Origin of the sequence: Aeromonas sp. 600479 (genome assembly GCF_049175515.1) — a bacterium.
Lineage (GTDB): Bacteria > Pseudomonadota > Gammaproteobacteria > Enterobacterales > Aeromonadaceae > Aeromonas > Aeromonas veronii_A.
In genome coordinates this window covers 57,672-108,952 of record NZ_JAAKVF010000017.1, presented here as the reverse complement: position 1 = coordinate 108,952, position 51,281 = coordinate 57,672, and the positions used below count along the sequence as shown (strand labels likewise).

45 protein-coding genes and 1 tRNA gene (1 of these 46 only partly in view) are annotated in these 51,281 nt (G+C 59.0%); 25 read left to right on the top strand and 21 right to left on the bottom strand.

Translation table 11 applies throughout. The annotated features are described in order from the left end of the window. Positions 1-253: 253 nt before the first annotated feature. Positions 254-1,303, bottom strand: coding sequence for a porin (locus G5149_RS16890; RefSeq protein ID WP_005344614.1), 1,050 nt, complete (start codon positions 1,301-1,303; stop codon positions 254-256). Between the two features lie 396 nt (positions 1,304-1,699). Between G5149_RS16890 and dinG the strand changes: the two genes are divergently transcribed. The 3 genes from dinG (at position 1,700) to G5149_RS16875 (ending at position 5,650) form a co-directional block, all read left to right on the top strand. After that, positions 1,700-3,772, top strand: coding sequence for an ATP-dependent DNA helicase DinG (gene dinG / locus G5149_RS16885; RefSeq protein ID WP_216979049.1), 2,073 nt, complete (start codon positions 1,700-1,702; stop codon positions 3,770-3,772). A gap of 140 nt (positions 3,773-3,912) precedes the next feature. Then, a complete protein-coding gene (locus tag G5149_RS16880) occupies positions 3,913-4,572 on the top strand; it encodes a DUF2057 domain-containing protein (protein WP_005344612.1) in 660 nt (219 codons plus the stop codon). 181 nt (positions 4,573-4,753) lie between these two features. Further along, positions 4,754-5,650 carry a histone deacetylase gene (locus tag G5149_RS16875; protein WP_216979050.1) on the top strand — a complete coding sequence of 299 codons (897 nt, stop codon included), beginning with the start codon at positions 4,754-4,756 and terminating at the stop codon, positions 5,648-5,650. 158 nt (positions 5,651-5,808) lie between these two features. Here G5149_RS16875 and ylqF read toward each other — a convergent pair whose 3' ends face one another. Next, complete coding sequence (gene ylqF / locus G5149_RS16870) at positions 5,809-6,759, bottom strand: ribosome biogenesis GTPase YlqF (RefSeq protein ID WP_421213074.1); 951 nt, start codon at positions 6,757-6,759, stop codon at positions 5,809-5,811. Positions 6,760-7,082: 323 nt separating this feature from the next. On the opposite strand from ylqF, the gene G5149_RS16865 reads away from it, so the two are divergent. The 8 genes from G5149_RS16865 (at position 7,083) to G5149_RS16830 (ending at position 15,760) form a co-directional block, all read left to right on the top strand. Beyond that, positions 7,083-8,480, top strand: coding sequence for an alkaline phosphatase (locus tag G5149_RS16865; protein ID WP_108613416.1), 1,398 nt, complete (start codon positions 7,083-7,085; stop codon positions 8,478-8,480). 11 nt (positions 8,481-8,491) lie between these two features. Next, positions 8,492-9,883: an alkaline phosphatase gene (locus G5149_RS16860; protein ID WP_204478924.1), complete on the top strand. Its 1,392-nt coding sequence runs from the start codon at positions 8,492-8,494 to the stop codon at positions 9,881-9,883. 72 nt (positions 9,884-9,955) lie between these two features. After that, positions 9,956-10,642, top strand: coding sequence for a hypothetical protein (locus G5149_RS16855; RefSeq protein WP_279624448.1), 687 nt, complete (start codon positions 9,956-9,958; stop codon positions 10,640-10,642). An 82-nt stretch (positions 10,643-10,724) separates the two neighbouring features. After that, on the top strand, positions 10,725-11,462 hold the full coding sequence (locus G5149_RS16850; protein ID WP_216979052.1) for a substrate-binding periplasmic protein: 738 nt from the start codon (positions 10,725-10,727) through the stop codon (positions 11,460-11,462). 245 nt (positions 11,463-11,707) lie between these two features. Continuing rightward, positions 11,708-12,103, top strand: a complete 396-nt coding sequence (gene rnk, locus G5149_RS16845; RefSeq protein WP_005334070.1) for a nucleoside diphosphate kinase regulator — start codon at positions 11,708-11,710, stop codon at positions 12,101-12,103. Between the two features lie 193 nt (positions 12,104-12,296). Then, positions 12,297-12,887 carry a transcriptional regulator UhpA gene (gene uhpA, locus G5149_RS16840; RefSeq protein WP_005334071.1) on the top strand — a complete coding sequence of 197 codons (591 nt, stop codon included), beginning with the start codon at positions 12,297-12,299 and terminating at the stop codon, positions 12,885-12,887. Then, positions 12,884-14,404: a signal transduction histidine-protein kinase/phosphatase UhpB gene (gene uhpB / locus G5149_RS16835; protein ID WP_421213071.1), complete on the top strand. Its 1,521-nt coding sequence runs from the start codon at positions 12,884-12,886 to the stop codon at positions 14,402-14,404. Before uhpA ends, uhpB begins: the two co-directional genes overlap by 4 nt. 21 nt (positions 14,405-14,425) lie before the next feature. Continuing rightward, on the top strand, positions 14,426-15,760 hold the full coding sequence (locus tag G5149_RS16830; RefSeq protein ID WP_421213069.1) for an MFS transporter: 1,335 nt from the start codon (positions 14,426-14,428) through the stop codon (positions 15,758-15,760). Positions 15,761-15,852: 92 nt separating this feature from the next. Here the strand turns inward: G5149_RS16830 and G5149_RS16825 are convergent, their stop codons facing one another. Continuing rightward, positions 15,853-16,986: a GGDEF domain-containing protein gene (locus G5149_RS16825; protein ID WP_421213067.1), complete on the bottom strand. Its 1,134-nt coding sequence runs from the start codon at positions 16,984-16,986 to the stop codon at positions 15,853-15,855. 520 nt (positions 16,987-17,506) lie between these two features. Here G5149_RS16825 and G5149_RS16820 point away from each other — a divergent pair. The 5 genes from G5149_RS16820 (at position 17,507) to G5149_RS16800 (ending at position 20,305) form a co-directional block, all read left to right on the top strand. Continuing rightward, positions 17,507-18,307, top strand: coding sequence for a transporter substrate-binding domain-containing protein (locus G5149_RS16820; RefSeq protein WP_005334079.1), 801 nt, complete (start codon positions 17,507-17,509; stop codon positions 18,305-18,307). 99 nt (positions 18,308-18,406) lie between these two features. Next, positions 18,407-19,366, top strand: coding sequence for an amino acid ABC transporter permease (locus G5149_RS16815; protein ID WP_158111105.1), 960 nt, complete (start codon positions 18,407-18,409; stop codon positions 19,364-19,366). Then, complete coding sequence (locus tag G5149_RS16810) at positions 19,350-19,472, top strand: hypothetical protein (protein WP_337073010.1); 123 nt, start codon at positions 19,350-19,352, stop codon at positions 19,470-19,472. Before G5149_RS16815 ends, G5149_RS16810 begins: the two co-directional genes overlap by 17 nt. Next, a complete protein-coding gene (locus tag G5149_RS16805; RefSeq protein ID WP_337073009.1) occupies positions 19,456-19,578 on the top strand; it encodes a hypothetical protein in 123 nt (40 codons plus the stop codon). Before G5149_RS16810 ends, G5149_RS16805 begins: the two co-directional genes overlap by 17 nt. Further along, positions 19,562-20,305 (top strand): amino acid ABC transporter ATP-binding protein, encoded by a 744-nt coding sequence (locus G5149_RS16800; protein ID WP_421213066.1) that lies wholly within the window; start codon positions 19,562-19,564, stop codon positions 20,303-20,305. The genes G5149_RS16805 and G5149_RS16800 overlap by 17 nt, the downstream gene beginning before the upstream one ends. Positions 20,306-20,413: 108 nt before the next feature. Here G5149_RS16800 and G5149_RS16795 read toward each other — a convergent pair whose 3' ends face one another. Continuing rightward, positions 20,414-21,205, bottom strand: coding sequence for a substrate-binding periplasmic protein (locus G5149_RS16795; protein WP_421213065.1), 792 nt, complete (start codon positions 21,203-21,205; stop codon positions 20,414-20,416). Positions 21,206-21,373: 168 nt separating this feature from the next. On the opposite strand from G5149_RS16795, the gene G5149_RS16790 reads away from it, so the two are divergent. Continuing rightward, complete coding sequence (locus G5149_RS16790; protein ID WP_421213063.1) at positions 21,374-22,213, top strand: sterol desaturase family protein; 840 nt, start codon at positions 21,374-21,376, stop codon at positions 22,211-22,213. A gap of 97 nt (positions 22,214-22,310) precedes the next feature. On the opposite strand, the gene G5149_RS16785 is transcribed toward G5149_RS16790, so the two are convergent. The 9 genes from G5149_RS16785 to tadA all read right to left on the bottom strand — a co-directional run bounded on the left by G5149_RS16785 (position 22,311) and on the right by tadA (position 33,433). Beyond that, positions 22,311-23,726, bottom strand: coding sequence for a basic amino acid/polyamine antiporter (locus G5149_RS16785; RefSeq protein WP_421213061.1), 1,416 nt, complete (start codon positions 23,724-23,726; stop codon positions 22,311-22,313). 9 nt (positions 23,727-23,735) lie between these two features. After that, on the bottom strand, positions 23,736-24,638 hold the full coding sequence (locus tag G5149_RS16780) for a homocysteine S-methyltransferase family protein (protein ID WP_421213059.1): 903 nt from the start codon (positions 24,636-24,638) through the stop codon (positions 23,736-23,738). Between the two features lie 293 nt (positions 24,639-24,931). After that, the gene (locus G5149_RS16775; protein ID WP_335864892.1) at positions 24,932-25,474 is read right to left on the bottom strand and encodes a hypothetical protein; all 543 of its coding nucleotides are present in this window, start codon (positions 25,472-25,474) and stop codon (positions 24,932-24,934) included. Positions 25,475-25,493: 19 nt separating this feature from the next. After that, positions 25,494-26,813: a hemolysin family protein gene (locus G5149_RS16770; protein WP_270904540.1), complete on the bottom strand. Its 1,320-nt coding sequence runs from the start codon at positions 26,811-26,813 to the stop codon at positions 25,494-25,496. A gap of 190 nt (positions 26,814-27,003) precedes the next feature. Next, a complete protein-coding gene (gene phoU, locus G5149_RS16765) occupies positions 27,004-27,714 on the bottom strand; it encodes a phosphate signaling complex protein PhoU (protein ID WP_005334097.1) in 711 nt (236 codons plus the stop codon). Between the two features lie 85 nt (positions 27,715-27,799). Continuing rightward, positions 27,800-28,618 carry a phosphate ABC transporter ATP-binding protein PstB gene (gene pstB, locus G5149_RS16760; protein ID WP_005334102.1) on the bottom strand — a complete coding sequence of 273 codons (819 nt, stop codon included), beginning with the start codon at positions 28,616-28,618 and terminating at the stop codon, positions 27,800-27,802. Between the two features lie 133 nt (positions 28,619-28,751). Beyond that, complete coding sequence (pstA, locus tag G5149_RS16755) at positions 28,752-30,401, bottom strand: phosphate ABC transporter permease PstA (protein WP_421213057.1); 1,650 nt, start codon at positions 30,399-30,401, stop codon at positions 28,752-28,754. A gap of 32 nt (positions 30,402-30,433) precedes the next feature. Then, positions 30,434-32,671: an ABC transporter permease subunit gene (locus G5149_RS16750; RefSeq protein ID WP_139406433.1), complete on the bottom strand. Its 2,238-nt coding sequence runs from the start codon at positions 32,669-32,671 to the stop codon at positions 30,434-30,436. A gap of 204 nt (positions 32,672-32,875) precedes the next feature. Next, positions 32,876-33,433 carry a tRNA adenosine(34) deaminase TadA gene (gene tadA / locus G5149_RS16745; protein ID WP_371167952.1) on the bottom strand — a complete coding sequence of 186 codons (558 nt, stop codon included), beginning with the start codon at positions 33,431-33,433 and terminating at the stop codon, positions 32,876-32,878. A 249-nt stretch (positions 33,434-33,682) separates the two neighbouring features. On the opposite strand from tadA, the gene G5149_RS16740 reads away from it, so the two are divergent. The 4 genes from G5149_RS16740 (at position 33,683) to aceA (ending at position 37,805) form a co-directional block, all read left to right on the top strand. Next, a tRNA-Pro gene (locus G5149_RS16740) sits at positions 33,683-33,759 on the top strand. Positions 33,760-33,982: 223 nt separating this feature from the next. Beyond that, positions 33,983-34,123: a hypothetical protein gene (locus tag G5149_RS16735; protein ID WP_005334106.1), complete on the top strand. Its 141-nt coding sequence runs from the start codon at positions 33,983-33,985 to the stop codon at positions 34,121-34,123. 687 nt (positions 34,124-34,810) lie between these two features. After that, positions 34,811-36,418 (top strand): malate synthase A, encoded by a 1,608-nt coding sequence (gene aceB, locus G5149_RS16730; protein WP_167572144.1) that lies wholly within the window; start codon positions 34,811-34,813, stop codon positions 36,416-36,418. 73 nt (positions 36,419-36,491) lie between these two features. Next, positions 36,492-37,805 carry an isocitrate lyase gene (aceA, locus tag G5149_RS16725; protein ID WP_139406426.1) on the top strand — a complete coding sequence of 438 codons (1,314 nt, stop codon included), beginning with the start codon at positions 36,492-36,494 and terminating at the stop codon, positions 37,803-37,805. Between the two features lie 106 nt (positions 37,806-37,911). On the opposite strand, the gene hda is transcribed toward aceA, so the two are convergent. The 3 genes from hda to upp all read right to left on the bottom strand — a co-directional run bounded on the left by hda (position 37,912) and on the right by upp (position 40,512). Then, positions 37,912-38,613, bottom strand: coding sequence for a DnaA inactivator Hda (gene hda, locus G5149_RS16720; protein WP_013723920.1), 702 nt, complete (start codon positions 38,611-38,613; stop codon positions 37,912-37,914). 102 nt (positions 38,614-38,715) lie between these two features. Beyond that, a complete protein-coding gene (locus tag G5149_RS16715) occupies positions 38,716-39,735 on the bottom strand; it encodes a DUF2066 domain-containing protein (RefSeq protein ID WP_421213054.1) in 1,020 nt (339 codons plus the stop codon). A 150-nt stretch (positions 39,736-39,885) separates the two neighbouring features. Continuing rightward, positions 39,886-40,512 (bottom strand): uracil phosphoribosyltransferase, encoded by a 627-nt coding sequence (upp, locus tag G5149_RS16710; protein WP_005334115.1) that lies wholly within the window; start codon positions 40,510-40,512, stop codon positions 39,886-39,888. A 176-nt stretch (positions 40,513-40,688) separates the two neighbouring features. Between upp and purM the strand changes: the two genes are divergently transcribed. Both purM and purN read left to right on the top strand, forming a co-directional pair. Continuing rightward, positions 40,689-41,726 (top strand): phosphoribosylformylglycinamidine cyclo-ligase, encoded by a 1,038-nt coding sequence (gene purM / locus G5149_RS16705; protein WP_421213053.1) that lies wholly within the window; start codon positions 40,689-40,691, stop codon positions 41,724-41,726. Positions 41,727-41,758: 32 nt separating this feature from the next. Next, positions 41,759-42,397, top strand: a complete 639-nt coding sequence (purN, locus tag G5149_RS16700) for a phosphoribosylglycinamide formyltransferase (RefSeq protein WP_270816945.1) — start codon at positions 41,759-41,761, stop codon at positions 42,395-42,397. Positions 42,398-42,514: 117 nt separating this feature from the next. Here purN and G5149_RS16695 read toward each other — a convergent pair whose 3' ends face one another. From G5149_RS16695 to G5149_RS16675, 5 genes are all read right to left on the bottom strand, one after another. Continuing rightward, the gene (locus G5149_RS16695) at positions 42,515-43,276 is read right to left on the bottom strand and encodes a Nif3-like dinuclear metal center hexameric protein (protein WP_216979065.1); all 762 of its coding nucleotides are present in this window, start codon (positions 43,274-43,276) and stop codon (positions 42,515-42,517) included. A 159-nt stretch (positions 43,277-43,435) separates the two neighbouring features. Next, entirely contained in the window at positions 43,436-44,779 is a 1,344-nt protein-coding gene (locus G5149_RS16690; RefSeq protein ID WP_005344556.1) for a sigma-54-dependent transcriptional regulator, read from the bottom strand. A gap of 76 nt (positions 44,780-44,855) precedes the next feature. Continuing rightward, entirely contained in the window at positions 44,856-45,890 is a 1,035-nt protein-coding gene (locus G5149_RS16685; RefSeq protein WP_216954098.1) for a sensor histidine kinase, read from the bottom strand. Between the two features lie 106 nt (positions 45,891-45,996). Next, entirely contained in the window at positions 45,997-47,418 is a 1,422-nt protein-coding gene (locus G5149_RS16680; RefSeq protein ID WP_216954401.1) for a sigma-54 dependent transcriptional regulator, read from the bottom strand. Between the two features lie 268 nt (positions 47,419-47,686). After that, entirely contained in the window at positions 47,687-48,565 is an 879-nt protein-coding gene (locus G5149_RS16675) for a DUF2726 domain-containing protein (protein WP_270904533.1), read from the bottom strand. Positions 48,566-48,761: 196 nt separating this feature from the next. Here G5149_RS16675 and G5149_RS16670 point away from each other — a divergent pair, with 196 nt between their 5' ends. Together G5149_RS16670 and ppk1 are read left to right on the top strand one after the other, a co-directional pair. Then, positions 48,762-49,277, top strand: a complete 516-nt coding sequence (locus G5149_RS16670; protein ID WP_216963538.1) for a glycine cleavage system protein R — start codon at positions 48,762-48,764, stop codon at positions 49,275-49,277. Positions 49,278-49,351: 74 nt separating this feature from the next. After that, a protein-coding gene (gene ppk1 / locus G5149_RS16665) for a polyphosphate kinase 1 (protein WP_421213051.1) crosses the window boundary here: on the top strand, positions 49,352-51,281 show its 5' portion. 140 nt of this gene lie beyond the right edge of the window; 1,930 of the gene's 2,070 nt are visible here — the first part of the coding sequence; it begins with the start codon at positions 49,352-49,354; the stop codon falls past the right edge of the window.

Genomic DNA, 51,281 nt, shown 5'->3' with positions numbered 1-51,281 from the left:
AGCAGGAAGCAGGAAGCAGGAAGCAGGAAGCAGGAAGCAGGAAGCAGGAAGCAGGAAGCAGGAAGCAGGAAGCAGGAAGCAGGAGAGATTAACCGAGACAGATGGTTTGCCAAAGATCACTTAACACAGCAATCCGGCGATTTATCATGGCGCCAATACGTTGTCGCCAAAAAAGAAAATGGCCGAGAAATTATCTCGGCCATTCGTAGCCTGGTCAAAGACTCAAGCCTGGATATTACTCTTGTTCAACTTATTAGAAGTTGTACTGCAGAGCAACAGTCCACTCGTCGTCATGCTTCTCGATACCCTGGATCTTGTACTCGGTGTAAGCTTTCAGCTTCGGAGTGAAGGCGTACTGAACACCCAGCAGAGTTTCGTCAACCAGATCCTTGTAAGTAGAACCGGCAGCTTGAGCGTTGGCCTTGCCTTCTTTGAAGTTGTAGCCAGCCAGGAAGGTCCAGGCGTCTACGTTGTAAGATGCAGCCAGCTCGTAGCCACGGCCGTCATCTTTCATACCCAGGCTCTTGTTCTTAACTTGGCTTTCGGTGTAAACACCAGCAAAGTAGAAACCATTGATAGCGTAGTGCGCGCCAACAGCCCACTCGTCTTTCTTACCAGTGTTGCCGTTAACTTTGTTCTGCAGATCAGAGTAGGCATAACCGGCATTGAAGCCCAGGCCGAAGTCGAAGTCGTAACCAGCGGCAGCTGCATAGGCTTTCTTACGCTTAACATCGGAACCGAAGATTGCATCTTCTTTAACTTTCTGACCTACGTCGGTGATCTTGACAGCTACGTCGTCGTTGGTCTGGTAGGAAACCTTGCCTTTGAAACCACCAAAGGTGTTGGAGTAGATAACCTGGCCTTCTTGACGACCGTCATAGAAGTTACCTGCATCACCCCATTCGTTGAAAATATCGGTCGGCTCCAGCACGTCGTAGAAAGCGGTGTCGGTCTGACCAAAGATGATTTTACCGTACTGGGTGCCGTCAAAACCTGCATAGATATGACGAGCGTCGAACTTGCTAGACTTACCGTCGCTGCCCTTGTCAGAGTTTTCAGCAGCTACTTGCCACTCGGTCTTGGCAATACCGGACCAGGTGTTGTTCAGAGCAACTTTACCGGACCAACCCAGACGGGAGGAGCCAATCAGCTCGCCGTCGGTATCATCGTGTTCACCGTAGTAGTTAGCTTGTACACGGCCGTATACGTCGAAAGTGGTACCGTCTTTGTCATAGATCACTGCTGCGTTAGCGGCGGATGCAAACAGAGCCGGAATAGCAATAGCCAGAATTGTCTTTTTCATAGTTTCCAATGCCTACTGTAATTAAACACTAAGTTGTTGTTATTCCCTGTGTTAGCGATGTTCTTTGCATCACTATGCCGCCGAGACTAGCACCGGATTTTTTGAACCGCAATGAAAAAACTTGGAACTTTTTATGGAAACCATAGTCATGGAGACAAAAATGTGAGCCAGATCTCACCTAAAAAGCAGCTAAAAGGGAAACGTTTGCAATCTATTTAGCTGCTTTTTTGAACTTAAACGGTGTATTTTGTATGCGCATGAAGCCAGATGCCTGATAAACCCCCAAGGTTGTCTAAGTAGCGAGAAACCATTGTGAGAATGGATGTCTCCTCGACCTCTCCAAGGGGTTACGGGTATCCTTGTCTTCCGATTAACTCCCAAGCTGACTTTATCTTTATGCTCTCGACTCGCCTCAAAGCCATCATCCGTCAGACTTATCGCCAGATTGCGGATGAATTACCCGGTTTTGTACCGCGCAAGGAGCAGAATTTTCTGGTAGCCGAAATCGCCAAGACGTTAACCGGGGAGTACGATAAACAGCGCCGCATTCTGGTCGCCGAAGCCGGCACCGGCATCGGCAAATCACTCTCCTATGCACAAGGCGCTATTCCGGTAGCTCGCCTTACCCAGAAGAAGCTGGTGATCTCCACCGCCACCGTGGCGCTGCAAGAGCAGCTGATCCACAAAGACCTCCCCTTCTACCACCGCCACAGTGAGCTGCCGTTTCGTTTCATGTTGGTCAAAGGACGCCAGCGCTACTGTTGCGAGCATCTGCTGGAGCAGGCAGCCAGTGGTGCCGAGATGGCCAACTTTGAGCTCGACTTTGGCAGTCTGAGCAAATCCAAGCCATCTGACAGCGACAAAGATCGCTACCAGGCCCTGTGGCAGGCCTACACCAATGGCAAATGGGATGGGGATCGAGACAACTGGCCAGAGCCCATTCCCGACACTTGCTGGGATCGCATCGCCGCCGACCGCCACACCTGCAACAAGGCGCTGAGCCATCACCAGCACTGCCCCTTTCATCGCGCCCGCAACGACATGGATAGCGCCGATGTACTGGTGGTCAACCATGCGCTGCTGCTTTCCGATCTCACCATGGGCGGAGGTATCATCCTGCCACCCCCAGATGAATGCATCTATGTACTGGATGAAGCCCATCACCTGCCTACCATTGCCCGGGATCACGGCGCGGCGTCGGCCAGTATCAAAGGTTCACGCCGCTGGCTGGAGAAGCTGGTGCAAAGCGCAGGCAAGCTGGCGCGGACGCTTAATAAGGAAAGCCTGCTCGACCCCCAACTCAAATTGCAGGATGCGCTGGCCTCCATCCAACCCGACTTGAAGGCGGTCGAGCAGTGGCTCGGCGCCAACGATCGGCTGTTTGGCAGTGACCCCCACTATCGTTTCGCCGAGGGGGTGTTGCCGGATCCCCTGCCCATGCTGGCAGAGAACCTCAAGGAGTCGAGCAAGAAAGCGTTGCGGGCGCTGGATAGGATGCAGGGAGCGATCGGTGAAGCACTGAAAGATGGCGAGATCCGCCGTAAGGAGGCAGAACCCCTGCTGGCCGAGAGCGGTTTTCATCTGCAGCGGCTGGAGAGTTTCTGCGCCCTGTGGGAGATGCTGGGGCGCCATATCCCGACAGGCAAAACCCCGCTCGCCCGCTGGATGGCCAAGAGCGATGATGGCGATATCTGGCTGCATGCCTCCCCCATAGAGGTGGGATATCTGCTGGAGGAGTGGCTCTGGTCGAAATGCCTGGGGGCCGTGCTGGTCTCGGCAACGCTCACCGCCCTCTCATCCTTTAGTTATTTTCGCCATCAGGTAGGGCTCAAAGAGCATGACGGCACCCGATATCTGCGCCTGCGCTCACCGTTTGACTACCAAAAGGCCGAGCTCTATCTGCCCAAAATGGCGCACGAACCCAACTCGCCTGCTTTTACCAGCGAGCTTGTCAGCGTGCTGCCGCGCATTCTGGCGGGCAAGGAGGCTAGTCTGGTGCTCTTCTCCTCCTACCGGCAGATGAATGAGGTGGCTGTTGGCTTGCGAGCCAAGGGACTATCACTGCTGGTGCAGGGGGAAGCCTCCCGTAGCGCCCTGCTCACCCTGCACAAGCAAAAATGCGATGGCGGTCAGGCCAGCATCCTGTTTGGTACCGGCAGCTTCTCGGAGGGGCTGGATCTGCCGGGTCACTACCTTACCAATCTGGTGATCACCAAGCTCCCCTTTGCGGTGCCCAACTCGCCGGTCGAGGAGGCCACCGCCGAGTGGGTGGAGCAGCGAGGAGGCAACCCGTTCCTGCAACTGACAGTGCCGGAGGCATCGCGCAAACTGATACAGGCCTGTGGTCGACTCATCCGCAAAGAGGCCGATCGGGGGCGGGTCACCATCCTTGACCGGCGATTGCTGACCAAACGTTATGGCAAGGGGTTGCTCGATGCCCTCCCGCCGTTCTCTCGGCGGATCGAGTAATCAAACCACTGTATAAACAAAAAAATCAACAGCAGAGCACTCTTTAGCCACCGGAAAGAGCCATTGCCGCAGTAGGCCAAACCTGTAAAAATGAGCCCCTGTTTTCAGTGGGCAATCGCCTGACTGTTCAAGGAGATGAAATGAAACTGACTGTTCTGGTACCGGCGCTGGCTGGTCTGTTGTGGGCCGGTAGCGCCCTGGCTGATGCCCAACTGGAAGTATCCAACCCTTACATCGTGCAGCTGATCGATGGCCAATCCATCAACCCCAAGCTGCTCGACAAAACCAGCACCTTCCCCCTCTCTGCCGGCAAGCACCAGTTGGTCGTCGCCTTTGAAGGCAACTACTCCAGCCGTAACGAAATCAAGCTGGTGACCGCCGAGCCGCTGGTGCTGAACTTCACCGCCGCCGACAATCAGCAACTGGTGCTGGACTATAAAAAGCCCCGTAATGAAGCAGAAGCCAAACAGTTCCTGAAAGATCAGAAAGTGGCGCTGAAAGACAAGGTCACAGGGCAGCAAGTGAGCAGCGAACAATTCGTGATGCCAAAAGTAGAGGGCTTCCAGCTGACCCGTGACTATCAGCAAGAGCTGATCAACATGGGCAAAGCATTCAACCAGCCCAAAACCGTTGCTGTCTCCTCTGCTGCCGTGATGGCAGCCGCCAGCGCACCAGTCGTGGCTGCGCCGAGCAAGGCACAGAGCAATCCGGAAGCCCTGACCCAGCTGCAAAACTGGTACAACAAGGCGGATGCGGAAACCCGCAAAGCCTTCCAGATCTGGGTTATCCAGCAGCAATAAGCCGGGCTGAGATATTGACAGAAAGGGGAGCCAAGCTCCCCTTTTCCATATCCTGTGGCCTCACTCACGACTCGCCTTGATTTACGCGCTTCCTCTTTCTTTTTATGTAGAGAGTGCATATATGGGTTCATCTGCTGATTCCATATATAGAAAGCGCCACCTTGCCAGGGAGAATGGCACCATGTCGTTGCGCATTTTCTATCACCCCCTCTACTCCTCCCTGACGTTACCCGAACGCCATCGCTTTCCGCTGGCCAAGTATCAGGGGCTGTTTGAGCAGTTGCAGGCACGGGGTTACCCCCTTGGCGAAGCACCTGCGGCCACCCGGGAGCAAATCTGCCGCATTCACGATGCTGATTATGTCGCGGCGGCCCTGAGCGGCCAGCTTGAAGATCGCGCCATCCGCAAGATTGGTTTTCCCTGGTCACCCATGCTGATGGAGCGCACCTTGCGCTCGGTGGGTGCCACCATTGCCGCCAGCCGCTATGCAATTGAGCAGGGCTGCGGCTTGCAGATCTCCGGCGGCTATCACCACGCCCATCGGGATCACGGCAGCGGTTTTTGTCTGTTCAACGATCTGGTGATTGCCGCCCAGACCTGCCTCGACGAGGGGGGCTGTGAACAGGTACTCATCGTCGATCTCGATGTGCATCAGGGAGATGGCAGTGCGGCCTTGTGCACCGGGCGGCGCGATATCATCACCCTCTCCCTCCATGGGGAGCACAACTTTCCCCATCACAAAGCCGCCTCTCACCTCGACTTTCCATTGCCAAGCGGCATGACAGACGATGCTTACCTCACCACACTGCAACAGGCACTCTCACTGGCACTGCGGCTCTATTCGCCGGATCTCATCTTCTATCAGGCGGGCGTCGATGTGCATCATGCCGACGAGCTTGGTTATCTCTCCTTGAGCGATGAAGGGGTTCGCCTGCGCGATGCCATGGTATTTGACTGTGCAATCAAGCATGGGTTGCCTGTCGCCGCTGTGCCTGGTGGCGGCTATCGCCGCGACTGGCAACAGCTGATCCCGCTTCATATGTCGCTGTTTGAAATAGCGCGCCACCGTTTTGGCTGATGGCATGGCTTTATAGCGCGGACACCCCATCAGAAGTGGGCGGGCACTTCACCAGATAAAACAGAAGAGGCGACCCCTGGGGTCGCCTCTTCGTGTTTCGTCATCTGGGTCACACAAGCTCGCTCGTTGTCAGGCAAGCTCGGGACGCCTGAGGATAACTATTTCTGACGCTTGCGGGCGTACTTGCGACGGGCGCGGGCCTGACGCTCCTCTTCCCGCTCGGCCTTCTCTTTGGCTTTTTGCTCGGCTTCTGCGGCGGCTTCGACAATCTCGACGCTCACCATCTCCGGCGTCTCCAGCGAGATGCGGCCAAGCAAGCCGGAGCGGAACTCGTTGATCAGGATCTCGGACGCCTTGTGCAGGTCGGCCAGCCCCCCTTTGCGCATAAAGGCCCGCTGGCGGGCGATCATCTCCAGCAGCTCGATCTCGGTCTCGGGCAACTCGTCAATCTGGTAGCGCGCCTTGATCCGCTCCGGATAGGCCTTGATGAAGTAGTCAGCGGCGAACATGGCGATATCGGCATAGTCGAACACCGTGTCCTTGATGGCCGCGGTGATGGCCAGACGATAACCACAGGAGGGCGGGTTGAGCTTGGGCCAGAGGAAACCCGGGGTATCGGTCAGGATAACGTTGTTATTCAGCTTGATCCGCTGCTGGGACTTGGTCACCCCCGCCTCGTTGCCGGTACGGGCGATGATGCGCCCCGCCAGGGTATTGATCAGGGTGGACTTGCCCACGTTGGGGATCCCCATGATCATCGCCCGCACGCCGCGCAGCTCAAAATTGCGCTCCGGCAGCATCTCATGGCAGAGGGTCAGCAGTTGCTTGATCTTCTCCGGCTCTTGTTGTGTCAACGGCAGCGCCTTGATCCCCTTCTCTTTTTCCATGTGCGCCACCCACAGATCGGTGATCGCCGGATCGGCCAGGTCCGCCTTGTTCAGCACCTTGATCACCGGGGTATCACCACGCAGCTCGGGCACCAGCGGGTTTTCGCTGGAGAAGGGGATGCGGGCATCGAGCATCTCGATGATCACATCGACCTGGGGCATGACCTCGGCAATCTCTTTGCGGGCCTTGTGCATGTGACCGGGGAACCAGTTGATGGACATATCCGTTACTCTCTGTGGGGGCTGCGGGCGGGCGCATGAAACAACAGGCGCTCTGCCGCGGGCATCGAACGAAGGGGGCGCATTTTAACTGCTGCGGGCACATTTTGACAGGTCATTCTAGCCATCACTTCATCAAATCAGCAAACCGCCGAGGTGGAGCGACCTTGCCGGAAACGACCGGACCAACTGGCTCAATTGATAGATAACATATTGATATGGTGTAACATTTTTATCACTTTTTCACACAACCGTCACCGATAGTCAGTAAAAGTGTCATCTGCCCCCTCTAGGCTGCGCTCAGGTTTTACAAGGAGCGAACCCCAATGAGAAAAATGGCAGGACTTGCAGTGATGATCGGCGCCGCCCTGGCTGCCGGCTGCAAATCAGACAATGACACGGTGGCGACCAAGCCCGCAGCCCAACCCACCAACGTCATCTTCTTCCTCGGTGACGGCATGGGCCTCAACACCCTGACGGCGGCCCGCATCTACGGTGTCGGCGAAGAGGGTGATCTCACCATCGATACCCTGCCAGAGACGGCCTTTATCAAGACCTTCTCCCACGATGCCCAGGTCACTGACTCGGCCCCCTCCATGGCGGCCTACATGACCGGGGTCAAGAGCAACAACGGCGTCATCAGCATGGACGGCGACGCCACCTATGAGAGCGACTGCAGCAAGAGCGCTGGCAAGCCGGTGACCACCCTGCTGGAGCTGGCCAAAGCCGATGGCCGCGGTACCGGCGTGGTAACCAGTACCCGGGTGACCCACGCCACCCCTGCGGCTACCTATGCCCATATCTGCAACCGGGATCTGGAAGCGGATATCGCCGTCCAGCTGGTACCGGGCGGCAAAGGCTACAACAGCGCCCTCAAGGAGGGGCTGGATGTGGTGCTCGGTGGCGGTAGCAGCTTCTTCCTGCCCAAAGCAGACAAGGGCAAGCGGGAGGATGGCCGCAACCTCATCAGCGAAATGCAGGCCAAGGGCTACCAGTTTGCCAGCAATCTGGATGAGCTGAACAAGGCCGATGCGGGCAAACCGCTGCTGGGTCTGTTTGGTTCCAGCCACATGAAATATGACCTGGACCGTCCCGCCAGCGAGCCGTCACTGGCCCAGATGACCTTGGCCGCCATCAAGCAGCTCAAGGGCAAGGAGAAGGGTTACTTCCTGATGGTGGAAGGGGGTCGCATCGACCACGCCCTGCACGACACCAACGCCAAGCGGGCGCTGCAGGACACCATCGCCTTCGACAACGCCATCAAGGCCGCCATCGACGAGGTGAAAAAGAGCGACCCCGAGCTGAAAAACACCCTGATCGTGGTCACCGCCGACCACGACCACACGCTAGTGCTCAACGGCTATGCCAAGCGCACCGGCAAGACCACCGCCGACAACCCCGGCGTACTCGGGCTGGTGAAGAACTACGAGACTGGCGAACCGAGCAAGGATAGCGAGGGCATGCCCTACACCATCATAGGTTTTGGCAACGGCTACAACCGGGTGGATGGCCCGCGCAGCAGCGTCGCCCCGCTCGACGATGCCACCGTCTCCGCCAATGACTACCACCAGGAAGTGGTGGTCAAGGTAGGCGAGATCGGCAGCGAGACCCACGGCGGCACCGATGTATTCCTCGGCGCCATCGGCAAGGGGGCTGACAGCTTCCATGGCTCACTCGATAACACCGCCGTGTTCGGCAAGATCAAGGCTGCGGCCAAGCTGTAAGGAGCACTTTCATGAGCAAACAGATGAACACATCCATCAAGCACACGCTGGTCTGCGCCGCCCTGTTCAGTGCGCTGGGCGCAACCTCCCAGGCACAGGCCGGTGATGCCAAAAACGTCATTCTCTTTATCGGTGATGGCATGGGCCCCACCGTGCTCACCGCCACCCGCCTGTTCAAGGTGGGAGAAGAGGGCAATCTGGAGATGATGAAACTGCCGCGCAGTGCCCGCATCAAGACCTTCTCCAACGATGCCCAGACCACCGACTCGGCCCCCTCCATGGCGGCCTACACCACCGGGGTCAAGATGAACAACGAGGTGATCGCCATGAGCAGCGACACCAAAGCCGTCGCCCCCGGCAAAGACGTCAATGGCAACAAAACCGTCAACAATTGCAGCAGCGATAACGGCAAGCCGGTGCCCACCATCCTGGAGCTGGCCAAGGCGGCAGGCAAATCGGTCGGGGCCGTCACCACCACCGAGCTGACCCACGCCACCCCGGCGGCTACCTACGCCCACATCTGCCATCGGGATGCCGCTTATGACATCGCCGCACAAGCTGTTCCGGGAGGAACTGGTTTCAACCAGGCGCTGGGAGATGGGGTCGATGTGCTGATGGGCGGTGGTGCCAACCACTGGACCCCCTACAGCGCCAGCAACAAGGGCGGTCGCAATGACAACCGCGACCTGACCGCCGAGATGAAGGCGCAGGGATACAGCTATGTCACTACCCAAAGTGAACTGGCCAAGGTCACCAGTGGCAAGGTGCTCGGTCTGTTCAGCAGCAAATCCCACCTCGACTACGAGCTGGATCGGGTCGCCAAGGGGGCTGCCAATACCCAGCCGTCCCTCTCCGAAATGACCGCCAAAGCGATCGACCTGCTGAGCAAGAACAGTCAGGGTTACTTCCTGATGGTAGAGGGCGGCCGGATCGATCACGCCCTGCACGGCACCAATGCCAAGCGCTCGCTCACCGACGCGGTGGCACTGGATGAGGCGGTCAAGACGGCGCTGGGTAAAGTGGATCTCAACAATACCCTGATCGTGGTCACCGCCGACCATGACCACACCATGACCATTAACGGCTACTCCGCCAAGGGCAATCCGGTGCTGGATCTGGTGAAAAATGGTGACGGCTCGACCCAGAACGACGTGGATGGCAAGCCCTTCACCACCCTGGTGTTCGGTAACGGCCCCAACCGCCCCGATGTGCGTTCCGTCCTCACCAGCGATCAGGTGATGGCTAATGACTATCTGCAGGAGACCGGCGTCAAACTGACATCGGAAACCCACGGCGGCGGCGATGTGATGCTGTTTGCCGATGGAGCCGGCAGCAACCGCTTCAAAGGCACGCTGGATAACACCAAGGTGTTTGGCAAACTGCGGGAGGCGCTCGGCCTGTAAGCAGCAGGGGCCCGGGTGCATCTGAGCAATTGACTCAGCGACCCGGGCCCCGGCTCTTTCGAGCGACAGATGATGATGCGACTTTTGCTTTCGTTATGGCTGCTTGGCAGCACCTTCGCCTTCCCCCTGCATGCTGACGACACGCCCCCGGATCTCGCCGCCCGGATCAGCTATCACGACCGGAACACCGGCAGCGATGGCATCGCCAGAGAGAGTGTCTGGCAAGAGAAGTGGCTGCGCGTTGGCAATCAGGTGTGGAGCCAGCGGCTCATTCCCCTCCCCCTTGCCCGAGCCTATCACGCCACTCACGACGCCACGCCCGGTCACAAGCACTTTACCCACCAGATGGCGGCCCGCTGGGTGAGCCGCAGTGATGAGGGTGAACTTCAGCTGCGTTATGCCGACAGCTGGCACAACCAGCTGGTTGAGGTGCCGGTGGAAGAGTATGGCCAGGTGGCCTTCAAGCCCGACTGGCCGCGGATCCGCCATCTCGTCAACCCGGCGCTGATCGAGGGAATGACCCCGCTGGATGAGGCCGCTCCAGAGCAGGCCCGCTGGTATGAAAAACGCGAAGGGCAGCAACGAACCCGCATTCTCTGGTCGAGTCAGTGGCAGCTCCCGCTGGTGGTCGAATCGGCCAGTCTCGACGGCTATCGCAGCTACCGGATGGAGGTGACCCTGCGCAAGCTGCCTGCCCAGCTCCCCTGGCAGCAACTCGCTGATTACGAAATGCGCGATCTGCGGGATTTCTTCGACTGAGATCCCAACCTCTCAGCGGGCACAACGACAACGCAGGCAGGAATGTTACACTCTGCATATTCGACTCTGGCTCACGACCTTGATGCGCGCTCTCTGCCTGCCCTTTTTTGCCCTGCTGTTGTTGCTGGTGAACACCAGTGCCCAGGCTATTGTGCTGGTAGCGGCCGAGTTGCCCCCCTATGCCATCCGCTCCCAGCAGGGGGCACCAAGCGGCATGGCCATCGAAATCATGGAAGAGGCCGCCCGACGCCTCAAAGAACCGCTCACTATCGAGTTGATGCCACTGGCTCGGGCTCTTACCCAAGCTATTCACCGCAAGGATGTGCTGCTGATCCCGCCGGTACGTAGCTCCCGACGGGAACACCTCTACTACTGGATCACACCGCTACTGGAGGATGACTTCGTCATCGTTAGCGATCGTCGCTTTCGTCCCGCACCACTGAAAGTAACGGACCTCCCTCCGCTGCAGACCGGCACTCTGCGTTACTCCTTCGGCCAGCATCTACTCAGACAGCGGCTCCAGCTTGAGAGTGACACCGTAGCCACCGAAGAGCTCAATGCCCAGAAGTTGCATCGGGGCCGCATCGATGCCTGGGTCGGCGCATGGAATGCCATTCTCTACAACCAGCAGCTTGCCGGACTCTCAACCGAGCGGCTGATGAGAGGAGAGACCCTGATGCGCACCCAGTTTTATCTGGCTGCCCACAAGGATTTCCCCTTCAAACAGGCGCAGCGCTGGCAAGCCGTGATAGACGAGATGCGCCGTGATGGCTCGCTCACGCGGATCATCCGCCAGTACAATTATCAGGCTCCTGAGTAGTCACTCAATCGCGGTTGCCAAGACTGACCAGAATGGTTATGGTAGGCCTATGAAAATACTCGCTATTTCTTCGCATTTGCTCACCCCCTGGTGAGCCCCCGCCTCGCTCCCTCGGCCGCGAGTCGTTTGGGGGCATGGCATTTTCTATCGATTGAACCTGTTGAATCCATTTTTGTAACACCCAGTGTAATGGCCAACCTGCGCCCGCCGGTCTGGGCCTATCCGCTTTTGATAAGGAATATCTTATGAAACAACCTCATCTGGTTATCTCCAGCCTTGATCTGGACCGAATCGAACAACTGCTCGGCAACCACCCGCAGCATCTGGCCCTGCAAGAGGAGCTGGACCGCGCCGAGATCCGTGAACCGGCCGACATGCCGCCGGACGTGGTCACCATGAACAGCAAGGTACGCTTCAAGATGCAGAGCAGCGGCAACGAGTTCTGCCTCACCCTGGTCTACCCGCGCGATGCCAAGGGCGACGAGAGCAACATCTCGGTACTGGCGCCGGTGGGCAGCGCCCTGCTCGGTCTGAAAGTGGGCGACAGCATCGCCTGGCCGGGCCCGGCCGGTCGCACCATCGAGGTCGAAATTCTGGAAGTGGTCTATCAGCCGGAGCGCGCCGGCGAGCTGCACCGCTGAGTCCCCCGGGCTGGTCATCCCCCTGTTGATCAGCCCGCTTGCTCGCCCTTGCCAGCTGATCCCGATCAAGCTTTACACACCTTGCCCCCCGGTTTTTAGCCCCTTTTCCTGCTGCTGCTTGAGCCTGACTCGGGGGGCAGGTATCTTGTTGGCCGCGTCATGGTCATGACGCACCGAATTTCAGGCTGACATCATGATAAAAATTGCCCTCATCGACGATCACCAGATCGTCCGATCCGGTTTTGCCCAACTGCTCAATCTGGAGCCCGACCTGCAGGTGGTCGCCGAATTCGGCTCCGCCAGCGACGCCCTTGCCGGCCTGCCCGGCAGCGGGGCGCGCGTCTGCGTCTGCGACATCTCGATGCCCGACCAATCGGGGCTGGATCTGCTCAAGCAGCTCCCCTCCGGCCTTGCGGTGGTGATGCTCTCGGTGCATGACAGCCCTGCCCTCATCGAGCAGGCGCTGCAGACCGGCGCCAAGGGATTTCTCTCCAAGCGCTGCAGTCCGGACGAGCTGATCGCCGCGGTGCGTACCGCCGCCCAAGGGGGGTGTTATCTGACGCCGGACATCGCCCAGAAACTGGCCAGCAGCAGCCGGGATCCCCTCACCAATCGGGAGCGGGAGATTGCCCAGTTGCTGGCCCAGGGGCTGGAGGTGAAAGCCATCGCCGAGCAGCTCGGCCTCTCCCCCAAGACGGTTCACGTCCATCGTGCCAACCTGATGGACAAGCTCAAGGTCAGCAACAACGTCGAGCTGGCACACCGCATGCTGGATAGCTGGTGATCTCCCGTTTTGCCAGCTATGTCGCCATCGCGCTGGCGGCCTGTTTCATCTTTGCTGCCGGCTGGTTTTGTCTCTGGAGCATCAGCCTGCATCTGGCGGGTGGCCCGGCGCTGGCGGTGCTGCTGTTCCCCTTCGGCCTGCGCCTCGGCTTGCTGCTGCAAAGCCCGGGCCACTACTGGCCGCCGCTATTATTGTGCGAAGGGCTGCTGCTCTACTGGCTCAATCTGGAGGTAGGGCTGCCCCACTGGCCTTGGCTGGTCGCGGGTAGTCTGTTGACCCTGCTACCGCTGCTGATTGCCCGTCGCCAGCAGGTGCGCAACGACTGGCAGCAACTGTTGCTGCTGCTCGCCACCGTCACGGCGGCGGCGCTGCTGCAAGCCCTGCTCTGGCATCTGGCCGGGGAAGATGGCCTCTCGGCCCTGCTGCTCAGTCTGACCGGCGGGCTGACGCTGACCTCCACCTGCATGCTGATCTGGCACTACCTCACTCGCGCCACCTGGGTGCCGCTGGGGCCTGCGCTGGTGGATCAGCCGGTAGAGTGGCGCTTTCGCCATCTGGTCTGGTATCTGCTGCTGTTCGTATTGAGCCTCTGGCTGCAACTGGGATTGCCCAACTCGCTGGTGCGCTTTACCCCGTTTTGTCTGGCCATCCCCATCATCGCCATGGCGTGGCGCTACGGCTGGCAGGGGGCGCTGCTCGCCACCCTGATGAACACCATCGCCCTGCTGGCCAGTCAGGCCTGGCACGATCACCCGCTGGATCTGCTGCTCTCATTGCTGGCCCAGAGCCTCACCGGCCTGCTGCTCGGCGCCGGGATCCAGCGCCAGCGCGAACTCAATCAGGCGCTGACCCGCCAGCTCACCCACAATCGCCAGCTCACCGAGCGGCTGCTGGAGACCGAGGAGAGCATCCGCAAGGAGGTGGCGCGCGAGCTGCACGACGACATCGGCCAGACCATCACCGCCATTCGTACCCAGGCCGGGATCGTGCGCCGCCTCGCCCCCGATAATGCAGGGGTAGGCCAGAGCAGTGCCCTCATCGACACACTGTCGCTCGGGATCTATGACGCGGTGCGCGGTCTGCTCGGGCGGCTGCGCCCGCGCCAGCTCGACGACATGACTCTGGAACAGGCGGTACGGGCACTGCTGCGGGAGCTGGAGCTGGAGCGTCACGGCATCGTCACCCGTCTGGAGTGGCAGCTGGCAGATGGGGATCTCTCGGATGCCCAGCGGGTCACCCTGTTTCGGGTCTGTCAGGAGGGGCTCAACAACGTGGTCAAACATGCCAACGCCCACTCGGTCACCATTCGCGCCCGGGCCAGCGGCGAGCAGTTGCAACTGGTGCTGGAAGATGATGGCCGCGGTTTGCCGGAAAGCCGCCCGCAACAGGGCTATGGCCTGCTCGGCATTCGCGAGCGGGTACAAGCGCTCGGTGGCAGTCTGCAACTCTCCTGCATCCACGGCACCCAGCTGACGGTCAACCTGCCCAGTCGCAGACGGGAGGAGAGTCATGGCTAATCACTACCAGAGGGCCAGCCAGTGCTGAGTTTTATGAGAAGCGCGCCGCCCCGGCCCCTTATCCGGGATCAGGCCGAGATCGACGCCACCTATCGCCACTGGCGGCTGCACCTGCTGCTGACCATGTATCTGGGCTACGCGGTCTTCTACTTCACCCGCAAGAGCTTCAACTTCGCCATGCCGGACATGCTGGCGAGCGGCATGCTGGACAAGTCCGATATCGGCATGCTGTGGACTCTGTTCTACATCACCTACGGCTGCTCCAAGTTCTTCTCCGGCATCATCAGTGACCGCGCCAACCCGCGCTACTTTATGGGTGTCGGACTGATGGCCACCGGCGTTATCAACATACTGTTCGGCCTCTCGTCGGCACTCTGGATGTTTGCCGCCCTCTGGGTCGCCAACGCCTTCTTCCAGGGCTGGGGCTGGCCCCCCTGCTCCAAGCTGCTCACAAGCTGGTATTCGCGTACCGAACGCGGGGTCTGGTGGTCGGCCTGGAACACAGCTCACAACGTCGGCGGGGCGCTCATTCCCCTTATCGTCAGCACCATCGCCCTGCAACATGGCTGGCGCTACGGCATGATAGTGCCCGGCCTTATCGCCATCGTGGCGGGTTTGTTCCTCTGCTGGCGGCTGCGGGATACCCCGAGCGCCATGGGGCTGCCGACAGTAGGCGAGTGGCGCAAGGACGCCATGGAGCTGGCCCAGCAGACCCAGGATGCGGGGCTCTCCCATCGCCAGATCTTGCGCAAATATGTGCTGGGCAACCCCTATATCTGGTTGCTCGCCTGCTGCTACGTGCTGGTCTATGTGGTGCGCACCGCCATCAACGACTGGGGCAATCTCTACATGACCGAGCAGCGCGGCTTCAATCTGATGAGCGCCAACTCGGCCATCTCCATGTTCGAGGTGGGGGGCTTTATCGGCGCGCTGGTGGCGGGCTGGGGATCGGACAAGCTGTTCAACGGCAACCGTGGCCCAATGAACCTGATCTTTGCGGTGGGGATCCTGCTGGCGGTGGGGTCACTCTGGCTGATGCCCTTCTTCAGCTATGTGATGCAGGCGGCCTGCTTCTTTACCATCGGCTTCTTCGTGTTTGGCCCCCAGATGCTGATCGGCATGGCGGCGGCGGAGTGCTCCCACAAAAACTCGGCGGGAGCGGCTACCGGCTTTGTCGGCCTGTTTGCCTACATGGGGGCGGCGCTGTCGGGCTATCCGCTGGCCAAGGTGATGGAGATCTGGCACTGGAACGGCTTCTTCGTGGTGATCTCGGTGGCGGCGGGCATCTCAGCCCTGCTGCTGCTCCCCTTTCTCAAAGCGCAGGCACCGAGAACCGCTCAAGCGAATGCTGAGTAGCGGGTGGCAGCTGACAAGCTATATCCGGCAAACAGAAACAGCCAGGGCGCGGATCACCGCGCCCTGATTTTATTCCTGAACCTATTCCTGCATCAGGCAGCCTGACAGACCCGGTTCTTTCCTTCCCGCTTGGCCCGATAGAGAGCGTCATCCGCACGGCTGAACAGGCTGTCAAAGTGCCACTCCCCCTGCCAGTGAGCAATACCCATGCTGACGGTGATATGGATCCCCTCTACCTCGCTGGCCGCAAGCTGAACCCGCAGTGACTGACAACGGGCGATCGCCTCCTCTGCGGTGGCATGGCGAAACAGCAGCACAAACTCCTCGCCCCCAAAGCGACTGGTCAATACGCCCTCCAGCTCGCGCAGTGCCAACCCGACCCGCTCCAGCACCCGATCCCCCACCTCATGACCATGCCGATCGTTGATCTGCTTGAAGTCATCCAGATCGAGCACCACCAACGCCCCCTGCTGTGCAGGGCGTCCCCGGGCCAGACGCTCCATAAAACCACGGCGATTGAGTAACCCGGTCAGCGGGTCATGACTGGCCTGATAGCGCAGCTCCAGCGCCCGGTGCTGGTTGCAGAGCAGCAGTACCCCGAAGGTGAGCATGGAGCTACCCACCAGCATGGAGACATAGGGCAACACGTTGAACAACTGACGCTGGAACGGGCTTTCGATCACCTCGCCCCACACGGTAAATATCCGCATCAGGGTCATGGCAATCAGCACCAGATTGAGGCCAATCAGCACCCATACCGCCACCTGATAATCAGGGCGGCCGTGACGCCAGAGCTGCCAGATGATGAGCGAACTGAGCATGAGGAAGGTGGCGCTGCTGATCATCACCCGCACCGCAATCCGGCCATCGATTGCGACCGACCAGGTCATGACGGCGGCAAACAGCAGGATGAATCCCCAGCAGACAGGCCAGCCCGGCGATTGACGGAAGAAACAGCGTTGGGCGACCAGCAGCAACGACACATGAAAAATCAGGAAGACATTGCCCACCCAGGAGCCATAGGGGGTGGGGGTCAGCAGCAGACTGGCAAATCCAGCCTGACCCAGCATGGCAAACAGACTGGACCACCACCAGACCCCGACACCGGGAATATCGTTGTGGGTAACACGAATGATGGTAAGAGTGAGGAAACCGAGACAATAGCCACACAAGGCCATGATCATCAAGGTAAAAATATCCAGCTTAAGCAGTAGTGAGGCGTCCATACCAAAGCCATGCAGAGAGGGTAACTGAGTATATGAGAAGCGTTTGCCAAGACCCAGTACGACTTGATGGTTTTCACAATAAAGCCCGTTCGTTTGCTGACAAACAGAGCAATGCGTGTGATATCCCACCAATGCGTATTCGTCTTAACCCCATAAAAAGCCTCTTACGGAGCCCAACAACACAATAAGAGCCGCAAGCGGCGCCCTGACTTTGTAACAAAATGTCTTGGGGATAATTTGGGCTTGAACCCACTCAATTAGATAGATATGTTGTTTTCGTGTGATTTTATGAATGAAGCCATGAGCAATAAATGTCTCTAACCTGTTGAGTCTTCTGACACAATCTGTTTTTGGTACATTTTTCACTCAACCACTATTCATAGCATCTCATATGGGGCTTTTGTCCCACTCAAGACATTCATCCTGTCTTGCCTGTTGCCGGATGCAGCAGTCTCTTGTGCCACGGAGTCGCACGGGATCAGGTTCAAGGCCGAACACAACATCGACAGAGACGTCACTTATGATCAAAAAACTGATTCTTTCTACCCTGCTGTTTTGCGGGATCGCCACGGCGGCCCCGACCCCTGCCCCCACCTCCACCCTGGATGCCGTGCTCGAACGCGGCGTGCTGCGAGTCGGCTTCGACGCCGGCTATCAACCCTTCGAGATGACCAACAAGCAGGGCCAATACATCGGCTTTGATGTGGATCTCGCCAAGATGGTCGCCAAAGAGATGGGCGTGAAGGTCGAGTTCGTCAACACCGCCTGGGATGGCATCATTCCGGCGCTGCTGACCAACAAGTTCGACGTCATCATGGGCGGCATGACCGTCACTCCCCAGCGCAACCTGCGGGTCAACTTTGCCGATCCCTACATCGTGGTCGGCCAGACCATAGTCCTGCGCAAAGAGAAGGCGGGCGAAATCAAATCCTTCACCGACCTCAACGACCCGAAATACAAGATCGCGGTCAAGCTCGGCACCACCGGCGAGCAGGCAGTCAAGCGCCTGATCCCCAAAGCTACCCTGCTGCAGTTTGAAACCCAGGATGACGCCAAGCTGGAGGTGATCAACGGCAAGGTCGATGCGTTCGTCTATGACCTGCCCTACAACGCTATTTTTGCCTCCCAGAATCAGGGCGCCGTGGTGCACCTCGACAAACCGTTCACCTTCGAGCCACTGGCCTGGGCCATCCGCAAAGGGGATCAGGACACCCTCAACTGGTTTAACAACTACCTGCGCCAGATCAAGGGCGATGGTAGCTACGACCGTCTCTACAAGAAGTGGTTCGAATCCAACGCCTGGCTGAACCAGCTCAAATAACCTCCGGGGGGCGGCACATGCCGCCCCTGCACCACGCAGCTCCCCACACAATAACGAGAAGAGGTTGTGACTGTGCACACACCCAAACCGACAAGACAGATGGAAAAACAGCCCAATCAGCTACTCTGGCATGGGGTTTTCCTGCTGATGCTGCTGGTTGCCGTATTCGGCATCTACAAGGCTGTCCAGTCCGTGGATTACACCTGGCGCTGGGAACGCATTCCCCAATACATCGCCTATCAGGCGGAGCAGAAGAATGTCGCCGAATTTGACGGCACCGTGATGGCGGGCACCAGCGAGGCCGAGAAGGACAAGCTGTTCCTGCAAGACGATCTCGACCCCAATGTGCGGCAAGCCATCGCCAGTACCGGCGTACAAGTCGCCGAAGGGGATACCGTTTTTCGTGGCGATACCCTCGACACCCAACTGAGCTGGACCGCAGGCCCCATCGCCTGGGGCGTCTGGGTCACCGTCAAGCTCTCGCTGGTGGCAGGCATCTTCGCCATCCTGCTCGGTACCCTGGCCGGGCTGGCGCGCCTCTCCCCCAATCCCGCCCTGCGCAATCTGGCGGTCACCTACGTTGAGCTCATCCGCGGCACGCCGCTGCTGGTACAGATCTTCATCGTCTACTTCTTTATCGGCACCGTGCTGAACCTCGACCGCTTCACCGCCGGGGTCGCCGCGCTGGCGGTCTTTACCGGCGCCTATGTGGCGGAGATCGTCCGCGCCGGTATCAGCTCCATCCACAAGGGGCAGATGGAGGCGGGCCGCAGCCTGGGTATGACCTCCGCCCAGACCATGCGCTATGTCATTCTGCCGCAGGCGTTCAAGCGGGTACTGCCACCGCTGGCGGGCCAGTTCATCAACCTCATCAAGGACTCCTCGCTGGTCTCGGTTATCTCCATCACCGATCTGACCAAGGCGGGGCGCGAGGTGGTGAGCTCCACCTTCAGCCCGTTCGAGGTATGGTTCACCGTGGCCCTGCTCTATCTGGTGCTGACCGGCACCCTCTCTTTCCTGGTACGCCGTCTCGAGGTGAAATATGCACGCAGCAACTGACCCCATCATCAAGGTGCCACAGGCGTCGAGATGTGCAGTCATCACCGGCACCCCCTTCGCCTTCCCGGTTCGTTTTCTGGAGGTGAAATATGCGCGCAGTAACTGATCCCATCATCAAAGCGCAACAGGCATCGAGAAGTGCAGCCATCACCGGCACCCCCTTCGCCTTCCCGGTTCGTTTTCTGGAGGCGAAATATGCGCGCAGCAACTGATCCCATCATCAAAGCGACCGGCGTTGAGAAGTTCTACGGCAGCGAAGTGCATGCCCTGAAAAATGTCAGCACCGAGGTGGCCGAAGGGGAAGTGGTGGTGATCGTCGGCCCCAGCGGCTCGGGCAAATCGACCTTCCTGCGCACCCTCAACCAGCTGGAGACCATCAACGACGGCAATATTGTGGTCGACGGCATCTGCCTGACCGAGCCGGGCGATGTCAACAAGCTGCGGGAAGAGGTGGGCATGGTGTTCCAGTCCTTCAACCTCTTCCCCCACCTGACGGTGCTGGATAACATCTGCCTCGCTCCGCAGAAGGTGCGTGGCCTGTCGCGCCGTGAGGCCGAAGACAGAGCCAAGGCGCTGCTGCTGAAAGTGGGGCTATCCAACAAGGCCAAGAGCTACCCCTCCCAGCTCTCCGGCGGTCAGCAACAGCGGGTGGCCATTGCCCGGGCGCTCGCCATGCAGCCACGCATCATGCTGTTTGACGAGCCCACCAGTGCGCTGGATCCCGAAATGGTGGGGGAAGTGCTGGATGTGATGAAGGGGCTCGCCCGCGAGGGAATGACCATGGTGGTGGTGACCCACGAGATGGGCTTTGCCCGAGAAGTGGCGGATCGGGTGCTCTTTATGGAGAGTGGCGAACTGCTGGTGGATGAAAAACCCGCCGACTTCTTCGACAATCCCCCCTCCCCGCGTCTGCGCCAGTTCCTGAGTCAGGTGCTGTAGCCAACACGCTCTTCTGGATAAACGAAGAGGGACCGCAGGGTCCCTCTTTTTGTACTTGACGCTGGAGCAGACTCAACCCAGCTGAACCCGAGTCCCCATCTCATCGGCTCAGCGCGGGGACTTTCCCAGATAGCGCTCCACGATCACTTTCACCCCGTCACGTTTCTTGAGCTCATAGAGCTCTTTGTCAAACTGTTCGATAAAGGCCTGTTTGTAGGGATACTCCCCCTTGCGGCTATAGCCGAGGAACCCCTGCTCCTTGCTGAGCACCGGCCCCTGTTTGAGTAGAGACATATCGGCCACCGCCAGTTGTTCTCCCTTGATCATGTTCAGCAGTTCATAAAGCAGGGAAAGGCGGTCATTGATGGTGCAATCGACCCGACCGCGGACAATCTTGAGCAAGTTCTCCCGATTGCTTTTCACCTCCTCCACGTCGATCTGCTTCTCCTTCACCGCCTGCCAGAAGGCATCTCCGCCGACAGCAAAGCCGGCGTTCATACCAAAGCGCAAACCGTGATAGTCGAGCGGAAACCTGGCCTGCGGGGTATTGACCGCAACACTGGCGCCGCACATCACCACCAGCTCCTCGTCGAGCATCGGTTGGGAGTAAGGCCACATCCAGGGACGACTGTCGGGCTGGTAGTAAGGCGGAAAGATGGCGAAGGCGGTCCCCTGCTCCACCATGCTCAGACCACGCCGCCACGGCATCGGCTTGAGCACCACCTCATAGTCAGGCATGGCAGAGGTCACCTCGCGGATAATATCGGCATAGATCCCCCTGACCTCCTCCCCCTCCTGCCAGGAGTAGGGGGGATAGTTGGCATCGGCCAAAATTTCAACACGGGTTTTGGCCTGGGCCATCATGCACAACCCCAGCAACAAGCAACACCAGACGCGCATAAGCCAGCACCTTCTGAAAAAGCCTGCATCAAGCATAGCCATCCGCCGCACCTTCCTCTGCTGCCGCGCCATATTTCATGCCATCTCTTCGTTGGCAGAAAAATGTTAATGAAATATTAAAACCATCCTTTATGCTGGAGAGCAATTGCTCTGAATGGATGGCCGCATATGGATGTGCAACTGCTTCTGCTCTACCTCTCCCCGGTTTTTCTGGCCTTTATCGGCTGGGAGATGCTCTACCTGCGCAAACATGGCGCGGCCTTTCCCACCGCCACCTACCAGTGGCGGGATCTGTTCGCCAACGCCGCCCTGGCCTTGATGCACCAGGGGGGCGATGCGCTGGCGGCCATCGCCATTGCTTATCTGTATGACACCCTCTGGGGCTGGCGATTGTTCGACATCGACCTCACCTTCTGGAGCGTATTGCTGCTGTTCCTGTTGCAGGATCTCTGTTACTGGCTGTTCCACTTCACCAGCCACCATGTGCGCTGGCTGTGGGCCTCCCACGTGGTGCATCACAGCTCGGAGCGGCTCAACCTCTCCACTGCTTTTCGTCAGAGCCTGATGTATCCGATCTCCGGCATGTGGTTGTTCTGGATCCCGATGATTGTCATCGGCTTCCCGCCCGAGGCGGTGGTCGCCACCGTGCTGCTGAGCCTCGGTTTCCAGTTCTTCGTCCACACCCAGGTGGTGGGCAAACTCGGCTGGCTGGAGTGGATCTTCAACACCCCCTCCCACCACAGGGTGCACCACGCCAGCAACGCCAAGTACATAGACCGCAACTTCGCCGGGGTGCTGATCATCTGGGATCGGCTGTTTGGCACCTTTGTCGAGGAAGACCCGGCCGAGCCATGCCGCTTCGGCATCACCAAGCCGATCCACAGCTTCAACCCCCTCACCCTCACCTTCCATGAGTGGCGCGACATGCTGCGTGACGCCCGTGGCCTGCCCTGGCGACAAAAACTCGCGGTGCTGTTTGGCAAACCGGCCGGGCCTGCCAGCAGCTGAGCCTTCGCCCCGGATAGCAAGTCCCTGATAACCAACCCCTGATAACAAGAGAGCGCCACTGTGGCGCTCTCTTTTATGGTCAGCCATATGTTCGATATCAGAGATGGGCGAACGACCAGACGGCGGGGATCAGGCTCAGCAAGGTCACTCCGGCCAACAGCCGCTCGCGGCCACTCAGGCAAAGATCTGTGCCCAGCTGACGGCGGCTGTAGAGAAACAGCAGCAGACCCGGCCCGTAGAGCAGTAAGGAGAGCAGCAGATACTCCACCCCGGCGGCATAGAGCAGCCAGAAGCCGTAACCGCTCGACACCAGTGCTACCGCCCGCATCAGACCGCGGCCCTGCCCGCCCTCCCCCTTCTTGCTGAACGAGAGCTTGAGCAGAAACAGCCCGATCAGCAGGTAGGGCACCAGGATCATCGAGGTGGAGATAAGCAGCAGGCTGGTGTAGCCCTTGCCGAGCAGCCACACCAGCAGCAGGCAAGTCTGCACCGTCAAGCTGGTGAGCCAGAGCGATGCGATAGGCGTCCCATTGCGGTTCTGGCGCCGGAAGATGGCGGGAAACGCGCCGTGGCGGGCTGCGCTGAACGGCACCTCCGCCGAGAAGAGGGCCCAGCTCACGTAGGAGGCAAGCACCGAGACAATAAGGCCGACACTGATGAGCAGCTTGCCCCAGGAGCCGGTCATCTGGGCCATCAGCCCTGCCATGGAGGGGTTGGGCAGCGCTGCGAGCTCGGGCCGACTCAATATTCCGAGCGCCAGCACCGAGATAAGCACATAGAGCAGCAGCGCCAATAGCACCCCAAGCACGGTGGCCGTGCCCACATCCCGCCGGTTTCGGGCGCGGGCCGACAACACCGCCGCCCCCTCGATACCGGTGAAGACCCAGAGAGTGATCAGCATGGTATTGCGCACCTGCTCGGAGACCGGCACCGCTAGGGTGCTGCCCTGCTGATCCGCCGCGAAGGTGACCGGATCGAACCAGTAGCAGGCGAACAGGATAAACAGCAGCAGCGGCAGGCTCTTGGCCAGGGTCGCCACCAGATTGAACAGCGCCGCCTGCTGCACGCCGCGGGCCACCAGCAGGTGCACCGCCCAAAGGATGCAGGACTCGCCGACAAACGCTGCCAGGGTATTGCCATCACCAAACCAGATCTGCTCGGGGGTATCGATAAAGCTGCCCAGCGCCGCAAAGGCGATGACCAGATAGCCCACCACACCGATGGTGGCACAGAGCCAATAACCCCAGGCGGAGAAGAAGCCCACCAGATCGCCAAAACCGGCGCGGGCGTAGCTGTAGATACCGCCGTCGAGATCCGGTCTGAGTCGCGACAGATAGAGAAAACTCATGGCGAGCGCCAGGATGCCCACACCCGTCACGCCCCAGCCGATCAGCACGGCGCGGGCGCCTGCCACCTCGGCCATGTTCTGGGGCAGGCTGAAAATCCCCGCCCCCACCATGGAGCTGAATACCAGCGCGGTGAGGGACCAGAGCCCAATCTTGCTCTCTTTCATGGGTGATCCTTAGCGCAACCGGCGGCTCAGCGCCTGAATATGCTCGGGGCCGATACCGCAGCAACCGCCGATCAAATTCGCCCCGGCCGCGCGCCAGCGCTCGGCCCAGCCAAGGTAATCCAGCGGCCCCAGATCGGCGCGGATCTCGTCCAGCCCATCGTTGGCGGTGGCCTCTTTGGGCTGCGGCGGGAAGGCGTTGGCATAGGCACCGAGGCGAATGTCTGCGCGGCCCAGCGCCTGCAATCGGGTGCGGGCAACCTCGAGAGCCCCCTCGATCACCTCGGGCTGACAGCAGTTGAACAGGATGGCATCGACTCCAGCCGCCACCAGCATGGTCACCGCATCGGCCACCCGTTCGCCGGAGCGCAGTCGCGGCTCGTTGCCCGGCGCCTCATCTTCCAGCGTGAAGGAGACCCAGAACGGCTTGCCATCGTCAGGCAACAGCGCTTTCAGGGCCAGTGGCTCGGCAATCAGGCTCATGGTCTCGGCCAGCCAGATATCCACATAAGGGGATAGCGCCCGAATAAGCGGCGTTGCCAGCTCGCTCACCCGGTCCGCCTTGAACAAGTCGGCACGGTAGGAGCCAAACAGCGGTGGCAGAGAACCCGCCACCTGCACGGCGCCCTTCTGCTCGTCAGCCACCTCACGGGCTAGCTGACCAGCCAGCGCTGCCAACCCCTCCCCGTCGGCATAGAAACGCTCATCGCCGATATGAAACGGCACCAGCGCATAGCTATTGGTAGTAATGACCCTGGCACCGCTCGCCACATAGGCCTGATGCACGTCACGCACCGTCTCTGGCGCCTCCATCAAGGCCAGCGCCGACCATTCGGGCTGACGAAACGGTGCCCCCCGCCTTGCCAACTCGCGCCCCATGCCCCCATCCAGCACCCACAATTCCCTGGTTTCCATCTGTCGTGTCTCTTTGTTTTATGCGTTGTTTATTTGCGTATTTATCTGTTTGTTTTGTTGATCTGCGGTTTCACGCTGAATCGCTGCAGATCGTCCTGCTTCATTCTGCGAAGCCCTTTTATTATTAAGCCATAAAAACATATAGATGTTTAGATGTCCAAAACAAGATAAAGCAAAGCGCCACGGGCGGCAATCAGTATCAGCAGAAATCAGCGTGCAAACGGCGAGGCAAACGCAGAAATGCAAGAGGCCACCCGAAGGTGGCCTCATCACTATCTTGATCCGCTGGCGACTTAACGCCCAGCCAGCACGCGTTTGATCTGCTTGACCCAGTCGGAGACCCGCCCCTGCTGTGGCAAACCGCGCCAGATCTGCTCCCATTGGGCAGGGCTGAGCGGACGACCGAGGCGACGCTGTACGCCTGCATAGAGGTAGTCATGGGCCGTGGTGGCCGCATGCTCGGAGGTGAGGAATTTGGAGACCGGATCGGTCAACCGCACATCCCGCATGCCGAGCAGCGGATAGTCGTTGTGCACCGCCGCCAGCATGGTCTCGCGCATGGCGGACTCGATGTAGCCACGGGCAAACAGGGCGGTCACCGACTCCAGCGATCCCTGATCCGGGCCGTGGTACTGCTCATCAAAGACCGGGCTCGGCTCGGCCATGCCACTTTGTACCACCGCATCGGGATCCGGCTGCGGCACGACCACGGCAGGCTTGGGGGTTACCGGCTTGGCTGCCACTGTGGCTTTGCGCGGCGCACTCTGACTACAGGCACACAGTGCCAGGGCGAGCGCGACACAGGCCAGCGCACGGGAATGAGACTGCATCTTCATGACTCTTATGTCGCTCCTTTTACGATTCCTGAGCTGGCTTCTCGGCCACAGCCGGTTCGACCCGGGTAACCAGCAGCTGATCAATCTTGTAACTGTCGATATCGACCACTTCGAACTTGTAACCGGCGTATTTGACCGAGTCAGTGCGTTTGGGGATCTTGCGCAGCATATACATGATAAAGCCGGCGATGGTCTCGTAGTTCTGGTTCTCGGGGAACTCTTCGATATCGAAGGCGCGCATCACGTCGGAGATGGGGGTGACCCCGTCCACCAGCCAGGAGTTCTCGTCGCGCTGGACGATCTGCTCTTCCACCACGTGGGTCGCCCACTCACCCATGACGGTGCTCATCAGGTCGTTCATGGTGACAATCCCCACCACCAGCGCGTACTCGTTCATCACCACGGCAAAGTCGCCACGATGATTCTTGAAGTACTCCATCGCCTCATAGAGGTTCAGGGTATCGGGGATGATGATGACGTTCTGCACCAGGTTGCCACCGATCAGGTCGATGCTCTGGCCGCCGATAACGCGGATCAGCAGCTCTTTGGCATCGACAAAGCCCTTGATGCTGTCGAGGTTGTGGTCACAGACCAGAAACTTGTTGTGGGGATGCTCGGCGATCTTGGCCTTGATGCTCTCTTCGCTCTCTTGCAGGGTGAAGTAGATGAGGCTCTCGCGGGCCGTCATGGCAGAGGTGACACCAAGGGACTGCAACTCGAACACGTTCTCGATGAGCTGATGCTCCTCGCGCTGGATAACCCCCGCCTCGGCACCGGCATCCATCACCGCATAGATATCATCGGAGGTGATCTCGTCGTTGCGCACCGTGGAGACGCGCATCAGACGGAACAGGGAGTTGGCCAACCCGTTGAAGATCCACACCAGCGGCATCAACACGGTGACGAAGAAGAGCATGGGGCGCACCACCACCACGGCAATCTGCTCGGGCATGGTCATGGCCAGACGCTTGGGCATCAGATCGGCGATCAGGATAAACATGCCGGTGACAAACACGAAGGAGGCACCGGAGCTGATCTCGCCAAGCCAGGGACCCTGGTAGAACTGAGAGACAATCCCCTTGATGGCGGGGTTGAGGGCAGACTCACCCAGGATACCGCCCAGAATGGCGACGGTATTGAGGCCAATCTGCACCACGGTGAAAAAGTTGCCCGGCTGGGCCTGCAAGGCCAGCACCTTTTCGGCCTGGCGATTACCTTCATCCGCCATCACCTGCAATTTGATTTTGCGAGACGCGGCGAGAGAAATCTCGGAGAGGGAGAAGAACACACTGCCGCCAACCAGCAGCATTAAAAAGAACAAACTATCGGCAAAACTCATGATTAACCTATTGCTACACCCGCCTTAGCACAAGACGGCAAACTGGGCCCGGGAGACCGGACCGTGAGCCCATCCGGGACTCACACAGGGGGAGTATTCTATCAGAAAACAGCCAGTTGGGGGCTTTATCTTACTCCGACCAGTTATGCAACAAAAAAGGCGCTTCACGCGCCTTTTTATTCACTTCCGGTTAGCCCTTGCCCAGCAGGGTACCCAGATCATCCGCCTTGGTGTGGCGCACATCCTTGCCTTTCACGTAGTAGACGATGTACTCGCAGATGTGCTGGCAGCGATCGCCGACCCGCTCGATGGCCCGCGCCGCCCACAGGACGTTGAGCACCTGGGGGATGGTGCGGGGATCTTCCATCATGTAGGTCATCAGCTCGCGAATGATGGACTCGTACTCGCGGTCTACCTTGTCATCTTCCTTGTAGACCGCCAGCGCCGCATCCAGATCCATGCGGGCGAAGGCGTCGAGCACATCGTGCAGCATCTTGATGGTACGACGGCCCATGTTCTCCAGAGACACCAGCGGCGGCTGCGGCTTGTTGGCGTTGTCGGTCAGCATGCGGGCGATCTTGTCGGCCACGTCGCCAATGCGCTCCAGATCGGTGATGGTCTTGATGATGGCCATCACCAGTCGCAGGTCGGAGGCTGTCGGCTGACGCTTGGCGATGATGCGGGTGCACTCCTCGTCGATCGCCACTTCCATGGCGTTGACCTTGTGGTCGTTGGCCACGATTTTGCGGGCCGCATCGAGATCCTGATCGTGGATCGCTGCGATGGCGTCGGTGAGCTGCTGCTCCACCAGACCGCCCATCACCAGCACCTGGTTGCGCACGCTCTCTAGCTCGGCATTGAACTGACCGGAGATGTGTTTATTGAGGTTCATATTGTCCATACAAATAATCCTTGATTGCTCCGATTATGCCTTAGCCGTTGAACCGACTGCCAATCTGTTTGCTGAGATTCATCCTCTCCTCTCCTTAGCCGTAACGACCGGTAATGTAATCTTCGGTCTTTTTCTTGGCCGGGGTGGTGAAAATGGTGTTGGTATCCGAGTACTCGATAAGCTCGCCCATATACATGAAGGCGGTCTGATCCGACACTCGCGCAGCCTGTTGCATGTTGTGGGTCACGATCACCACGGTGAACTGGCTCTTGAGCTCGTTGATCAGCTCCTCGATGGTCAGGGTGGAGATGGGGTCGAGCGCCGAGGTCGGTTCATCGAGCAGCAACACTTCCGGCTCAATGGCGATGGCACGGGCAATCACCAGACGCTGCTGCTGACCACCGGAGAGACCGAAGGCGTTGTCATGCAGACGATCCTTCACCTCGTCCCACAGGGCCGCACCGCGCAGAGAGCGCTCGGCGGCCTCATCCAGGGTACGGCGATCATTGATCCCCTGCAGGCGCAGACCATAGACCACGTTCTCGTAGATGGACTTGGGAAACGGGTTCGGGCGCTGGAACACCATGCCCACCTGACGGCGCAGGGCAGAAACATCGACGCTCTTGTCATAGATGTTGTGGCCGTGCAGCTGAATTTCCCCCTCGATGCGGCAGATCTCCACCAGATCGTTCATCCGGTTGATGCAGCGCAGCAGGGTCGATTTACCACAGCCTGACGGGCCGATAAAGGCGGTCACCTGCCCTTTGGGGATCTTCATGTTGACGTTGAACAACGCCTGCTTGCTGCCGTAGTACAGGTTGAGATCCTTCACCTCCAGCGCGGTCTGCTCCGGGGTCAGGTTGAGCAGGTCCAGCGCGGTGTGCTGGGTAGACGTGGTCGTTACGTTGATCATCTGTTACCTCAAAATCTATCTGGAGTGGCCGGACAGCTGCCGGCGCCCCTCACGTATTGGTGCAGAGAGATGGCGGCTCGCGCTCGGCCGCCCCTCTGTTATCTCACTCTTGTATCACTCAAGAGGCGCCGGATTAATGCTCCAGCGACCGGAATTTCTCGCGCAAGTGGTTACGAATACCGATAGCGGTCAGGTTCAGACCCACGATCACCGTCACCAGCAGGAAGGAGGTGGCGTAGACCAGCGGGCGGGCAGCCTCAACGTTGGGGCTCTGGAAGCCGACGTCATAGATGTGGAAGCCCAGGTGCATGAACTTGCGCTCCACATGCAGATACGGGAAGTTGCCATCCATCGGCAGGGTCGGTGCCAGTTTTACCACCCCCACCAGCATCAGCGGCGCCACTTCACCGGCTGCACGGGCAATCGCCAGAATAAGGCCGGTCATGATGGCCGGACTCGCCATCGGCAGCACGATGCGCCAGAGGGTTTCGGCCTGGGTCGCGCCCAGTGCCAGCGAGCCCTGACGGATGGTGCTCGGGATCCGCGCCAGCCCCTCTTCGGTGGAGACAATCACCACCGGCAGGGTCAGGATGGCCAGGGTCAGCGCCGACCAGATCACGCCGGGTGAACCAAAGGTTGGGCTCGGCAGCGCTTCCGGGTAGAAGAGGCGGTCGATGCTGCCCCCCAGGGTGTAAACGAAGAAGCCCAGACCAAACACGCCGTAGACGATGGAGGGCACGCCCGCCAGGTTGATCACCGCAATGCGAATGATCTTGGTCAGACTGTTCTTACCCGCGTATTCGTGCAGGTAGACTGCCGCCACCACCCCCAGCGGGGTCACGATGATCGCCATCAGGAACACCATGAACACAGTGCCGAAGATAGCCGGGAACACCCCGCCCTCGGTGTTGGCTTCACGGGGATCGTCAGAGACAAACTTGCCGATCTGGTGGAACCAGTGACCCACCTTGGCCAGCAGGCTCATGTCGTTGGGCCATACCACGTCCAGTACCTTGGACATCGGCATGGTCACCAGCTCGCCACGCATATCCTTGACGGTAATGGCGTCGCGGTCCGCTTGGCTACGCAGGGAGAAGAGCTCTTTTTCCAGCACTTGATAGCGATCGTTGAGGGCCTTACGCTCGCTGGCCAGTTCGGCTTTGAGCTGATCGGTCAGCTTGTCATCCAGCTCGGCCTTGCGCTCTTTCAGGCGCAGCCGCTCCAGTTGATAGTTGATGCTGCCGATGTCCCCTTTTTGCAGATCGTTGGCCTGTTCTGAAAGGGCATTGGCTCGCGCCAGCACCCGCTGCAGGGCAGGATGCAGATCAGAGGTGAGCTCGCGGCCATCCTCTTTCACCCCGACGATATAGCCATAGAAGTTGCCGTTGGTGGCACGCTCAACCATGGCCAGCTCAGCCGGCTGGCTCTGGGACTTGATGTCCGTCTCCAGCACCCAGCGAAAATCGAGGTCAACGAACTCACGGTTGCCGGTCTTGACCAGATAGCGGGTCAGCAGCTCGCGCTCTTCCCCTTCCAGTGGCAGACCTGCGGCGCGCAGTCGCTCCACCGGAACCTGCTCGCGATCGTTGATCTCGCCGATCAGTACGCTCTTGTTGCCGCTGGCATCTTCCAGCTGCCACTCATAGATGGGGTGCGGCCAGAAGTAGACCAGACCACGCCAGCCGATCAGCAGCAGCAGACCCAGTACCGCCACCAGACTCAGGCTGACGGCACCGCCGGTCATCCAGATCCAGGGAGCCCCTGATTTAAACCACTTACCCATTGTCGATTCCTTGTCCATTACAGAGTCGCCCCTTACATCGAGCTGTATTTTTCACGCAACCGCTGACGGACAAACTCGGCCAGGGTGTTGAACAAAAAGGTGAACACAAACAGGACGAAGGCCGCGAGGAACAGTACCCGATAGTGGGAGCTGCCCACTTCCGATTCCGGCATCTCCACCGCGATGTTGGCGGCGAGGGTGCGCAGCCCCTGGAACATGGAGAAGTCCATGATGGGGGTGTTGCCGGTAGCCATCAGCACGATCATGGTCTCGCCCACGGCGCGCCCAAGGCCCATCATCACCGCAGAGAAGATGCCCGGGCTGGCGGTGAGGATCACCACCCGGCTCAGGGTCTGCCACGGGGTGGCCCCCAGCGCCAGCGAGCCCTGAGTCAGATGCTTGGGCACCGAGAAGACTGCATCTTCAGCGATGGAGAAGATGGTGGGGATGACCGCGAAGCCCATGGCGATACCGACCACCAGCGAGTTGCGCTGGTCAAACTTGATGCCCATTTCGTGAGTCAGCCAGATGCGCGAATCGCCGTGCATAAAGGCATTCTCGATGAGCGGGCTCAGGGCGAAGGCCCCCCAGCCAATCAGCAGCAGCACCGGGATCAGCAGGATGGCGTGCCACCCTTCAGGCAGCCAGGACTTGCCGCGCTCCGGCAGATAGTTCCAGAGCAGTGCAGTCAGCAGCATCCCCATCGGCAGCAATATCAGCAGCAGGATCACCCCGGGCAACGCACCCTCGATGATGGGCGCCAGCCACAGACCCGCCAGGAAGCCCAGGATAACGGTCGGCAGCGCCGCCATGATCTCGACCGTCGGCTTGACGTATTTGCGCAGCCCCGCCGACATGAAGTAGGCGGTATAGATGGCACCGGCCACGCCGAGCGGCACAGCAAACACCATGGCGTAGAAAGAGGCTTTCAGCGTACCGAATACCAGCGGCACCAAACTCAGCTTGGCTTCAAAGTCGTTGCTGGCGGAGGTGGATTGCCACACATACTGGGGCTCCGGATAGCCTTCATACCACACCTGTTGCCAGAGGGCAGACCAGGTCACTTCGGGGTGTTCGTTCTCCACCGAGAAGAGCTTGAAGGTATTCCCTTGCTGCATCAGCAACAGGTTGTGACGGGGGGATATGGCCAGAGCAGAGAGTTCGCCCCCTTCCACCGTCTCGGTCAGCAGCTTGGTCTCGCCGGTGGCGTGGAAGAAGCTGATGATGCCGTCCTTGTCGGCACTGATGAAGCCTTTGCGAAAGTGCTCGGGAGTCAGCAGATCCACTGCGCCATCACCCTTGAAGTCACGAATTTGGGTGAACTGGCGTTTGCCATCCTTCGCCACTTCGAACCACTGGGAGATGACGCCGTTGTCATTACCCACCAGCAGTGAAGAGGCGCCGGAGAGCAGCTGAACCCGGGTCACATTGGCGTTGGGTGCATTGATCTCCAGCACGTTGCGCAGGGAGATTTCGCTCAGGTTATGAATGTCATAGACGGAGAGACGATTACCCTCGCGCACGAACAGGATCCGCAGATTGGGGGTCAGCAACATCTGATCCACATGGCGCGGCAGGGACGGAATGGTGTAGTTCTCACTGCTCCACTCAATCTCCCCGGAGATGAAGTTCTCCTCACCGCTCATCACAGTCATCACGCCACGACCATCTTCGGTCACGGCGGCGGTCGCCATCTTGTCCTTGGTGGCTTCGAACACCATCAGTTGCAGCGCCTTCCCTTGCGGGTCGATCACCACCGGCTCTTCGCCGAAGGGATATTGCAGGCTGGGCTCAATCACCCGAACATCGTTGGGATAGGAAACCTTGAACGCTGGCTGGACGACCTGCGCCTTGCCATCGGCAAAGCCGTAAGCAATCAGCCGCTGGCCCGGTGCCGGGGTCGCTACCGTGGTGATGTCACCAGCAACCTGAGCCTGACCCAGTGACTGGCCGACCTTGATCTTGTCATCTCCCTGCACCGTAAAGAAGTTGACCTGCCCCTTATCGCTGAAGCGATAGCCGATCTCGTTCTGCTCTTCCACGCCGAGCCAGGCGGTCTTCCCTGCGGCAGGCAGGGTAAACGAGGCGGTCTGCTCCATGGAGGCGCCATTGAAGATGGGTTTCACCACATAGAGCAGATAAAAGAAGATGAGCAGCAGCGCCACCAGTACCAGGGCTCCGCCTGTGGTGACGCCATATTTGGCCAATTTATCCTTGATCCGGCGTTTTCTACTGCCCGCCATGACCAGGTTTAACGATTCCGATGACATGCAAGACCTCAATGTAAGCTAGGCTTCGCGGCATTATATGGCGGTTGCATGACAGTTTTGTTACATCGAGAGTGCTTTAACAGAGGTTGTTAACGGAAAAATGGGCGGGGATCCTTTCGAAGGAAGATGGACGCAATATATTGTTTATAAAGGGATATTTATGAGGATAATCAGCAAGGGCAGCCTGCGCTGCCCCCGAATGATTCAGGAAAGGGTATCGTTTGATTGTTGCAGCGCCAGTTTGGCCGCCTTTTTTTCGGCGCGGCGGCGCTTGAAGAAGGCCGACAACTGAGCCGAGCAGGCATCGGCCAGCACGCCGCCGGTCAGCTCGACTCTATGATTGTGGCGCGGGTCCTGCAAGATCTCGAACACCGACCCCGCGGCACCGGTCTTGAGATCTCGGGCGCCGTAAACCACCCGCTTGACCCGGCTATGGATCAGCGCACCGGCACACATACAGCAGGGCTCCAGCGTCACATAAAGAGTGGTGTCGAGCAGGCGGTAGTTCGCCAGCTGCTTGCCCGCCGCCCGGATTGCCATCACCTCGGCATGGGCACAGGCATCGTGTTCGCTGATGGAGCGGTTCCACCCCTCTCCCACCACCTGACCATCCAGCACCAGTACGGCACCGACCGGGATCTCGCCAATCCCTTCGGCCCGGGCGGCCAATGCCATGGCATGGCGCATCCACTGTTCGTCCTGCTCGGTTTGGCTCTGTGCCTGACTCGGTATTTCTGGGACCTCTGATGGTTTCACGCCCATCCCCTCTTTATATTGTTCAATTGTGCTGTTTACATTCCAGCTATCCATACCTGTCAGATGAATCCATAGATAGCAGGCATGATAGCTCGCAGTGACAGGGCGGCGATTATGCCAAATCTGCACGTCAGACCCAAGCCGCATCCCAACTGAGCAATAAAGAAGCAATCGGCATCTCTATGATAAAAAAGGAGTTGCACCCGTTTGGCCATGCTATTAGACTTCCTCCCCGTCAGCCGAGTCTGACTCCGTCGGTGTGTAGCGCAGCCAGGTAGCGCATCTGCATGGGGTGTAGAGGGTCGGAGGTTCGAATCCTCTCACACCGACCATTTTCCCCGAGAATAGCCCAGTCAAACGACTGGGCTATTTTTTTGCCTACGATTTATCCTCCTGACAACGCCAGCCTACCAAGAACAAAAAACACTCAGAACCACTTGAATCTTTTTGCCGAACTCATTAAGATGCGCAACTTTCCGCCGGTAGACAACACAGGGAGGTGGAAACACGAGTGAAGGGATCACTGTCCGGCTTGCGTGCAACACAGGACCAGGCATGAACCAGAACACCGATTTCGCACCCGCCATTACGCTTTATTCCGTTCCTCACGACACCCCTTGCCACACCGAAAGCGAAAATGAACAGGTCATCCAGCTGGATGTGATCGATCTTGCCGAACCGGATGATGACTATTGAGCCCGGCCAGATGGCCGCTCAATCACTGGGGCATCGCCTGTTCAACACACTCAGTTTCACACCCTTGGCGAGAAATCTGCAAAAAACGACAAACTGCTAATTCTATCAAGGATGGCAGTATTATTGACTAATGCGTCTCCCTCTTCCCTCCCCGGCATCCCCCCCGACAATTGATACAAACCTACGTTATTGCGCTTCACTTTCCATCGTTGCAACCGCTGGTGCCAACAGAGCCTGCATCACCACACCAAGTTTAAAACGCACGTTCACCAACTAGATCTAGCAATAGCAAAACATTCATTGCCACATTCAAACGCACTTTATACGGCTGTTTTGGCAAAGCCTGGAGTTAGGTCGGGATTTGTTTTTGCATTTGTAATTTTATTACGTAATAAGTTACAGAGCGAGGGGCAAGGTAACGGCCCAAATTAGCCGTTGTCAGATGGGAAAAAGCAGGAGCATAACCATCTGCGTAGAGTTTTTACACCAACCAAATAAAGCAATAAAAAACATCAACTTAACTATATCAAAAAAACAGGCGTTTAAAAAAACTGTTGACGTAATCAACAATATTTCGCACCTTATCAATCGTGTTATCCCGTTGTTGCGGGAACGTTTCAGGAACAGGGATTCGACTTTAGTCGTAGTTAGTAAGTTCAAAATGTAATTCTCAAAGGAGTGAACCTTATGTCAGCACCGGCTCAGACCCACTGCAGCGCCCGCCTTCGCATCCAGGGCGAGATGCTGCCCGAATACGCGCAAATTCTGACGCCGGACGCGGTGGCTCTGGTCTCCGAACTGGTGGAACGTTTTGCTCCCCAAAGAGGGGAATTGCTGAAACAACGTGTGGCACGTCAGGCCCGTATCGATGGTGGCGAGCTGCCGGACTTCCTGCCGGAAACCGCCCACATCCGTGAAGGTGACTGGACCATTCGCGGCATTCCTGCCGACCTGCAAGACCGCCGTGTGGAGATCACAGGCCCGGTCGAGCGCAAGATGGTGATCAACGCCCTCAACGCCAACGTCAAGGTGTTCATGGCGGATTTCGAGGATTCACTGGCACCCGCCTGGAACAAGGTGATCGAGGGCCAAATCAACCTGCGCGATGCGGTCAACGGCACCATTTCTTACACCAGTCCGGAAGGTAAGGCTTATACCCTGAACCCCAATCCGGCCGTCCTCATTTGCCGGGTGCGCGGTCTGCACCTGCCGGAAAAACATGTCACCTTCGATGGCGAACCCATCCCAGGCGGCCTGTTCGATTTTGCCCTCTACTTCCTGCACAACTATCAGGCGCTGCTGGCCAAAGGCTCGGGCCCCTACTTCTACGTGCCCAAGTTGCAGAGCCATCTGGAAGGGCGTTGGTGGAGCGAGGTGTTCGCCTGGACCGAGGACAAGTTCGGTCTGCCCCGTGGCACCATTAAGGCCACCGTGCTGATTGAAACCCTGCCAGCCGTATTCGAGATGGATGAGCTGCTCTATCAGATGAAGGATCACATCGTTGCGCTGAACTGCGGCCGCTGGGACTACATCTTCAGCTATATCAAAACCTTGAAGAACCATCCGGATCGGGTACTACCTGATCGTCAGGTGGTGACCATGGACAAGCCGTTCCTCTCCGCCTACTCGCGGCTGCTGATCAAGACCTGCCACAAGCGCGGAGCGCTGGCGATGGGCGGTATGGCGGCCTTTATTCCGGCCAAGGATGCCGCCGTCAACGAGCAGGTCTTCGCCAAGGTCAAAGCGGACAAGGAGCGCGAAGCCAACAACGGCCACGATGGCACCTGGGTCGCCCACCCTGGCCTGGCCGATACCGCCATGGCGGTGTTCAATGCCACCATTGCGGCTGGTGCCAAGAACCAGATCGGCGTGCTGCGTGAGCAGGATGCCCCCATCACCGCCGCCGACCTGCTGGCACCCTGTGAGGGCGAGCGCACCGAGGCGGGGATGCGCACCAATATCCGGGTTGCCCTGCAATATCTGGAGGCCTGGATCAACGGCAACGGCTGCGTGCCCATCTACGGTCTGATGGAAGATGCCGCCACCGCCGAGATCTCCCGTACCTCCATCTGGCAGTGGATCCGCCACGGCAAGAGCCTGTCGAATGGCAAGGTGGTGACCAAAGAGCTGTTCCGCCAGATGCTGGCCGAGGAGCTGGAGGTGGTCAAAGCCGAGGTGGGCGCCGCACGCTGGCAAGCAGGACGCTTTGCCGAGGCGAGTGAACTGATGGAAGAGATCACCTGCGCCGACACCCTGATCGATTTTCTGACGCTGCCCGGTTACGAGCGGCTCTGAATCACGGGCCCCCAGCGGGGCTCGCCAATAACAAGTCAATGGAAACGTGAAATCAATGAAAGAGGGAACTGATATGGCACTGACCCGTGAGCAACAGATCCAGGCTATCGAGAAAGACTGGGCGGAAAACCCCCGCTGGAAAGGGATCAAGCGCGGCTACAGCGCCGAAGATGTGGTGAACCTGCGCGGCAGCTTGCAGCCGGTGCACACCCTGGCTCAGCGCGGTGCCGACAAGCTGTGGGGCCTGATCCACGGCGACGCCAAGAAAGGCTACGTCAACTGCCTCGGCGCCCTGACCGGTGGTCAGGCGGTGCAGCAGGCCAAGGCGGGGATCGAGGCGATCTACCTCTCCGGCTGGCAGGTGGCGGCGGATAACAACTTGTCCTCCACCATGTATCCGGATCAGTCCCTCTACCCGGCCAACTCTGTACCGTCCGTGGTGGAGCGCATCAACAACTCCTTCGCCCGTGCCGACCAGATCCAGTGGGCCAACAAGATCGGGCCGCAGGACGAGGGTTTTATCGACTACTTCCTGCCTATCGTGGCCGATGCGGAAGCCGGTTTCGGTGGCGTATTGAACGCCTTCGAACTGATGAAGGGAATGATTGAAGCGGGCGCCGCTGGCGTGCACTTCGAAGATCAGCTCGCTTCCGTCAAGAAGTGTGGCCATATGGGCGGCAAGGTGCTGGTACCGACTCAGGAAGCGGTGCAAAAGCTGGTTGCCGCCCGTCTGGCAGCCGATGTGTGCGGCACCACCACCCTGGTGATCGCCCGTACCGACGCCAACGCCGCTGACCTGCTGACCACCGACGCCGACCCGTACGATGCAGACTTCCTGACTGGCGAGCGCACTGCCGAAGGGTTCTACAAGGTGCGTGCCGGTATCGATCAGGCCATCGCTCGCGGTCTGGCTTACGCCCCCTACGCCGACATGGTGTGGTGTGAAACCGCCAAGCCGGATCTGGACGAAGCGCGTAAATTTGCCGAAGCAATCAAGGCCAAGTTCCCGGATCGCATCCTGGCCTACAACTGCTCCCCGAGCTTCAACTGGAAGAAGAATCTGGACGATGCCACCATCGCCCGCTTCCAGCAGGAGCTCTCCGATATGGGTTACAAGTACCAGTTCATCACCCTCGCGGGTATCCACAACATGTGGTTCCACATGTACGAGCTGGCCTACCAGTACGCCCGTGGCGAAGGGATGAAGCACTACGTCGAGATGGTGCAGGAGCCGGAATTTGCCGCCGCCAGCCGTGGTTACACCTTCGTGGCCCACCAGCAGGAGGTAGGTACCGGTTACTTCGACAAGGTGACCACCGTCATTCAGGGTGGCCAATCCTCGGTCACCGCACTGACCGGCTCCACCGAAGAAGATCAGTTCCACTGATAGGCAGAGCCCTTTGAAATAGCAAAACCCCGGTCTGAAGCCGGGGTTTCTTTTTATCTGCCACTCAAACGAAAGTCAGGTGCACAACCGCACACCGCCGAGAGGATCAGAGCTCGAGGATCTCTTTAACAAAGGGGATGGTGAGCTTGCGCTTGGCGCGAAATGAGGCATTGTCGAGCTGATTGAGAGTGGTGAGCAGGGTGCGCATATCGCGGGAGAGTCGGTTCAGCAGGAAGCGGCCCACATCGATGGGCAGTTTGAAGCCCCGCAGCTCGGCACGCAACTGCAGGGCACTGAGCTTGCCTTCGTCATCCAGCTCTTCGAGATGGAAACTCACCCCCCAGTCGAGGCGCGAAGCGAGATCCGGCAGCTGCAGCCCCAGTTTGCGCGGTGCGCTGCAGCCGGTGACCACCAGCGTTCCCTCGCCCTTCTCCTGCCAGCGGTTATAGAAATCGAACAGCGCCCGCTCCCACACGGCATTGCCGGCGATCGCCTCAAGGCTGTCGAGACAGACCAGCGGCAAGCTTTCGAGGGCATCGAGCATGCTGGGGTCGAGCTGTTCAAACTGATCGAGGGAGAGATAGGCCGCCGCCGCATCGCGGGCGTTGACCTCGGCACAGGTGGCGTGGAGCAGATGAGAGCGTCCGGATCCCTTGGCTCCCCAGAAATAGAGGAAAGGCGATCCCTGACCGATGGCCGCGTTTTTGAGAGCGGTGATCAGATGAGCATTGTTGCCGGGATAAAAACTGACGAAGGTTTCATCATCCGGTAGTTGTACGGCTAAAGACAGTTGGGCCGGTTGCTTCACTCGTTGGGCTTTGACTGTGACATTTGTGGCTAAGTGTACCATCGCAATGGCAGATAGAGAACCGCCCGGGCAAGCCGGGCGGTCTACAAAAGCCTTATAAAATCAGGGCTGCGACCATTGGTAACGCAAACCGCTGCCATTATCGTCAACCTTGCGCAAACGACTCTCAAGCTGCAGCGCCCGCACCAGCTCGGCCTGCTCCCCTTGCAGGGTAAAGTTGAAGGTGACCTGGTCTCCCTCCAGCTTGCCGATCGCCACCTTGCTGACGTTGGCCATCCCCTGCAGCATCTTCTGCACGGCGATCATGCTGTCCACTTCGGAGAGGCCATCCACCACCAGGGTCTGGCTGGTTGCCGGACCCGAAATGCGGGCACCGTAGTTTTTCACCAGCCAGGCCGCCAGGGTATCGGCAAACCCTTGCGCCACTTCGGCCTGAGTGCCGGTGCTATTGCCACGGGTCAGCTCGGTCACTTCACCGGCCGCTTTGGGACCGTAGAGTCCCCAATCGATGCTCCACTTGTCACCTTCCGGTGTCAGCTTGCCCAGCACCACCATCTCGGCGCCATAGCGCTGGCTTGCCTGCAAAATCGGGTCGGCAAAGCGTCCCCAGACGTCGGTGGCACTGACCGCCATGTTGTCATCGAGATCCATCAGCGGAATGCTGATGGGTAGCCCCAGCGCCTGGGCCTGCTCGCGCAAGGCTTGCGCCCAACCATCGCTGGATTGATCTGCCAGCAGGCGACGCTCCCCCTGATCCACCACCAGCCAGATCGCCATCTGGGGACGAGCCGGGCCAAGCAGGGCAAACTGGCTCTCGGAGACCAGGCTGTTGACCTTGTCACTCTTGAACTCGGCTTTCAGATACTTGACGGAGTCCTGATCCTGATAGCCATAGCTTTTGACATAGTCGCCCGGGGCCGCCAGCGCTTTGACCACCACCGGCTGGGTGAGGATGTCGCGCTTGCCGGTCACCTTGATCAGTACCTGACCCAGTGCCTGCCCTTGAGCAGCCACCATGTCACCACTGGTCGGGGCCTTGCCCTGATAGAGGTCGGTCACCTGAGCGGCCGAGGCCATGAACGACAAGCCGCAGCAGAGGGCGGTCACAACACGTTTGAACATGAACAGAGTCTCGAAATGGGAGAGTAAGCTTATGGTAGCGGCAAGGAACGCCCTGCGGCAAGGCTGGCACAAGCGGCCACAAACAGCAGAGCCGGCGATGCGCCGGCTCCGATCACCCCTTCCACATGGGAAGCAGGTCAAGGCATAAACTTATTTGGTACCGAAGATCTTGTCGCCGGCGTCGCCCAGACCCGGCACGATGTAACCTTTCTCGTTCAGCCCCTGGTCGACAGAAGCGCAGTAGAGCTCTACGTCAGGATGAGCGGCTTCCAGCGCCTTGATCCCTTCCGGCGCGGCAACCAGTACCAGCACCTTGATGGATTGGCAGCCTTTCTTCTTCAGCAGATCAATGGTGGCAATCATGGAGCCACCAGTGGCCAGCATCGGATCGATGACCAGCGCCAGACGCTCTTCAATGTTGCTGACAATCTTCTCGAAATAGGGAACCGGTTGCAGGGTCTCTTCATCACGGTAGATACCGACCACGCTGACACGGGCGCTCGGCATGTGCTCCAGTACGCCATCCATCATGCCAAGGCCGGCACGCAGGATGGGTACGACAGTTACCTTCTTGCCTTTGATCTGGTCAACTTCTACTGGCCCATTCCAGCCATCGATGATAACCTTCTCGGTTTCGAAGTCAGAGGTCGCTTCATAGGTCAACAAACTGCCCACTTCTTTGGCCAGTTCACGGAAACGCTTGGTGCTGATATCGCCTTCACGCATCAGACCGATCTTGTGTTTGACCAGGGGGTGTTTGACTTCAACGACTTTCATTATTATCTCCTCTAACCTGCCGCAAAAAAATCGCGGAATCATACAACAAAAGCCACCGCTTGTAGAGCATTTCCGCGCAAAAACGCGCAAACGATTTCCTTTCTGGTTTTTCACCGCCACTGTTAGAATACGCCCCGAATTTTACCCTCCACTTCTTTACATGACGGGGAATACTCGTGACTGACAAAACCTCACTGAGCTACAAGGATGCTGGCGTAGATATCGATGCCGGCAATGCACTGGTTGAACGTATCAAGGGCGTGTCAAAGCGCACTCGTCGTCCTGAAGTCCTTGGTGGTCTTGGCGGCTTTGGGGCCTTGTGTCAAATCCCTGCGGGCTACAAGGAGCCGGTACTGGTCTCCGGTACCGATGGTGTGGGCACCAAGCTGCGGCTGGCCATCGACCTGAAGAAGCACGACACTGTGGGCATCGACCTGGTAGCCATGTGCGTCAATGATCTGATCGTACAGGGCGCCGAGCCGCTGTTCTTCCTCGACTACTATGCTACCGGCAAGCTGGACGTGGACACCGCGGCCGCAGTGGTCACCGGAATCGGTGCCGGTTGCGAGCAGTCAGGCTGTGCCCTGGTGGGCGGCGAGACCGCCGAGATGCCGGGTATGTATGAAGGGGAAGACTACGACATCGCCGGTTTCTGCGTCGGTGTGGTGGAGAAGAGCAAAATTATCGACGGCAGCAAGGTCGGTGAAGGGGATGCCCTGATCGCCCTGGCCGCCAGCGGCCCTCACTCCAACGGCTTCTCCCTGATCCGTAAAATTCTGGAAGTCTCCAAGGCCGACGTGCATCAACCGTTGGGTGACACGACCCTGGCCAACGCCCTGCTGGAGCCGACACGCATCTATGTGAAACCTGTGCTCAAGCTCATCAAGGAGTGCGAGATCCACGCCCTCTCCCACATCACAGGTGGTGGCTTCTGGGAGAACATCCCCCGCGTCCTGCCCGCCAACACCCAAGCGGTAATCGATGAGCAGAGCTGGCAGTGGCCGGCAGTGTTCAGCTGGCTGCAGCAGGCTGGCAACGTTACCCGTCACGAGATGTATCGCACCTTCAACTGCGGTGTCGGCATGATCATCGCCCTGCCCGCCAACCAGCTGGAGAAGGCGCTGACCTTGCTCAAGGCGGAAGGCGAAAATGCATGGCATATCGGCCATATCGCCAAGGCAGCCGATGGTGAGGAGCAGGTCGTCATTCAATGAATGACCGGATCAACAGCCAAATGAACTCCCCTATGAAACGCATCCTGGTGCTAATCTCCGGCAGCGGCAGCAACCTGCAGGCGATCATCGACCACTGTGCCAGCGGCAAGATTGCCGGTGAGGTGGTCGGCGTCATCAGCAACAAGGCCGATGCCTATGGTCTGGTTCGCGCCAGAGAGGCAGGCGTGGCGACCTCTATTCTGGCCCAGCAGCAGTTTGCCAGCCGGGAGGAGTATGACGCCGCCCTGCTTGCGCTGATGTCAGACTATCAGCCGGACTTGGTGGTGCTGGCCGGGTTTATGCGGATATTGAGCGGCGATCTGGTGCGCCATTTCGCCGGGCGGATGATCAATATCCACCCCTCCCTGCTGCCCAAGTATCAGGGCTTGCACACTCACCAGCGTGCTATCGATGCCGGTGATAGCGAGCATGGCGCCAGCGTCCACTTCGTCACCGAAGAGCTGGATGGTGGCCCGGTGATCCTGCAGGCCCGTGTGCCCATCTTTGAAGGAGACAGTGCGGACGAGGTAGCGGCACGGGTACAGGCGCAGGAGCACAGCATCTATCCGCTGGTGGTACGCTGGTTCTGCGAAGGCAGGCTGCAGATGGTGGACAGCGCTGTGCAACTGGATGGCACCTTGCTGGGTGCCGCGGGTTACGCCAGCGAGTAACCGCTAACAACTGCATGTCAGATACAACAAGGGAGGCTTAGGCCTCCCTTGTCATTTCTACCTACCTCACGATGGCTTAGGTCAGGTCCGATTACGCCGCTACGCGGCCAAGCGACCCTAGACCGGATTGTCGATATCGATAAAGGTGACATCCAGCCCATGCACGGTCGCCAGCCACTCCCCCAGCGCCTTGACACCATAACGCTCGGTGGCGTGATGGCCAGCGGCGTAGAAGTGCATCCCCATCTCGCGAGCGGTGTGAATGGTCTGCTCGGAGGCTTCGCCAGAGATAAAGGCATCGATGCCCTGCTCCGCCGCCAGATTGATGTAGCTCTGACCGCCACCGGTGCACCAGGCTACGGAACGGATAAGCTCGGGGCCGCTGTCGCCACAATAGAGTGGTTCGCGGCCAAGGCGATCGGCAATCAGCTTGGCAAAGTCGGCCCCATTCATCGGCTCTTCCAGCTTGCCCACCATGGCGACGCTCTTGCTGTTCCACGGCTCCAGACCGCGACGCACCTTGATGTCGAGCAGCTTGGCGAGCTGGGCGTTGTTACCCACCTCGGGATGGACATCCAGCGGTAAATGGTAGGCAAACAGGTTGATATCGTGGGTCAGCAAGGTCTTGAGCCGACGCTGCTTCATGCCGGTGATCTGGGCCGGTTCACCGCTCCAGAAGTAGCCGTGATGGACCAGAATAGCATCGGCCTCGGCAGCCACCGCCGCGTCGATAAGCGCCTGACTGGCGGTGACACCGGTCACCACCTTGCGAATGCGCTCGCGCCCCTCCACTTGCAAGCCGTTGGGGCAGTAATCCTTTATGGCGTGAGGTTCGAGCAGATGGTTCAGTACGGTTTCGAGTTTTCGATGAGAGATCATAGGGGTCCCTTATTAAGGCTCGGTCCCCTGCTTTACCAATAAAAACAGGGGCCAGGCTCAAAGCGCCAAGGGCCCCATGATAATCGAGCCGGGCTGTCAAGACCATGACAGCGCCAGCACGATGAAGCTTCGCCCTCACTCTCGGGCAAACAACCTGACTCAGGCGGGCAAATCGATCCCCGCATCCCGCATCTGGGCGAGCTTGTAGCGCAGGGTGCGCGGGCTGATGCCGAGTCGGTCCGCGACATCCTTGCGGCTGCCGTTGCACTCTTGCAGGGTGTCGAGAATGATCTGGTGCTCCTGCTGCTTGAGCTCGCTGCCAAGGCGATCACCGCCATAACTGCGCTCCACACAGATCGACTCCATGCTCTCTTCGTCCAGCTCCTCCAGAATGAGGTGCTCCCCATCGATCAGCCCGTCCGGACTGAGGATCAGGGCGCGCTGTACCACGTTGTCCAACTCCCGCACATTGCCGGGCCAGCTGTGGGCTAGCAGCCTCCTCCGTGATGTCTCGGTCAATCTGGGTGTCGGCAACCCCTGCTGGCTGGCATGGAGGGCCAGCAAATGTTCCGCCAGCGGCAGAATGTCACCGGTCCGCTCGTTCAGAGCAGACCAGCGCAGCGGGAAGACGTTGAGACGATAGTAGAGATCTTCGCGAAACAGGCCATCCTGTACCGCTTTTTTCAAATCCCGGTTGCTGGTGGCGATGACCCGCACATCCAGCGGGATCATCTTGCGACTGCCGAGCCGCTCCACCTCTTTCTCCTGCAACACCCGCAGCAATTTGGCTTGCAGCCCCTGATCCATCTCGGTGATCTCGTCAAGCAGCAGGGTGCCCCCCTGCGCCTGCTCGAACTTGCCGGGGCACCCCTGTACCGCACCGGTGAAAGCCCCCTTCTCGTAGCCAAACAGGGTCGCCTCCAGCATGTTTTCCGGAATGGCGGCGCAGTTGATGGCGACGAAAGGCTGCTCGGCGCGGTTGGAGTTGTCGTGAATGTAACGGGCCAACACCTCTTTGCCGGTTCCGCTCGGGCCGGTCACCATCACGGTCGCTTCGCTTCTGGCCACTCGGGTCGCCAGCTGGAACAGCTCGGCGGTTTTGGGATCCCCGTAGACCACGGCGCGCTTCTCCACCTTCTGGGCCGGTACATAACGACTAACCTGATTGAGCAGCACCTCCGGCGAAAAGGGCTTGGCCAGATAGTCGATGGCCCCTTCGCGCATGGCGCGCACCGCGCCGTCGATATTGGCGTAGGCGGTCATCAGCAACACAGGTATCTGCGGATATTGCTGGCGGATGGTAGCCAGCAGGGTGAGGCCGTCCATTCCCCCCATCTGGATATCGGAGATCACCATGTCAAACGGCTGACGGGAGAGGGCCAGCAGAGCACGCTCGCCGCTGTCCGCTTCGCGGCACTCATAACCGCCGAGCAAAAGGGTATCCACCAGCGCTTCGCGCAGGCCATTGTCATCTTCTACAACCAGGATCCGGGCCTGAGTCATGCTACACCTCCCACGACAGCCAACCTGGCCGCATTGATATGGCTCCCTCTCGGCAGGCACAGCTCCTTAACAAGGCTCATGCTGCACCTCCAAGTTGCACCTGCTGCTGATGCAGGGGGAACGACAGAGTAAAACAGGTGCCTTCACCGGGAACCGAGGCCACACCGACCTCCCCCTGATGGGCACGCACGACGGATTGCACCACCGCCAGCCCGAGGCCAGTGCCTTGGGAGCGGGTGGTAAAGAAGGGTTCGAATACCTGACCAAGCAGGTGAGAAGGGATCCCCTTGCCATTGTCGATGACACGCATCTCCACCCGGACACCACTGCGCACCGCGCTGACCAAGAGTGACGTGGCCCCCGCCTGCTGGGCATTGGCGATCAGGTTGTTGATGGCGCCCGCCAGTGCGCTGCTGTTGGCCAGCAGGCAGAGATCGGGCTCCGGCGCCTCTATGTGCAGTTCGCAGCCCTGTTGCTGACAGAAAGCCTCGGCACCAGCCTGCACTTCAGCCAGCAAGCCCTGTACCGAGATGGGGGTGACCACCTGATTGTCGCCATTGCGGGCAAACAGCAGGATGTCGTTGATCTGCTTCTCCAGATCTTGGAGGCGGGCCATCAGCTTTTGCTGAAACTGGCTGCGGGACTCCGGCTTGAGGGTACGGTTGGCCAGGTTGGCGGCATAGAGCATGGCGGCGGAGAGCGGAGTGCGGATCTGGTGGGCGAGCGAAGCCGCCATATTGCCCAGCGCCGACAGCCGCTTCATGTGGTTGATGCGATCCTGAAGCTTGCGGGTTTCAGTGAGGTCATTGATAAAGACCAGCTGGCCGCTCTGATCCGGCAGCGGCTGGGTAGAAAGCTGGACCCGTCGTCCATCGCGCAGGGAGATCTCGTGGCCATCATCCTCACGTGGTTCAAAACAGCGGGCAATGATGCGGCGCCAGAGCTCTCCTTCCAACGGCTCCCCCAGCAGGGAGATGGCTGCCGGATTCGCGCGGGTGACCACCCCAGCCCCGTCAAGCAGCAACACCCCGGTGGGGAGCGCCTTGAAGATGGCATAGAGCTGGCTCACTTCGTGGGACTGGAGTGGCATGTCCTGCTGCTGGATCGTCATAAACCTGACCTCAAACTGGCTATTTGGTCAGGTCATTCAATTTCCATGCCACTAAAATATGTTAATTAAAACAATAGATTGCATGTTAACGTCAAGGCTTTGACCCTTAAACGTCCTTGCTCATCCCGTACTTTTTCATCTTCTCTACCAGGGTGGTACGGCGCATGCCGAGCAGATCGGCGGCGCGGGCCACCACCCCGTCCTGCGACTCCAGCGCCTGGCGGATCAGCTCCACTTCAAGGTCGGCCAGCATCTCCTTGAGATTGACCCCCTCCTCCGGCAGTTGCATGGTGCGGGCAGAGGCGAGGGGGTGATCCAGCTCCGGCGGCTCCTGGAACACCGCCGCCAGCGCATCCCGCTCATCCATCTCGGTCAGCCGCTCATCCCGCGGCTCGCTCGGCAACAGACGATAACGACTCGGCAGATCCGCCACATCGACGATCTGTTGCGGGTAGAGGATAAGCAGCCGCTCCAGCAGGTTGGAAAGCTCGCGCACATTGCCCGGCCAGGGGTACTGCATCAGCGACTCCAGCGCCCGCTGGGTCAGACGGATCACACTGTGGTGCTGCTCCGCGTGACGGTTGAGCAACTCCTGCAGCAGCAGCGGAATGTCATCGATGCGATCCCGCAGTGGCGGGGTCTCAATGGGGAAGACGTTGAGGCGGTAGTAGAGATCTTCACGAAAACCCTGACTGCGGATCAATGCCTCCAGATCCCGATGGGTCGCCGCAATGATGCGCACATCGGCCTGAATGGGCTTGCCGCCACCGACCCTGTCGAACAGCCGCTCCTGCAATACCCGCAGCAGTTTGACCTGCATCGGCATCGGCATGTCGCCAATCTCGTCGAGGAACAGAGTGCCCCCCTGCGCCAGCTCGAAACGACCGCGACGAGCTGCGATGGCGCCGGTAAAGGCTCCCTTCTCGTGACCGAACAGTTCGCTCTCAAGCAACTCGGCAGGAATGGCACCACAGTTGATAGGCACAAAGGGGCCACTACTGCGGGCCGAGAGTTCGTGAATGGCACGGGCCACCACTTCTTTGCCGGTTCCCGATTCACCAAGGATCAGCACGTTGGCATCGGTCTCGGCCACCTGGCTGATGAGGCGGCGAACCTCCTGGATCCCCTTCCCTTTGCCCACCAGCAAACGCAGCAACGTCTGCCCCTTGTCATGGGTCTGTTGACGGGGATGGAGAGAGACAAAAGCCTGACAGAAGTGCAGGTGACGAGTCAGCGACTCATAGGTAAAGGGGGCCTGGGCAACACCGATAAAGTTGCTGTTGGGCAGTTCCGCCTCAACCAGCGAGATAAAGGGGGTACGAGGGAAAGCGGCAAGTAACTCGGGCAAGGTGCGACCTGCCAGTTCACCCACCAGCACCCCTTGCAGTGGGCCAGAAGATTCGATGGCGACATCCAGGTCCCCTTCTGCGACATCCTGCCACAGGATCCCCATAAACGTGAGCACGGTTCCCAACTGCTGGCGCCGCTGCGCATCGGCATCAACAATCAACACGCCCATCTCCACCATATCCATCCCTCGCGATATCCTGAACTAACTTATTGTTTTATTTAGTAATAAAACAGCTACTGACTGTCTTTTTGCAGGCACACAAAGTGCCAAAAAACCGACACATTGTCAAAAATTGTCGTATTCAGGCTAAGTGTATCGATAGAAACGGGAGATTAGATAAATTTTGCCGAGGAATTTTCTGCATTGGCGCCGCTAGCAAACGCCGCCAATGGCGGAAAGAAAACTGCCCTCGTCAGAGGGCAGCATGCAATACGGTCAGATGAACTCAGTGGCTGTGGTGGTGATGCGGCGCCGCATAACGACACGCGGGAAAACGACTACAGGCCAGGAAGAGTCGACCGGCGTGGGGGCCTTTTTTCGCCTCCCGCTCCACCAGCGGCGCATCGCAGCGGGGGCAATGCTGCACCTCGAGCTCCTCGTCCTCCTCTACATCGGCGAACAGTCCATCGACCAGCTCACCCTCACTCTGTGGTGTCTCCACCATCCCCTTGGCCCGGATGGCAGGTTCGTGGAGCGACGAGGGCGAGACAGCCTCGGCATGGGCAGTGCGGCCACGCATCCCGGCACCGACATCCACGCCGTCCAGCAGCAGAGGGTTGAACGTCGGCTCGCGGCGCGCCCCGTGCGGCAGATCGTCAATCAAGGGTTCGCTGGTTTTGAGCAGCAGCGGCAAGATCTGTTCGCGCAGCTCTTCCACCAGATAGCTGGCACTTGCCGGGATCTGCAGCAACGGCAGACCGGCACTGTCACAGGCGGTTTTCAGAAAGAGATCCCGCGCCTTGCGCTTCTGATGGCGGTGGGAGCTGTCATCGAGTTCGATGGCACAGATAAAGGAGAGATCAGAAGGGTGGCAAAGCAGATAGTCGAAATGCTTGGCGCTGATCTTGTTGAAGTACTGCTGCCATTTGCTTTTGCCGATCCCGGCCTGCGGCGTCAGCACATCGGCCACCCGCACCTTGGCAAAGACCCGGGCCTTGTCACCCACCGCCAGATCCAGCACCCCGAGGAAGGATCGCTCGGCGGGACTGAACAGGGTCTCCTGCACATCATAGGGCAGGCGCTTTTGCTGTCTGCCTCTGCTCCAGAAGATCGCCAGCACAAGCAGCGCCAGCAACAACAATCCCGATAGGACAAGGGTATTCATGAGAGCACGATCCATTTCACGACACGAAAGGGGAATTACTTTACCACAGCCGCCACGGAGCAAGGCAGCAGACCCGTGTATAGAAAGTGAAAAGTCCCGTCTTTTTATCTATTTGTCAGCAGGCGGGGGTTCATATGACCAGCCCCAGCAGGCACAATAGGGATAGAGCAAGAAATCCCATTTCAAGGAGAGCAGGATGCAAAAGCAATTGGTGGTCACCGTGATCGGTGCAGACAAACCCGGGATCGTCGAGAGTCTGGCAGCAGTCATCAGCCGCGAGCAGGGCAACTGGCTGGGCAGCGCCATGAGCGAACTGGCGGGCCAGTTTGCCGGTATTCTCCATGTCTCTGTCCCCGATGAGCACTATCGCAGCCTGTGCGAAGCACTGGCCATGCTACCGGGTCTGACCATCAGCTTTGCCGAAGGGACACCGACCACCGAGCCAGCCCATCAAGTCATGATGACGGTGACCGGCAACGACCGCCCCGGCATCGTCCATGAAGTAGCCAGCATCCTGCGTCAGCTCGAGATCAATGTGGCCGATCTCACCACTGGCTGTGAACCGGCTCCCCACTCCGGCGCCCCGCTCTTCTATGCCCATGCGCTGGTAGCCCTGCCCGACGGGCTCGCGATGGATACGCTTATCACCGCGCTGGAATCCCTCTCCGACGATCTGGTCGTCGACATCGACGAAGCGTTCAGCGAGCAGTAACAATACTGTCATTTATTTGTCATATATTAACGCCATAACTGCCGCGCAGACGCGACCTGAAACAGAGGCACAAGATGAGCACCGACAAGCAGTATGAAGAGAAAGAGCTGAGCTGGCTCTCATTCAATGAACGGGTGTTGCAAGAGGCAATGGACAAGACGGTGCCCCTCATCGAGCGGGTTCGTTTTCTGGGGATCTTCTCCTCCAACCAGGATGAGTTCTTCAAGGTACGGGTATCGGACGTCAAGCGCCGCATCCTCATCAATGAAGTACATGGTGGCGACGATGAAGCAAAAGTGCTGCTGCGCGCCATCCAGCAAAAAGTGATGGCGCTCGGTGAAGCGTTCGACAACACCTATAAAGAGCTGTTGATTGCGCTCGCTCGCCACAACATCTTTCTGGTCAACGAGAACCAGCTCTCCGATGCCATTCAGAAGTGGCTGCGGGTCTTCTTCAAGGAGAAGGTGCTGCGCCACATCATCCCGATCCTGCTCAACAAAGAGGTCAATCCGGTCAAATTCCTCAAGGATGAGTACACCTATCTGGCCATCGAGATGAAGAAGAACGGTCAGGTGATCCAGTACGCTCTGGTGGAAGTGCCGACCGACGACCTGCCCCGCTTCTTCCAGCTGCCGCCGGAAGGGACCCGCCGCAAGAAGCAGATCATCATTCTGGATAACGTCATCCGCTTCTGCCTCGACGAGATCTTCAAAGGCTTCTTCGACTACGACGAGATTGCCGCCTATGCGGTGAAGCTGACCCGGGATGCCGAATACGACCTCTCCGACCAGCTGGACTTGAGCCTGGTGGACAAGATGAGTGACGGCTTGAAGCAGCGCCTCACCGCAATGCCGGTGCGTTTCGTCTACGAGCGGGAGATGCCCGCCGCCATGATAAGCTTCCTGAAACTCAAGCTGCAGATCAGCTCCTACGACGCCATCATGCCGGGTGGGCGTTACCACAACTTCAAGGATTTCATCGGCTTCCCCAACGTGGGCCGTGACTATTTGGAAAACCCCAAACTGCCGGCGCTGGATTGCCGCGATTTTGACGGCTTCGTCAACGCCTTCGATGCCATCACCAAGCAGGATATTCTGCTCTACTACCCGTATCACAAGTTCCACCACTTCACCGAGTTGGTGCGCCAGGCGGCGTTCGATCCGGCGGTGAGCGCCATTCGCATCAACATTTATCGGGTGGCCAAGAAGTCGCGGATCATCCACTCCCTCATCGATGCCGCCAACAACGGCAAGAAGGTGACCGTGGTGGTCGAGCTGCGTGCCCGCTTCGACGAAGCGGCCAACATCGACTGGGCCAACATCCTCACCGATGCCGGGGTCAAGGTGGTGTTCGGGGTACCGAGCCTCAAGATCCATTCCAAGCTATGCCTCATCACTCGCCACGAAAATGGCGAGCCAGTGCGCTATGCCCACATCGGTACCGGTAACTTCAACGAGAAGACCGCCAAGATCTACACCGACTTCTCGCTGCTGACCCGCAATCCGGATATCACCGCCGAAGTAGAGGGGGTGTTTGAATATATCGAGTACCCCTATAAGCGTTACAAATTCAACCACCTGCTGGTCTCCCCCATCAACAGCAGACGTCAGCTCTATCGTCTCATCGACAACGAGCTATCCAACGCCAAGGCGGGCCAGCCGAGCGGCATCATCCTCAAGATCAACAATCTGGTGGACCGGGATCTCATCAACCGGCTCTATGCCGCCGGTCAGGCGGGCGTGCCGATCCAGATGATCATCCGTGGCATGTGCGCCCTGCGGCCGGGCGTGCCGGGTTTGAGTGACAACATCAAGGTGATCAGCATCATCGACCGCTTCCTCGAGCACCCGCGGGTGATGGTGTTCCACAACAAGGGCAACCCCCAGCTCTATATCTCCAGCGCTGACTGGATGAGCCGCAATATTGACGGCCGGATCGAGGTGGGCACGCCCATCTATGACGAGCGGCTCAAGCAGCGCATCATGGATATTCTCGAGCTACAAC

What these genes read in the sequence shown, in the direction of transcription:
- aceA (WP_139406426.1), top strand. Translation starts at nt 36,492, where the DNA reads ATGGCACTGACCCGTGAGCAACAGATCCAGGCTATCGAGAAAGACTGG.
- G5149_RS16775 (WP_335864892.1), bottom strand. Translation starts at nt 25,474, where the DNA reads ATGAAGATGCAGTCTCATTCCCGTGCGCTGGCCTGTGTCGCGCTCGCC.
- G5149_RS16875 (WP_216979050.1), top strand. Translation starts at nt 4,754, where the DNA reads ATGTCGTTGCGCATTTTCTATCACCCCCTCTACTCCTCCCTGACGTTA.
- G5149_RS16680 (WP_216954401.1), bottom strand. Translation starts at nt 47,418, where the DNA reads ATGGTGGAGATGGGCGTGTTGATTGTTGATGCCGATGCGCAGCGGCGC.
- G5149_RS16825 (WP_421213067.1), bottom strand. Translation starts at nt 16,986, where the DNA reads ATGGACGCCTCACTACTGCTTAAGCTGGATATTTTTACCTTGATGATC.
- G5149_RS16735 (WP_005334106.1), top strand. Translation starts at nt 33,983, where the DNA reads ATGAACCAGAACACCGATTTCGCACCCGCCATTACGCTTTATTCCGTT.
- aceB (WP_167572144.1), top strand. Translation starts at nt 34,811, where the DNA reads ATGTCAGCACCGGCTCAGACCCACTGCAGCGCCCGCCTTCGCATCCAG.
- G5149_RS16790 (WP_421213063.1), top strand. Translation starts at nt 21,374, where the DNA reads ATGGATGTGCAACTGCTTCTGCTCTACCTCTCCCCGGTTTTTCTGGCC.
- G5149_RS16750 (WP_139406433.1), bottom strand. Translation starts at nt 32,671, where the DNA reads ATGTCATCGGAATCGTTAAACCTGGTCATGGCGGGCAGTAGAAAACGC.
- dinG (WP_216979049.1), top strand. Translation starts at nt 1,700, where the DNA reads ATGCTCTCGACTCGCCTCAAAGCCATCATCCGTCAGACTTATCGCCAG.
- G5149_RS16865 (WP_108613416.1), top strand. Translation starts at nt 7,083, where the DNA reads ATGAGAAAAATGGCAGGACTTGCAGTGATGATCGGCGCCGCCCTGGCT.
- G5149_RS16855 (WP_279624448.1), top strand. Translation starts at nt 9,956, where the DNA reads ATGATGCGACTTTTGCTTTCGTTATGGCTGCTTGGCAGCACCTTCGCC.
- tadA (WP_371167952.1), bottom strand. Translation starts at nt 33,433, where the DNA reads ATGGGCGTGAAACCATCAGAGGTCCCAGAAATACCGAGTCAGGCACAG.
- ylqF (WP_421213074.1), bottom strand. Translation starts at nt 6,759, where the DNA reads ATGTCCATCAACTGGTTCCCCGGTCACATGCACAAGGCCCGCAAAGAG.
- pstA (WP_421213057.1), bottom strand. Translation starts at nt 30,401, where the DNA reads ATGGGTAAGTGGTTTAAATCAGGGGCTCCCTGGATCTGGATGACCGGC.
- G5149_RS16815 (WP_158111105.1), top strand. Translation starts at nt 18,407, where the DNA reads ATGGAAAAACAGCCCAATCAGCTACTCTGGCATGGGGTTTTCCTGCTG.
- G5149_RS16670 (WP_216963538.1), top strand. Translation starts at nt 48,762, where the DNA reads ATGCAAAAGCAATTGGTGGTCACCGTGATCGGTGCAGACAAACCCGGG.
- G5149_RS16860 (WP_204478924.1), top strand. Translation starts at nt 8,492, where the DNA reads ATGAGCAAACAGATGAACACATCCATCAAGCACACGCTGGTCTGCGCC.
- G5149_RS16685 (WP_216954098.1), bottom strand. Translation starts at nt 45,890, where the DNA reads ATGACGATCCAGCAGCAGGACATGCCACTCCAGTCCCACGAAGTGAGC.
- G5149_RS16800 (WP_421213066.1), top strand. Translation starts at nt 19,562, where the DNA reads ATGCGCGCAGCAACTGATCCCATCATCAAAGCGACCGGCGTTGAGAAG.
- G5149_RS16850 (WP_216979052.1), top strand. Translation starts at nt 10,725, where the DNA reads ATGCGCGCTCTCTGCCTGCCCTTTTTTGCCCTGCTGTTGTTGCTGGTG.
- G5149_RS16810 (WP_337073010.1), top strand. Translation starts at nt 19,350, where the DNA reads ATGCACGCAGCAACTGACCCCATCATCAAGGTGCCACAGGCGTCGAGA.
- G5149_RS16795 (WP_421213065.1), bottom strand. Translation starts at nt 21,205, where the DNA reads ATGCGCGTCTGGTGTTGCTTGTTGCTGGGGTTGTGCATGATGGCCCAG.
- G5149_RS16695 (WP_216979065.1), bottom strand. Translation starts at nt 43,276, where the DNA reads ATGATCTCTCATCGAAAACTCGAAACCGTACTGAACCATCTGCTCGAA.
- rnk (WP_005334070.1), top strand. Translation starts at nt 11,708, where the DNA reads ATGAAACAACCTCATCTGGTTATCTCCAGCCTTGATCTGGACCGAATC.
- phoU (WP_005334097.1), bottom strand. Translation starts at nt 27,714, where the DNA reads ATGGACAATATGAACCTCAATAAACACATCTCCGGTCAGTTCAATGCC.
- G5149_RS16690 (WP_005344556.1), bottom strand. Translation starts at nt 44,779, where the DNA reads ATGACTCAGGCCCGGATCCTGGTTGTAGAAGATGACAATGGCCTGCGC.
- G5149_RS16770 (WP_270904540.1), bottom strand. Translation starts at nt 26,813, where the DNA reads ATGAGTTTTGCCGATAGTTTGTTCTTTTTAATGCTGCTGGTTGGCGGC.
- G5149_RS16780 (WP_421213059.1), bottom strand. Translation starts at nt 24,638, where the DNA reads ATGGAAACCAGGGAATTGTGGGTGCTGGATGGGGGCATGGGGCGCGAG.
- G5149_RS16715 (WP_421213054.1), bottom strand. Translation starts at nt 39,735, where the DNA reads ATGTTCAAACGTGTTGTGACCGCCCTCTGCTGCGGCTTGTCGTTCATG.
- upp (WP_005334115.1), bottom strand. Translation starts at nt 40,512, where the DNA reads ATGAAAGTCGTTGAAGTCAAACACCCCCTGGTCAAACACAAGATCGGT.
- G5149_RS16820 (WP_005334079.1), top strand. Translation starts at nt 17,507, where the DNA reads ATGATCAAAAAACTGATTCTTTCTACCCTGCTGTTTTGCGGGATCGCC.
- G5149_RS16675 (WP_270904533.1), bottom strand. Translation starts at nt 48,565, where the DNA reads ATGAATACCCTTGTCCTATCGGGATTGTTGTTGCTGGCGCTGCTTGTG.
- pstB (WP_005334102.1), bottom strand. Translation starts at nt 28,618, where the DNA reads ATGATCAACGTAACGACCACGTCTACCCAGCACACCGCGCTGGACCTG.
- G5149_RS16785 (WP_421213061.1), bottom strand. Translation starts at nt 23,726, where the DNA reads ATGAAAGAGAGCAAGATTGGGCTCTGGTCCCTCACCGCGCTGGTATTC.
- G5149_RS16880 (WP_005344612.1), top strand. Translation starts at nt 3,913, where the DNA reads ATGAAACTGACTGTTCTGGTACCGGCGCTGGCTGGTCTGTTGTGGGCC.
- G5149_RS16805 (WP_337073009.1), top strand. Translation starts at nt 19,456, where the DNA reads ATGCGCGCAGTAACTGATCCCATCATCAAAGCGCAACAGGCATCGAGA.
- uhpA (WP_005334071.1), top strand. Translation starts at nt 12,297, where the DNA reads ATGATAAAAATTGCCCTCATCGACGATCACCAGATCGTCCGATCCGGT.
- G5149_RS16890 (WP_005344614.1), bottom strand. Translation starts at nt 1,303, where the DNA reads ATGAAAAAGACAATTCTGGCTATTGCTATTCCGGCTCTGTTTGCATCC.
- purN (WP_270816945.1), top strand. Translation starts at nt 41,759, where the DNA reads ATGAAACGCATCCTGGTGCTAATCTCCGGCAGCGGCAGCAACCTGCAG.